The sequence below is a fragment of the Luteibacter sp. TLI7-4A genome (assembly GCF_056754745.1).
Genome location: NZ_JBPGWO010000001.1, coordinates 1195818 through 1253032, shown reverse-complemented (window position 1 = coordinate 1253032; position 57215 = coordinate 1195818). Strand labels below are relative to the sequence as shown.

Sequence of the window (57215 nt, the reverse complement as noted above, 5' to 3'; positions counted from 1 at the left end):
GCGATGTCGCCCTGTTCTATGGCCGTCACGGCGAAGACGGCGAGACGGTGCTGCGTTATCCGGCCGAGCCGAGGATCCGGGTCATCGAAGGCGACATCGCCACGCATTGGGACGCGGCCACGCATTCACTGCGGCTCAATTACCGGCACGATGGCTTGGCGCGGGTGGCGATCGACCAGGGCGATACGTCGCTGCTCCTGCTGATCGGCGACAACGCGGCGGCGACCCGCTTCTGGCAACTGGACACGGCGGATGGTCCGGTGCTGGTTCGCGGTCCCTACCTCGTACGTCATGCCGTTCGCTCGGGCGACAAGGTCGCGCTGACCGGCGATACCGACAAGGCGAGCGAAGTGGAGCTGTTCGGCTTTCCCGACACCCGCGGATTCTCCTGGAATAACGCGCCGGTCGACGCGGTGACGACACCTTCCGCCAGCCTGCTCGCCCACGTCGAGGGCCCCGTACCCGTATCGCTTCCCGGGCTCGATAAGTGGCGCGTCAACGATGGTGCGCCCGAGATCGCGCCATCCTTCAACGACAGCGGATGGCTCGCCACCGAGCGCACCAGTTCGCCCAACCCTTACTGGAACCACCAGTTGCCGATCCTCGACAGCGATGCCTACGGCTTCCACCACGGCAACGTGTGGTATCGCGGGCATTTCCGCGCCACCGGCAAGGAGATCGGCATCCGCCTGTCCGCCAACACAGGGGTACACCTGGGTAACCATGGCATCTTCACCGCCTGGCTCAACGGCCATTTCCTCGGCAACAACCCCAGCGGCGCGCAGCAGTTCGCCATCGATCCGACCTGGCTGAAGAAAGACGGCGACAACGTCATCTCGGTACTGGTCGACAACCACGGCCATCTACAGGAGGAGCACAACGGCGCTTTCCGTGAACCGCGCGGCCTTATCTCGGCAACCTTCGCCGGTGCCCCCACCGATATCCACTGGAAGATCCAGGGCAATGCCGGCGGGGAGGACCTGCCCGATCCCGTGCGCGGCCCGTTCAATGCCGGCGGCTTGTACGGCGAACGCATGGGCTGGCAGTTGCCTGGATTCGCCGATGGAGGATGGAAGACCACCACCTTGCCGCATGGCACCGACAAACCCGGCCTAGACTGGTACCGCACGACCTTCCACCTGGACATGCCCGCTGGGCAGGACGTACCGATCGCGCTGCGTATCCACGACCTCGCCCCACACCACTACCGCGCCATCGTCTTCATCAACGGCTGGCAGATCGGTCGCTATATCAGCGACGTCGGGCCGCAGACCGACTTCGAGCTGCCACCCGGCCTGTTGAATCAGCACGGCGATAACACCATCGCGATCGCCGCCTGGAGCACCGCGCACGACGGCGGCCTCGGCGAGGTATCGCTGGTGATGCAGGGCAATTACCGCACATCGCTAGGACAGCAGCCGGTGAAAGCGCCAGGCTATCGTGAGGTGATGCGGATGCAGAAGGCCGCTCCCCCGAGGTAGGATGCCCTCAGAATGCCTTGGTCACACCCATGTTGAACGGACAAGGAAGGCGATGCGCATGAGATTTCTTTCAGCCTGCGATGCGTAAGGTCCGCTCGGTATATGTCCGCGATCCGGACCTGAACCTGATCGAGATATCGGAGTATCTCTAGATCGATCGTGATTCAAGTCCGGATCGTCTCCCGACAAACCGGCTCTCAATCCAGCTTGTAATCGAACGTAACGAACATCTCCCGGCCGTTGTATTCGCTCGCCGTCTGCCCCGTCGTGACGAACTCGAACCCACCGGCGTAATAAGGAATCGCCCCGACCTTGTTGAAGATGTTCGACACCGTGAACTTCAGGTGGGTCTCCGGATTGATCTGCAAGCCGACCGAGCCGTTCCAGGTGATCCACACCGGCGTCCTGCCCTTGTACGTCGTGTCGGCGACGTTGACCTGGTTACCGTCGAGCGTCACCTGGCAGATGCCGGTGGCGAGCGTCTGGCCACCATTGGGCACCGTGACCATGCCGGGCTGGATGCCGTTTGGCAGCACGTTGCAGCCGTCATAGTTGGGCGCGCGCATGCTTCCTTCGCGTACGCCGGAAATCGACACGTTCCACGGGCCCTTGCTCCAGTCACCGATCCAGGTGACCCTGCTCGCCACGTTCTGGTAACGCGTGTTCTGCAGTTCATCGGATGCCAGCACGCGCTGCTTGTACGACAGGTTGTCGGTGTAGTTGATGCCCGCCCGGAAATCGCCGTGCGTGTCGGTATGGAGCTTGTAATCCAGGGACGCGTCGATACCACCCACGTAGAGCGATGCCTCGTTGATCGGTCCGGACTGCACCGAAACGATCTGGCCGGTGGCGTTACGCTTGACCATCTGGGTCACCATCTGGCAATACGCCGAATCCGGTACGTGCGCCGTATACGGTGAGAGCCCGGAGGTACCATTCGGCTTGACGCCGGTAAGACAACCCGCCTCGTCGTTCAGCACGGTGTTCTGGTCGAGATACTGGATGGCGTTGTCCACGCCCATGTGCCAGTAGTCGGCGGATACGGACAAGCCCTGCACGCCCGGAACCTGCCACACGAAACCGTAAGTCCATGAATGACCGGTCTGCGGCAACAGCAGGCGGCTGCCATTCGTGTACAGCGTGTAGTACTGCGACGTTGGCCGCTGGACCTGGTTGCACCACGTATTGTTGTTCTGCCCGGCCTTGATGGCGTTCACGCATTGCAGGGGATCGATGTAATCACCCACCGGCGAGGTGGAACCGGTCAGGTAGATGGCCTGCATGTCCGGCGCCTTGAAGTTGGTGCCGTAGCTGCCCCGAAGCAGAAGACCGTCGTAAGGGCGCCACTCGATACCCGAACCCCAGGTACGGGCGACATCGGCGCTGCTGGCGTCGTTGTACTTGTCCAGGCGGCCGGAGATGGTCCAGGTCACCGTATTGAGCAAGGGCACGCGGAACTCCGTACCGAGCGAATACCGCTGGCGGGTACCGCCACCGGTGAGATACGCGCCGAACGGATTCTGGAAGGTGTCGGGATCGGCGGCGCGCGGATCGGGCGAGAGCTTGAAGCCGTTGTGCGCCGCTTCCAGCACGGCCGCCCAGCCCACCGACTCGTCCACCCAGGGGAACTTGAACAGGTCGCCATTGAGGCGCAACTGCGCCTGGTCCAGCCACGACGACGAGGTGTTCTCGCCGTTCACCGCGAACTGGCTGTATTGCTGCGGCGTGATGGGATTCCACCATTGCTGCCAGTTCATGGCGTAGATGGGCAAGCCATCGGCCGTGGTGCCCTGCTGCTTGCCGAGGAAGAAGTTGTTCATCGCCTGGGCGTTATAGCCCGTGAAGTCTTCGCGGACGGTGTACTTCTGGCTATTGAGGTTCAGGTCCCAATGAAAGGCGCCGTCGAACACCGTGCCACGCAAGCCGGTCTGCAGGTTCCAGTTCTGCTCGCGATCGTGGGTATTGGCCGACGTGCCGATCTCCTGCGCGGTCAACTGGCGAATGGCCTGGCTGATGACCTGCCCCGTCGTCTGGTCGTAGAACTTGCCGGTACCGAAGACATTCAACTGGGTGTTGGAGATGCCCACCGTCCTGTACAGGGCCGCCGAACCGTAGAGCTGCAAACCGTTCTTGAAGTCGTACTCGCCGGATACGTAACCGTTGTTGCTACGGCTGCCGGGCGTCAGCACCCAGTTCTGGAACAGCGCGGGTTGCGAGCAGTAATAACCGTTGTTCGTCACGCTGGCGATCTGGGTGCCATTGGTGGTGACGGTATGCGACTGGCTCAACTGCGAGTTGGTGAACTTCCCGCAGGTTCCCGCCGGCGGCGTGATGTACTGGCCATTGCCATTCATGGCGGAAAGGGCCACCGCGCCGGCCGCGTCGTACTGGTAGCCGAACATGCGCGATGCCGGACCCCAGGCGCCGTAACCGGCGTCGGACACGGAATCCTGGTACGGACGATCCATGCCCCACAGCGCCGTGCGATTGGACTTCTCCAGGTTATAGACGACATGCCAGTTGCTGCCGGACTTGCCGCCGAAGAAGTTGATGTCCCCATACGCGCGGCCACCGCGCGTGGCGCCGCCACCGGTCACCTGCAAATCGTCACCCTGGTAGTTCTTCTTCAGGATCACGTTCACCACGCCAGCCACCGCGTCCGATCCGTAGATCGACGAGGCACCGGAGGCGAGGATCTCGACATGGTCGATCATGCCGGTGGGGAGGTTGTTGTAGTTCTGGAAGTTGCTCTGTTTGTTCAACGGCTGCGGATAATCGACGATACGATGTCCGTCGATCATCAGCAGGCTGAAGCCCGGACCCAGGCCGCGCAGGTTGACCGAGCGCGCATTGACCGAACTGGAACCCCATGCCGCGGAATCCGATATCTGCTGGCCCACCTGCGGCAACGAATCGAGGAATTCCCACAGCGTGGTGAAGCCCTGTTGTTTGATCTGTTCGCCTGTAATGGTGATCACGGGAGCGGGCCCCTCGATCTCCACGCGCGGGATCATCGAACCGGTGACCGTGACCTCCTTCAGCTCGACGGCCTTATCGGCGTTGCCGGGCGTGGCCGACTGCGCGTAGACATGTGGCGCGACAAGCGCGAGCGCGACGGAACTGGCGATCATTCCGCGCCGCAAACGGATTCTGTTCATGAGTATGTCTCCCCCCACGGGAGCTACGATCTGTTGAGTGTCGTTTTTCTTGTGTTGCGCCAAACCACGAGGCGCGCTGGATAGCGACCCTCCTCGCCACCCCGCCCCTCGCTTCCGTTCATTCGCAAGAAAGTGCACATACGAACTACGTGTTCATATATGTCACAAAGAGCCTTATAAACCGAATTAAGATCGATGCAAGTTGCGCCGCAGCAAATGCCGCGTCACGAACGGGAAACGCGTGTTCGTGGGCGTAAGCAATACGAATTCAGGCTTTCGTCGGGCTTTCCGGCGAGTGGACAGTCAGCCCGGGGCTTGCGACTTCGAGCCGGGCGTCATGGGCCGAGTTTCATGGGGTCGATAACGACATGCCGCATGCGTTTTCGCTCCCAGGTATAGAGAACATGGACGAGGCCATCCTTCGTTTGGATCACCGCGGGATAGGAATACTCGTTGCCCGGCTTGTCTTCGAGCGTGAGTACCCTCTTCCATCGCACGCCATCACCACTGATCGCGATGGCCAGGGTGCCCCGGCCGTCCCACCAGTTCGGGCCGGGACGGCCCGGGTTGTAGACCAGCAGGTAACGGCCGTCCGCGAGCGATACGGCATCGATACCGGCGTTGGGATTGTCGAGATCCAAAAGATACAACGGTAACCAATGGCGCCCTCCGTCCGAGGATCGGGTCTGGAAGAGCTTGCCCTGGCGAGTGCGCCCGATAGCTACCAGGTCGCCTTGCGGTCCGGCCAGCACGCTCGGTTGAATGGCATCGATGCCGTTCGCCGGCACGTCTCCGCTTGTCGACCATGTCTTCCCGTCGTCGCTGGACCGTTCGAAATGAATACGCCAGCCGCCTTCCTCCGTACTCGACGGGCTGACGATCGTCCCGTCGGCCAGTTGGACCGGCTTGTTCTTGATAGGGCCAAGGATGCCCGGCGGCAAGCGGCGCGGCGCAGACCAATGCCCGCCGTCATCGCGGGAGGTCATGAGCATGCCCCACCAATGCGAGGGGTCCGGTCCGACCTTGTAGAAGAGCATGAGCGTGCCGGACGCGGATCGAAACAACACGGGGTTCCATGTCGGCAGGCGCACCCCACCCGCTTGTACGCCATTGGCGACTTCCCGCGGCGGCGACCAGCGTCCCCCGACGTATCGTGCCACCCAGATACCGACGCCCGGATCGCGTTCTTCTTTTCCACCGAACCAGGCCGCGACCAGCCCATGATCGGTTTCCACGATCGTGCCCGCGTGGCTCTGTGGTGTCGGTGCGGGATCGGCGACGAATTCGCTGGTTACCATGGGCGGCGTGTCATCGCTCAACACCGAAAACGGCATGACGAGAAGGAGCGAGAAGAGTGCTTTCGTTGCTGCCATATTCGCATTCGATCTGTCGAAGGGTGAAGTCTACCGTTCTCATGCTACGTTCCCTCCCGCAGGGGACGGTACGTCACGGGAGAACGTGCGCATGGCTTTCATCGATGGGGTGGGCCGCAAGAAATTGCGGTCGGGTTTGCTTGGGTGTATCGCGGCGTGCGCGGCACAGGGGGCGTTCGCGGCAGCGGCACCGGGGTTCGACATAGGTTCCGCGAACGTCGCGGTTGCCGATCCGTCCGTTCCCCGGCCACCGGGCAAGTCCTGCGTGGTCGAGTTGTTCAAGGGTTTCACCTTCACCGATTTCTCGAATCATCCCTATACCTATGCGCCACCGGCGGGCTGCGGCAAGTCGTGGTCGAAGGTGGTGCTCGAAGCGGACTTCTCGGTCACGACCGGACGTCAGTTCGATCGCACCGCTTCGCTCTGGCTGGGGGGCGCCAACATCTACTTCGGCACTACCCAGGAGCCCTCCTCCGCCGTGTCGCCGAGCTGGCACGTCGAACGCGACGTCAGCGACTTCGCCAGCCTGCTAGGCGACCCGCAGACCGGCCAGGCCATTCTGGGCAACGTCGTCAACGAGACGTACACGGGCGTGATCAGTGGCTCCGCCAGGCTGGTCTTTTATCCCGCCAACGTCCTGGCACCGAAGGCCGATGCGCCCGATGCGGTCTACCCACTTTCCGATGGGGCCGATGGCGGCACGGTGACGCTCAACACGGGTGCCGACGTGCTCACTCGCACGTTCACCCTGCCGACCAACATCGAACGAGCCTACCTCGACGTGTTCGCCCAGGGCCAGGGCGGTGACGAGTTCTGGTACTCGTGCGTCCCGAACGAGGTCGCCGACGAGGCGCAGAGTTGTAGCGGCGGTTCGTACCGCGAAGTGCAGGTGTCGATCGACGGACAACCGGCTGGCGTCGCACCGGTGTATCCGTGGATCTTCACCGGCGGCATCGATCCGTACATGTGGCGACCCACGCCCGGCGTGCAGACGCTGAACTTCCTGCCCTACCGCGTCGATATCACCCCGTTCGCCGCATTGCTCAATGACGGCCGGCCGCATGCGCTATCCATTGGCGTGACCGGGGCGAATGGCTACTTTTCCGCGACCGGCAACCTTTTCGTCTATCTCGATCGTGGCCGCAAGGTGTTGAGCGGTGCGGTGACCGTCAACACGCTGAAGGACCAGCCTGCCATCGCCACCGTCGACAACACGCTGACCGACGTCTCCGGCGTGGTCGGCGGTGCGGTCGCCACCCGCGCATCGCGCAGCTTCCGCACCAGTGGTTACGTGGACACATCGCACGGCCGCATCGTCACCGACATCACGCAGACGGTCGCCTTCCGCAACACGCAGACCTTCGCCATCGACGCCACGCGCTACGAGCAAGCCATCGACCAGCTGTCGACGGTCGATAGCACGACAAAGACCCGGCAGGGCCGCTTGGGCCTCGCGGTAACGACGGAAACGCACTACGACTTCCCGCTGCTGGCCAGCTTCAAATACAGCTTCGACGACGCAGGCAACATCGTTTCCGCTCCCAGCACCGTGACCCAGGGCTTCTCGCGGCAGTTCTCCAAGAAACTCGGCAACCTGCTTCTCTACCGCAGCGACGTGGACAACAACATCGATACGGCGGACACGTTGGCCTTCAGTGGTGGCGCGGTGACGGGACACAGCGGACAGCGCAGCACCCAGGTCTTCCGCTTCCAGGACAACCTGGGTAGCTGCTACGGTCGCGACATCGGCACCAGTGCCGGTGTGCTGGCCGCGACGACCGATGGAGGTGGTTGCCCGGGGAACCGGAACCAGCTGCTGTGGTTCACCCATCCGGATGGCTCGCCCGACACGTCACGGACGGAGGACCCGGGCATCTTCTAAGCAAACGCCTTCGTGGAGGCGCCGCCGTTCACACGGCGGCGCCTCATGGGTGAAGCACGACTCAGTCCTTGAATATCGCCGGCGTTCCGACCCAGATCATGCGCACTTCGGACTTGCCCACGTTACGCATGCTATAGGGATGCCTCTGGTCGAAATGCGCGCTGTCACCGGTGTTCAGCACGAACTTCTTCCTGCCCACCGTCATTTCGAGCGTGCCGCTCAGGATGTACCAGAACCCCTCGCCTTCCCGATGGATCGTCGGCGCCGAGAGGCCAGGCGGAACGATCAGCCGAAGCGCCTCCATCTTGCGTTCGGCATGCCGGCCGCTCAAGCGCTCGTAGACCACCGGCGACTCGAGGTCGATCCGGTCGTGATCGCCCGCCCGGCAGACAATCTGCCCCGGCGAGGGGACACCGACGAAGTAGTCGACATCCACGTCCAATGCCTTGGCGATGGCTTCCAGGGATAGCAACGATGGGTGGGCGAGATTCCTCTCGACCTGCGAGAGGAACGGTATGGAAAGCCCCGAGGCGTCGGCAAGGGATTGCAAGGTGAGTCCCAGGCCGCGGCGTCGATCGCGAATCGCGGACCCGATGCTCAGCCCGACGGCCTTGTCCGGCGTCGCCTGTGCGCCCGCCATGGTTACGAGCTGTGGTCGCTACTGATCAGCCAACGCGAGCCGACCTTGTGGAAGAGCAGCGTCGTGAGCCCCGAAACCTCGGCGCCGGTGTCCGGTTTCAGGTGGTAGCGGCCGATGACGAAGGCGTACTGCGTACCCAGCGGCTTGACGTCGATCAGTTCCAGGGTGAGCTTGCCCAGGCTTGCACCCGGCTTCTGGAAGCGCGAGGCATACATCGCTTCGATCGCCTCGTAACCCTCGACCACGCCTCCCGCGCTGACGTAGCGCGTACCCGGGGCACGCTCGTAGCACTCCATGAACGTCTTCAGGTTGCCAGCCGACCATGCCGCCGCGCTGGCGTCGAGCGTCTGCTTGATGGCCTGGGCGGCCGACACGGCGGGCGTTTCAGCCGACACGGCGGCGGTCGCCGCCACTGCGCTCAATGCGCAGAAAAGCACGGACATGGTTTTCATGACACCCCTGGAACATGAGAGAAGTCGCTCTTCCGCCGAGGAAGGCCAGCATAGCGGACGGTATCGGCGGGACCCGTTTAGGCAGCTATCTTGCGGTGCCATCGGATCGTAACGTAAAAGCTTGACGCCATCAAAACTTTTTGATCTCATCGAAACCAGGAAGCGTGCACCGCGGCAAACGCGGTTCAGACGGCTATACATACGGTGCCAGGGGATCGAAGGCGCAGCCGGTCAGGGACATCTGGCATCAACCGAGCAAGGACCGTCGCCCATGGGGTTCACCCGTGGGTTCGACGTCCGGGGGCAACACATACGAACCATAGAACACGCTCTCGTTCGACGAGCGTGCGCGAAGGGTATGCACGTTTTCACAGGCCGGGGAACTCCATGAACCAAGATCTCAAGCGCAGCCTTCTCTATACGGCCCTGCTGTCGGTGGCCCTGACCTCGGGCCTGGCGAATGCGCAGGACGCGACCGTCCCGGCCAGCGAAAAGAAGAAGACACAGGCTTCGGATTCGCCGCAGACGCTCGAAGGCATCACGGTCACCGCCGCCAAGCGCGAACAGGATATCCAGAAGGTGCCCATCAGCATGACGGCACTGACCGGTGAACAACTGGAGCGCCAGGGCGTGACCAGCCTCGTCGACCTCGCGCGCATCGCGCCGTCGTTGACCGTCGCATCCTCGGGCCCCGGCTCGAATAACCTGATCATCCGCGGCATCTCGTCGAGCGCGGGCTCCGCCGCCACGGTCGGCTATTACCTCGACGACGTGCCCATCGCGGCATCGAGCAACGCCGCGCTGCTGTCGACGCGAGGTGTCATCGATCCCTCGGTGTTCGACATCGAGCGCGTCGAAGTGCTGCGCGGCCCGCAAGGCACCATCTACGGCTCCAGCTCCATGGGTGGCACGGTCAAGTACGTGACCAATCAGCCGGACCTGGATTTCGTCGAGGCGCGCGTCAAGACCGATGTCTCGGGCACCTACCATGGCGGCCCCAACGCCAACGTCAACGGCGTGCTCAACGTCCCCCTGCTCAAGGACAAGGTCGCGTTGCGCGTGTCCGCGTACTACCGCCGCGACGACGGCTATATCGACCGCTACCCGATCTCGCCGTCCAACTACCTCGAGGCCGATCCGGACGGCAAGAAGAAGGACAACGTCAACACATACACGACCTATGGCGCGCGCGTGGCGATGCTGATCAAGCCGGACGACACGCTGACGATCACGCCCAGCGTCATCTACCAGCATTCCAAGCTGGGATCGCCGTTCACCTACGACAAGATTCCCGCGACGCTCGACAACCCGTACCAGGTGCGCGACGTCAACGAAACCAACGTGCAGGAATCGACGATCTCGAACATCGCCATCCACAAGCAGTTCGATGCGTTCGAACTGATGTCGTCGAGTTCGTACTTCACACGCAACGTCAATATCCGGGACGACAGCTCCAAGGTCATCAACTACTTCTTCGGCCTGCCCAGCGTCTATCCGACCACGATGTACGGCAGCTACAAGAACAAGGAGTTCACCGAGGAAGTGCGGGCGACCAGCAAGTTCGACGGCCCCGTGCAGGCGATCCTCGGTGCGTTCTATCACGATGTCCGCGCGCCGTTGGCCTCGTCCATTCCGTATCCCGGCGGGTTCAACCAGACATTCGACAACCCCTTCCCCACGTACTCGACGATCTACCAGGGGGCACGTAACGCCACCCTCAAGGAATACGCCGTGTTCGGGGAGTTGTCCTGGAACATCACCGACAAGTTGAAGGCCAGCGCGGGTATTCGCGCGTTCGAGGTCAAGCAGGGCTTTTCGCAAAGTGGCGACGGCCTGCTCAATGGTGGCCCGAGCACCGTGCACAGCAGCTCGAAGGATTACGGCAGCACGCCGAAGTTCACGCTGCAGTACCAGGTCAGTCCCGAGAACATGGTCTATGTCACGGCCTCCGAAGGCTATCGGCCGGGTGGCCCGAACAATCCCGCGCCGGCCGCGTTGTGCGGCTCGGAAGTGGCCGGGCTGGGCCTGAGCCAGTCGCAGTTGAACAAGTACAACCCCGACACGCTGTGGAACTACGAGTTGGGATTCAAGAGCGCGTGGCTGGACCGGCGCCTGCTCATCGACGCATCCGTTTACCACATCGACTGGGACCACGTTCAGCAGCAGATCGTGCTCGGTTGCGGCTACAACATCACCGCCAACTTCGGCAAGGCGGTGAGCCAGGGCGCGGAGCTGGAAATGAAGTTCCTGCCCATCAACGCGGTGACGTTGAGTGCCGGTTTCAGCTACAACGACGCGCACCTGAAGAACGACGTGCCGGGCACCTCGGCGAAGGACGGCGACCGCCTCGTGAACGTGCCGCGCTTCACCGGCTCGCTGGCGGCGGAATATCGCCGTCGCGTCAACGCGCAATACGATGGCTTCATGCGCGCCGACGTCAGCTACGTGGGCGATTCGAACTTCCTGTACGACCGGGAAAGCCCGTTCTACCGCCGCAAGGGTTTCGCCACCACCAACATCCGCGTGGGCGTGGAAGGTCGTAATGGCTTCGATATCTCGTTCTACGCCACCAACCTGTTCGACAAGCGCGGCGAGACCGACCTGCCGGTCGCCATCTCGGCCGACCTGCCGACGACGCGCCGCGTCGCCCTCAACCAGCCGCGGACCATCGGGGTGACCTTGCAGTACCAGTACTGATCTTTCCGCTTGTCCAGCCCCAAAAGGGGTGTGTGCCGTCGCGCATGGTTGGGGCAGAATCGCGAGTCGTCCCCAGCAAGCAGCCTCCCATGGCGTCCAACGATTCGCAGCCGATCGTCATCGTAGGCGGTGGCATCGCCGGCCTGGCCACCTCGCGCGCCCTCAGGCAGCGAGGGGTCGATTCCCTGGTGCTCGAACGGAGTCCGCAAGCGGCCGATGGCGGCCTTGCCATCAATCTTCCCGGCAACGCCATCGCCGCGCTCCGGCGGCTGGGCCTGACGGACGCCATCGAGCGGCTGGGACATCCCGTGCGCAAGCGTGAATATCGTACGGCCAGCGACCGCCTCCTGGCCGCCATCGACGAAGACACCTTCTGGGGCGAAACCATGCGCCCACGCGCCGTGCGCCGTGCGGATCTCATGGCGATGCTGGGCTCCGGGCTCGACGCGTCGGCCATCCGCCTCGGCACCACCCTCACGGCCATTCGGCAGGACACCGACGCCGTGCAGGTGGGCCTGACAGGTGGGGACGTGGTCTCCGGCCGCCTGCTCGTCGGTGCCGATGGCGTCCGTTCCACCGTACGCGAGATGGCGATGGGATCGCAGGGCGTCATGACGGCCCGGCTCGCTTCGGCGAGTTGGCGCTTCATGGCGCCCAATCCCGGTGGCATCGACGGCTGGACGCTATGGACTGGCGAACACGGCATGATCCTCCTGCTTCCCGTCGACGATGCCACGGTCTACGGCTGGGTCTCCGTCAGGTCGACAGGTATTCCCGGCAACGATCATCACCACCTGGGCGAAGCCTTCCGAACGTTCCCGGAGCGCGTACGCAAGGCATTGGACTGGGCCCTGGCGCATCCGGAGGATGTCTACCATTCACCCATCGAGGAAGTGAGACTGACGAGCTGGGCGAAGGATCGGATCGTCCTCGTAGGAGACGCGGCGCACGCCACGGCCCCGGTATGGGCCGAAGGTGCGGCATTGGCGATGGAAGACGCCCTTGCACTCGCCGCCATCGTCGCCGAAAGCGATGACGCGACGAAGATCGGCCCGCGCTTCGAACAAGCCCGGAGGGAGCGGGTGGCCCATGTGCAGGCGATGACGGATCGGCTGTCGAAGGCGGCGCGCCTTCCGCACGCCCTTCGCACCCTGCTCATGCCGTTCATCACGCCGCGCAGCTATCGGGCCACCTACGAGCCACTGAAGCAGTTTCAAGAGAGCCGGGCTGCCAGGGAGTGAACCTGAAATGGAAATGATGCGGGCTACGTGGACATAGCCTCGGCGATCCCGCGCAACTGCCGCTCGAACTCCTCGGGTGGCTGGCCTCCTGAAATCAGGTACTGGTCGTTGACGATCACGGCCGGCACGCCCGTGATTCCACGGCCATGCCAGAGCGCCTCGTCCCGGCGTACCTCGTCGGCGTAGCGGTCGGATTCGAGCACCTCGCGCGCTTCCGCAGGGTCCAGCCCCACACCTTCCGCCGCCGCGATCAGCGCATCGTGGTCGCCGGGATCGGTCTGATCCGTGAAGTAGACACCAAACAATCGCCGGGTAAGCTCGCGTTGCTTTCCATCTTTCGCCGCCCAGGCGATCAGGCGATGCGCATCGAAGGTGTTGTAGATGCGGCTCGCATCCGACGTGTTCATGGTGAAGCCCACCGCCGCCGCACGTGCCTTGATGCGCTCGCGATTCTGGCGAGCCTCGTCGACAGGAATGCGATATTTGGCGACCACGTGTTCCAACGTATTTTCGCCGCCGGGCTGCATGCCGGGATTCAACTCGAACGGATGGAAAACGATCTCCGGCTCGATCACCCCGTGCAGGCGCTCCAACGCGCGGTCGAGGCCACCAAGGCCGATCGCGCACCATGGGCACGCGATATCCGAGACAAAATCGATCTTCATTTTCCGGGGCATGGGAGTAGTGTCTTAAAGGGGCTGCCGCCATCGTACACCTCGAAAGCCGGCCGTCGCCTCAAGCGTCCGTTGGACTGCCCCGAACCCCTCGCAAGAACGCCAACACTTCGCGGTTGAAGACCTCCGGCCGTTGCAGCGGCGCGAAGTGGCCGACCTCCGGCAGGAGGACGAACCTGGCGCCCGGAATGGTCCTTGCCATGTATTCGGCATGCTCGCGTTCGATGAACTCGTCGCGCTCGCCCAGGACGATCCACACCGGCACGGTGACTTCCCGAAGCTGGCCGGCCGCATAGTTCGGCTGGTTGGCCTGCATCGCACCCAGGTCGTCGCGCATCGCCTCGAACCCGCCGACGAGCGGCGACAGCGCCGCATACTCCTTGACGTGATGGCCGTAGATGCGATCGATTGCGGGGGTGGGCTGGAACGGCTTGGTACCGGTGCCGTCGACGTTACAGGCGAAGAAAAACACTCCGGAAGAGCGATCCGGTGTCTCCCGCGATAGGACGAGCGCGGTATCGGCGCCATCGCTCCAACCGACGAAGGCCGCCTTGGTCAGGCCAAGCGCATCCATCACGGCGCGGGTGTCGGAGGCCATGAGTTCGTAACTGTAGGGCCTTGCATCACGGGTCGAACGGCCCTGGCCGCGGCTGTCGATCACGATGGCCTTGTACCCTGCCCCGACCAGCGCTGGAACCTGATAGCCCCAATTACCCGAGTTCCCCAGGCCACCGTGCAACAGGACCACCGGCGGCCCCACGCCGATGCTGGCGTACCAGATGCGGGCGTTCTCGTTGTCGACATATCCGCTCACGGCCTCCGCCGGAAGGGGTGGAACGCCATGCGCCGCGAGATGGAGCAGATCGTCGTCGTGGAAGGGGGTGACCATGGTGGAAGCATAGCCGGAGAGCGGCGCTCGTTGGGCGGGATGATATATGATGAGTATCATAATGATAGTCACCCTATCCCGGGCTGCCTGAAATTCCTCGTCCAAGGGACCGCCATGAAAGCATTCCTCATCGACCGTTACGGCAAGAACGCCTCCCTGAGGCTTGGCGACGCGACGCGCCCCAAACCACGGGATAACGAGGTGGTGATCGAGGTCCATGCCGCTGGCGTGAACCTGCTGGATTCCAAGATCAAGAGCGGCGAGTTCAAGCTGATCCTGCCCTACCAGCTGCCGCTCGTGCTCGGCCATGACGTGGCCGGGATCGTAACCGACGTGGGATCGCGTGTCCGGCAGTTTAAGGTCGGCGACGAAGTCTATTCGCGGCCACCGGATCATCGCATCGGCGCGTTCGCGGAATGCATTGCCGTCAATGAAAGCGATGTCGCCCTCAAGCCCAGGAATACCACCATGGAAGAGGCGGCGTCATTGCCGCTGGTGGGATTGACGGCATGGCAGGCCCTGGTGGAACGCATGCAACTCCAGAAGGGGGCGAAGGTCTTTATCCAGGCAGGTTCGGGCGGTGTCGGCAGCTTCGCCATCCAGTTGGCCAAGCACCTCGGCGCCACGGTCGCCACGACGACGAGCGGCGCCAATATCGACATGGTGAAGAACCTCGGCGCCGACATCGTCATCGACTACAAGAAAGACGACTTCGCAGCGATCCTGCAGGATTACGATGCCGTCCTGCATAGCCAGGGTCCCTCCGAACTCGACAAATCGCTGCGCATCCTCAAGCCGGGCGGCACCCTCGTCTCGATCTCCGGTCCACCCGACCCCGCCTTCGCCCGGGAAACGAGCCTGCCGTGGTTCGTCCAGCTCATCATCCGGCTGTTGAGTGCTGGCGTCAGGAAGAAGGCGGTCCATCGTCGCCTGAACTACTCGTTCCTCTTCATGCGAGCCAACGGCACGCAACTGCGCGAGATAGCCACGCTGGTCGAGGCGGGCGCCATCCGCCCCGTCCTCGATCGCGTCTTCCCTTTCGAGTCGACCAACGAAGCACTGGCTTACGTCGAATCGGGCCGTGCGAAAGGCAAGGTGGTCGTCAAGCTCAAGTGAGGCTTGGTATAAGGCTCACCGGTCGTTTTTCTCGTCTTTCTTCGGCTCGGGACGATGCGGTGGCGGCGTTTCCGGGCGGTGTACCTGGGGGTGCGCCTGCGGTGCCGGTCGCGCTTCCCTGGGCATGTCATGTTCTTCGGGACGCGGGCGCTCGTCGCGTGGCGGATGCTCCTCGAACCGGGGCTGGCGCGCTTCCGCTTCAGGCCGCGCCTGGACATCGCGCGGTTGTGCGACCGGGTGCGGTGGCGTCTCCGGCCTGGGTTGCGACGGCTGCTCTCTCACGGCGCGCTGCATTTCCCCGGCATGTTGCGGTGGTTCGCTCGCCGCCCGCGCCCTCGACATCTCTTGTGGCCTGGCCTCGAACGCGCGGGGTGGCGCGGATGGCGCTTCAGGCTGGGGTTTCCTCTCCGCGGCGGCATGATCGGCGAAGCGCGAGCCGGCATCCGGCCGTGCGGCTATTCCTGCGCCTTCCGGCCGGGGGGCTGCTCCGGCGCCCTCCGGCCGCCCGGGATGCGGCACCGGAACCGGTGCCGCGCTACGGTAACCGGCGCGGGTGAAGTCGGGAACGCTCATCTGCGCGGGATGCACACTGTCATGGCCGTCGAAGCGTCTATTGTCGACGTTGTTGGTGACGTTGTTGGTGACGTTCCGGCCGTCATGGATGTTATTCACCGTCGCGGTCGCGCGGTTGAACGAATCACGATTGTTGACGATGGTGCCGTTATTGATGTTGTTCGTCGTATAGCGGTTCACCACGGTCGTGGAATGCGAGACATACGTCTGGTTGTTGTAGATCACGGCGGGGCGATGCCAGCCACCCCCGTTGTAGCCGCCGCCCTCGTAACCGCCGTGCCAATTCACGCCCCACGAATGCCACCCGCCGTCATGGTGGTCGAGCAAGGCGCCGACCAGGACGCCCACGCCAAAGCTGACCGCGCCCACGGCGACCACGTTGCCGGTGCTATAGGACGAACGGACATAGGTGTATCGGGGATAGACGGCTTCCTCGCCGTACACGACCCCCGGGTCATAGCTGGGCACGTAAACGGTGTCTTCCTGCGCCGGTTCGATCTCGATCACCTGCCGTGGTGACGGGACCACGATCGGATCGTCCTCGCCCTGCCGCACCTCCGTGGTGGTGACGGACTGTGTGGTCACGCGTTGCTGTGGCGATGTACGCAGGCTGCCGCGTTGCGCGGCGCGCTCACGCATCACCTGGATCGCATTGAGCACGTCCGTGGGATCGTTGACGTAGGCCTGGCCGAGCGCGGTCGTCCAATCCACGTTCTTCGCCATCTGCTCCAGCACCGACGGAAAGGCAGTAAGACCTTTCACGCTCGCATCCCATGGCTGTGGCTCCACCGCCGTCTGTAGCAAGGCGCCCTTGAGCTTCGGATTTTGGGTAACGAGGTTGTCGGCGGCGACAATCTGGTCGGGATATGTGGACCCGGCCAGCACCTGGGCCACCAGCTTGTCCGGGAACAGCGCGATAGGTGCCACCAGCTGGTAGAGCTGATCGGCCGTCGGTGGTGTATACGCGGGTGCCTGCGGCGCCTGGGCGATGGTCTCCGCGGGGGCCGGCGCGGTCGACGGTGCCGCGGTCACGCTATCCGGCTGCCGTTGGTTGCACGCGGCCAAGGTGGCGATACAGAGGGTCGCGCTGAGTGTCATGACGGAAAGGCGTTGCTTGCTCAAGGAAATCACTCCATGGTTAGCACCCTGTGTTGCGCCCGATTACGCTGGACCACCCTTTCCTATCGCTTTCGCAGGCGCTCGATAACCATCCAGAGGCTGAACCGGGAGGCCCGCATGACGAAAATCCACGCCGTCGTTTTCGCTACGCTGCTCATGGCCTGCGTGACATCTTCGGTTCATGCGCAGACGCGCGGGCAACCGGAGATCGGGCCGTTCGGCTTCGACATCGCCGGGATGGACCGCACGGTCGCGCCGGGAATGGACTTCTACCGTTATGCCAATGGCGCATGGGCGCACGCCACGCCTATTCCCGCGGACAAATCCAGCTACGGAATGTTCACGCGCCTCGACGACCTCAACCGCGAGCGCGTCAAGGGCATCCTCGAAGCAGCGCGGAAAGATCCGCGCAGCAAGGCCGGCGCCGCCTACGCCGCCTTCCTCGACGAGGCGACCCTCGACGCCAAGGGCCTGGCGCCTGCTCGTCCCTGGCTGGATCGCATCGACGCCATCGCCACGCGTGAAGACTACGCGCGCCTCGCCGCGCGAGCCGCGCGCGAAGGTGTCGCCATACCATTCGACGTCGTCGTCACCCAGGACGACCGCGATCCGGATGCCTACGTACTGAAACTCGGCCAGGCGGGATTGGGTTTGCCCGACCGGGACTATTATCTGCGGCCGGATGCATCGATGGCCCAGGCGCGCCTCGCCTATCGCGACCATGTCGCGCGTCTGCTGGTCCTTTCGGGCGTTGTCGCACAGGACGCCTCGCGCCGCGCAGATGCCCTGCTACGCATGGAAGCCGATATCGCGAAAGTCAGCTGGAACCGTGTGGACAGTCGCGACGCCGGCAAGACGTATAACCGCCGGACGCGCGCGCAGCTTGCGTCCCTTGCCGCAGGCTTCGACATGGATACCTTCCTCGGCGGGATCGGCACTCAGGCGAACGAGCTGGTCGTCGTCCAGCCCAGCGCCGTCACTGGCATCGCAGGCGTGGTCGGTGCAACGCCCCTGCCCGTGCTGAAAGACGCCATGCGCGTCGCGGTCCTCGACGCCTACGGCGATGTCTTGCCACGCGCCTTCTCGGAAGAGCGATTCGCGTTCCACGAACGCCTCCTGAGCGGTGCCGAGCAGCCGGAACCGCGTTGGAAACGCGCCGTGGCCTTCGTCGTGGATTCCGTTCCCGACGAGGTCGGCAAGGCATACGTCGCACGCTATTTCCCCGCGGGCCACAAGGCGGCGGCCGAAGCACTGGTCCGCAACCTGATCGCCGCCATGGACCGGCGCATCGAGGCGCTCGACTGGATGACGCCACAAACCAAGGCCCGCGCTCGCGCGAAGCTCGCGGCATTCCATCCCAAGGTCGGCTATCCCGACCGGTGGCGCGACTACGCCGGCCTGGAGATGCGCGCCGACGATGCCTTCGGCGACCAGCTCAGGGCACGCGCTTTCGCGTTCGACCGCGAGATGAACAAGCTCGGCCACCCCTTCGACCGCGACGAGTGGCGCGTCACGCCCATGACGGTCGACGCCTTCGCCAACTTTTCCGCCGTCGAGATCGTCATCCCCGCCGCGATCCTGCAACCTCCGTTCTTCGATCCCGATGCCGATCCCGCCATCAACTACGGAGGGATCGGCGCATCCATCGCGCATGAGATCACCCATCAGTTCGACGACCAGGGCTCGAAGTACGACGAACACGGGCGCTTGGCCACCTGGTGGACGCCATCGGACCTGAGCGGATTCGAAAAGCGAACGAAGGCCCTCGCGCGCCAGTACGACGCGTACCGGCCACTGCCGGACCTGAACGTCAATGGCGCTCTCACCCTGGGCGAGAACATCGCCGATCTCGGTGGACTGGTGATTGCCTACGACGCCTGGGGGCTCTCGTTGCAGGGGAAGCCCGCGCCCATCCTCGAAGGCTTCAGCGGCGACCAGCGCTTCTTCCTCGGCTGGGCGCAGATATGGCGCCTGAACTACCGCGACGCCGACTTGCGCAAACGCCTCTTGACCAATCCCCACGCGCCGGCGGCGCAACGCGTATGGACATCGCGCAATATCGACGCCTGGTACAAGGCGTTCGATGTAAAGCCAGGCCAGGCCTTATATCTTCCGCCGGAGCAACGGGTCAGGATATGGTGACGTTGCCCGGAAAGAGGACATGACGACGCAGGCCTAGACGCCCGCGAGGAACGTCGCCGACGGTACGAAGAACAAGGTGCCCGTCACTGCCTTGCTCACATCCAGGATGCGGTCGTGGTTGCCGGGCGGATTGCCGATGAACATGTTGACCAGCATCCGTTCGATGCGGGCGGGCGAACGCGCGTAGCCGATGAAATAGGTGCCGAACTCGCCCTTCCCCACTTCGCCGAAAGGCATGTTGTCGCGCACGATCTGCAACTGTTCGCCGTTTTCCTCGATATTGGTCAACACGTTGTGCGCGTAGGACGGCTTGTCGGCCTCCCTGAGTTCCACATCGGAGAGCTTGCGGCGGCCGATGATCTTCTCCTGTTGCTCCACCGGGATCGCATTCCATGCCTTCAGGTCGTGCAGGTATTTCTGCACGATGACGTAGCTTCCGCCGGTGAACGCCGGATCTTCCTCGCCGATCATCGTCGCGGTGGCCGCGTCGTGGCCCACGGGGTTTTCCGTGCCGTCGACGAAACCCAGCAGGTCGCGCTCGTCGAAGTACTTGAAGCCGTGCACCTCGTCTTCCGTGGTCACATGGGCACCGATCCTCGACATCACCTCGCTGGCCAGTTCGAAGCAGAGATCCATATGCGTCGCCCGGATATGGAACAGGAGATCGCCGGGTGTCGATGGTGCGTGGTGCACGCCCTTGAGCTCCCGGAAGGGGTGCAACGACGCGGGGCGGGGCGTGCCGAACAGGCGGTCCCACACCGTCGAGCCAAAGCCCATGACGCAGGAAAGGCGGCGGTCGGGATGGCGAAAACCGATGCCGCGCAGCAGGGAGGCCATGTCGCCGCAGAGTTCGCGCACGGCCTCGTCACCGCGCGGATCGGGGCCCAGCGTCACGACCAGGAAGATCGCCGCGTGGGTGAGCTTCGCGGCGACGGGTTGGGAAACGACGGTATCAGTCACCTGTATTCCTCAAGGAAGCCATTCCACCATCCAGGACTCGAACCGCTCGATCTTGTCGTCGTTCCACGGTTCACCCCCTGGCGGCATGCGTGGCGTCTCGGTGCCCTTCAAACGGGCAAGGACATGGCGCGCATTCGCGTGGTCCGGATACACGGCATCGCCCCTCGGGTCGGCCATATAATCGAAGTCGCGCAGCCTGACGCCCATGCCCCCCATGCACCGGGTATCGCCGTCGGTGAAAAGTGGTGCGATGTCTTTGGCGAACGACTCGTTCATCGGTCTCTCCCGGCAGCTTGTTCATGGCCCCGGGATGCTAGGTCGTCAACGAAAGACACGGTATATGCGCCAGCGTACACATGGCGTTGCCCGGGGCGCAACAGTCCGGCGCCGGCTTCGCCGATTTATCGGTAAGCTTGCATGTTCCACGAGCAGGTGACCGACATGACCGAACCCCTTCCCGTCCTCGCCCCGCCGGAGACACCGGAACGCGTCCTGCGCTTCTGGCGCGACGCCGGCTACGATCGCTGGTTCACCAACGATGCCGGTTTCGACCGGGTTTTCCGCGATCACTTCCTGGCGGCGCACATGGCGGCGGCGCGGCGTGAACTGGATGCCTGGCTCGACAGCGCCGACGGCTGCCTCGCCCTGCTGATCCTGCTCGACCAGTTTCCACGCAATGCCTTTCGCGGTTGCGCGCACATGTATGCCACCGACCCGCTCGCACGATTCGTGGCGCGGCACATGCTACAGCGCGGATTCGACAGCGCCATCGACGCGGAGCTGCGCGCCTTCTGCTACCTGCCCTTCGAACATTCCGAAGACGCCGCCGACCAGCGGCTGTCCCTGCAACTGTTTGGCGCGCTGGGTGGTACCTACATGCCATATGCGCAGGTCCACCACGACATCATCGAACGCTTCGGCCGCTTCCCGCACCGCAATCGTGAGTTGGGGCGGGAGACCACGCCGGAGGAACAGGCATACCTCGATGGTGGCGGATTCGCCGGGTAACGGGACTACCCTTCCCCTGACGACTTCTTGAAGACCATCTGCTCGAACGAGATGGCAGTCACCGCCCCGTTCTCCGTGCGGAAGTCGAGGAAGTCACCCGAGTTGGGCGCGAATTCCACGCGGACCCGATCCGGTGCTTCACCGCCGGTGGCAACGGCCTGCACGTTGCCCCAACGGATCACCATGCCGCGGCCTTCGTCCAGATGGACCGTCATATCCCCGAGCAGCTCGTTCGAATAGGTCCCTGCGTACTCCATGCGCGGACGGGACAGCGCCCACGCACGCGCCTGGATCGTCTCCCGCTGGCGAGCCGCCATGAGGGATACCTCCGCCGCCTTCGTCCGCAATGCATCGAACCGCCGCGACACCGTCGATGCGACATCCGGCTCGCCTAGCAGGCTGCCGTAGACGTAGTCGGCGATGAGGCTGGTCAGCTGAGCGCCGAGGACATCCTCGTTGTTGAGCACGACCAGGGCTATGCCTTCGTCCGGCATGAAGGACAGATGCGCATGGAAGCCGGCGAAGCCGCCGAAGTGGTGCAGCATTGTCCTGCCCTTGTACTCGCCGGTGTACCAGCCCCAGGCGTAGCCCGTGCGCGGGAAATCCATGTACTTCGCGGTCAAGGCGACCTGCGATTCGTGCGAACGGCGGATCACCTTCGCCGGTATCGCCTGCCGCCGCCCCGAGGCGAGTTCCGCGATCAGGAACGTCGCGAGGTCCGGCGCGGTGGAAACCAGGCCGCCCGCCGCGTGCATGGTCGCGTCCGACTTGGCGAGATACAAAGGCTGGCGCGGCCGGGCACTGGCGAACGAGTAGGGCTTGGCCAGCGTCCATCCCGCGGCCCGGGCCTTGTCGATGGAGGTCGAGGTCCGCCGCATGCCCAGTGGATGCAGGACACTGCGTTCCAGCTGCTCCTGCCAGGGCACCGGCCCATGGCGGTCGAGCCAGACACTCAGGATGTTGTAGCCGACGTTGGTGTACTTGAAGGTCCCGTGTGTCGCCTTCTCATCCGGATACGACGCGGACACCAGTTCCGGAAGCGAACGCGTATCATGGATGCCACTGTACGCCGTCGCCCAGACCAGGGGCTGGTTGTCCACTCCCGTGGTATGCACCAGGAGATCCTTCATGGTCACCGCATTCGCGTCGATGCCCGTGAAGCGTCCTGCGGGAAACATGTCGTGCAACGACATGCGCGTGTCCAGCTGGCCGGCGTCTTCCTGGAGCAGTGCGTTCAAGGCGAAGAACGGCTTGGTCGCCGAGGCGATATAGAACACCGTGTCACGTGTGACCGGTGTTCGCGCCGCGATGTCCGAATATCCGAAATAACCTTCATAGATGACCTTGCCGTTCTTGATGACGGCGATGGCCGTTCCGGAGGGCAACGCGGTCGCGTCTTTCGTCTGTTGGATGAGGGTCGCCAACGGGGCGAAATCGGGCGGCGGGCTTGCCAGCGACGCGAATGGCGTCGCGACCAGCAACAGGGAACCGAGCGCCAGGAAGCGTCTCATGCGCCGCCCTTGGCCCCGCGGCGCTCGAAGACGTAATAGGCCAGGTTACCCAGGCCCGTGGCACCCAGCAGCAAGCCGATGACGCCGGGCGTCGCATGATCCACGCCGGTCGCCTCGACGAGGCCGAAGCCGAGCGCCAGGGCGACGAGGACGCAGCCCCAATGCAACGAGGCATGGCGCCGCCGCGCGGCTTCGCCTTCGAGCAGCGAGCGGACCATGTCTTCGGAGCCTCGCGACTCGACGATCCGGCGACGGGTGTAGGCATCGACGACCACCTTCACCGAATAGGCGATGCAGACGAACATGGTGATGGGGATAAGTAGCGAGAAGTCCATGGTTCGGATGTCCTGTGGGATGGGTACAGCCAAGGAGATACGGCGGGGAAGCCGCCGGTTGCAGTAAATCGATTGCAACCGCTGGCCTGCCCGACGTATCCCTATAAGGGAATGTCCATCCAGCCCCCTCCCCTCGCCGATGCGATCGCCACCGACCTGGCCCTGGTTGGCGCCGTCCTTTCGGGCGAGCCCGGGGCGTTCGAACGGCTGGTGCGTGAGTACCAGAACCTGTGCTGGCACGTGGTGGACCGCATGGTCAGGCACCCGGACGACACCCGGGAACTCTGTCAGGACGTCTTCCTGCGCATACACCAGTCGCTCCACCAGTACCGTGGCGAAAGCGCGTTGAAGTCATGGATAGCGCAGGTGGCGTACTCGGTGGCCAAGCGGCATCTGGAGCGCAAGCGCATTCCCCTGGTCGAGGCCTCGGGCGGCGAGGAAGGAAACTCCCTGGCGGAACGGGTCGGCGACGGGTTCGACCTGGAAGCCGCCGTGGCCGATGAGGAGATGGGTGCGCGATTGCATGCGGCCATCGACTCGCTGCCGCCGGTGCAACGCACGCTGCTGACGCTTTACCATCTGGAAGAAATGCCGATCGGCGAGATCGCCCGGGTGACCGGCATGGCCGAGGGCACCATCAAGAGCCATCTTTTCCGCAGTCGCCGGATACTGCGGGAGATACTGGAATCGCGCATGGGAGTACGAGCATGAATGACGAACGAGAGTGGGAAGCCCAGGAACGCGGCATGCGCGCGGCACGCGGACAGGCCCCCGCCGATCTCGATCCTCTCGCGCTGGAGTACCGCAAGGTGGCCCGTGCCGTGATATCCCATCCCGTCGGCGCTCCGCCAGGCGACTTCGTCGCCCGGGCCGCGGCTCACGTCGCCCGCCATGAAGGAGGCATCGAGCGGCCGCTCTCCGGCGTGCTCCTGGCCGTGTTCGCCGTCGCGCTGGTCGCCGCGGCCGTGATCTATGGTGCACGTTACTGGCAGGTATTCCAGCAGCCCGGAGAGCCTGCGTCGGGCTGGGTGCTGGCGGGACTCGCCTGCGTGGTGCTGTCCTGGGTGTCCCGCCAGCTGGCCGTCATCGCGCGCCGGCCTGGCGGACGCCCTTGAACGACACCCTCAGTTCCTCGACGAACATCGCCGGTTGTTCCCAGGCGGCGAAATGCCCGCCCTTGTCCAGCCGGTTGTAGTGGATGAGCTTCGGGAACGCCTTCTCCGCCCAACTCTTCGGCGCGGCATAGATCTCGTCGGGGAAGACGCTCACCGCCACGGGGATCGTCAGGTGCTTCGGCTCGAAGAAGGCGAGCTTGTTTTCCCAGTACAGGCGAGCCGAGGACACGGCCGTGTTCGTGACCCAGTAAAGCGTCACATTGTCGAGGATGTCGTCACGCGTCAGGCCTTCGGCCTGCCCGTCGAACACGCGGGTGATCAACTCGTAGCTGCGCGCGTCGTGGTCGAGCATCCAGGCGGCGAGTCCCACCGGGGAATCCTCGATGGCGTACAGGGTTTGCGGTCGGTTCGTCATCTCCTGGGCGTAGCCGAGGCCGTGCTTGTAGAAGAAGTCGAGTTGCTCGTACGCGTTCTTTTCATCGCCGGACAGGCCGGCCGGCGCCGGCCCTCCCGCTGAAAGCGCCTTGGCGATGTCGTCCGGCACGGTGGCCGGCATGTTGGTGTGGATGGCCAGCAGTTCCGGAGGCGCCTGCACCGCCATCTGCTCGGACACCGCGTCGCCCCAGTCGCCGCCCTGGGCGACGAAATGCTTATAGCCCAGCCGTTTCATCAGCACGGTCCATGCCCGCGCGATGTGCTGGGGATCCCAGCCGGTGGTCTCGGGTTGGCCGGAGAAACCATAGCCAGGCAACGAAGGAATCACCACGTCGAACGCATCCGATGCGCTGCCGCCATGCGCGGTGGGATTGGCCAGCGGGTCGATGATCTTCAGCTGTTCGATGATCGAGCCCGGCCAGCCGTGGGTGATGATGATCGGCAAGGCGTTCTTGTTCTTCGAACGGACATGGATGAAGTGGATGTCCACGCCGTCGATGGTGGTCACGAATTGCGGCAAGGCGTTCAATCTCGCCTCCACCTTGCGCCAGTCGTAGTCGGACTGCCAGTACGCGGCCAGCTTCCGCATGGTGGCCAGTTGCACGCCTTGTGTCGCGTCCGTCACCGTCTCCTTCCTGGGCCACTTGGTCGCGGCGATCCGTCGGCGCAGGTCCGCGAGGGTTTCATCGGGAATGTGCACTTTCGGGAAGGGCCGGATCGACGCGCTTTCCGCAGGCGGCGTGGCGGCGTGTGTCACGGAGGGAAGGATGATGCTTGTCGCCCCGAGGAGGGCTGACGCGGTGAGGAAATGCCAACGACCGAATGAAGCGAACTCTGAAGACATGACGACACTCCTCCGATGGTTCTTCGCGATCGCGAGAACGCAATGGGAATGGACAGGTTCCATGGTTCGAGATCCGCTGGTCCGTGAGCGGCAGCCGGCCTTCGCGAGCTTAGCAAGGGCCTCTTGGCCAGGCACTACACCCATAGGTATTAGCGGGTCATACCGGGTTCGCACCGCTCGACGCGGCGCATCGCGTCAGGCCAGCGTGTTCAGTTCCACCGGAACCACCGCGTCGCCGCCGATGACCTGGGCCTGGCCGTCCTGCACCATGAACTGGATCTGCATCGATCGCTGAGTCAACGCGGCCAGCGCTTCCACGGTGGACGGCGCGACGTCGATCACCGAGACGTTCTTCGTGCGTGCGACGGCGGCGGATGTCTTCTTCCACCACACCTCGGCGCTGCGCCCGCTATAGGTATAGACGATCACGCGCTTCGAGCGGCCAGCGGCGCGGCGGATGCGTTGTTCGTCCGGCTGGCCGATCTCGATCCACAGGTCGACCTCGCCGGTCAGCTCCTTGCGCCACAGGTCCGGCTCGTCGTCCGAACTGAGCCCCTTGCCGAACACGAGGGCATCGTCGGCATTCAGGGCGAACGCCAGCACCCGGACCATCATCCGCTCGTCGGTCTCGGACGGATGCTGGGCGATGGTCAACGCATGGGCCTGGTAGTAATGCCGGTCCATGTCGCTGACCTGCAGGTCGGCCTTGAAGACCGTGGATTTGAGTGCCATGGGTTGAAGCCTGTAGGAATTATGTAGAATACCACCGCGATACGACCAGCCAGCCCCTAGCGAGCCAGTCGACTGAACCACGCGGGCCCCATCGGTGCCCTTCGTCCAACGCCTAGGGGCTACCCATCATGTTCCCGACCCACTCCCATCGGCCGCGGCCGACCGTGCTCGCCGTTTGCCTGTCCGCGGCATTGCCTTTCGGCGCATTCGCGCAATCGGCGACCACCGCCCCGGATGCCGCCACCACGCTCGATGCCGTCGCCGTCAAGGGCCAGCGCGCGCCCACCTATGCCGCCGAACAGAGTTCCGCAGCCACTCGCCTGTCGTTGACGCCGCAGGACACGCCTCAATCGATCAGCATCGTCACCGAACAACGCATCGAGGACCAGAACCTCACCAACGTGCGCGACGTGCTGGACAACACCACGGGTGTTTCGTCGAGCGCCTACGATACCGAGCGCGTGGTGTTCTATGCACGCGGCTTCCAGATCGAGAACATGGCGTACGACGGCGTGCCCATCGCCGCCGGACTCAACTCCAGCTCCGCCGACGGCAGCCTGGACACCGCCATCTATGAACGCGTCGAGGTGGTACGCGGTGCCACCGGCCTCATGAGCGGCGCGGGCAGTCCGTCGGCCATGATCAACTTCGTCCGCAAGCGTGCCGACAGCCGTACACTCCAGGCGGATGCCTCCCTCAGCTATGGATCGTGGGACACGCGCCGGGGCACGTTCGATCTATCCACGCCCCTGAACGTCTCCGGCAGCGTGCGTGGCCGCGTGGTGGCCGCCTACGAGGACGGCGACTCGTACCTCGACCGCTACAGCACTAAGAAGAGCGTTTTCTATGGCGTCGTCGACGCTGACCTGGGCAGCGATACCGTGCTCAGCCTCGGCTTCGACTACCAGCGCACCACGCCCAAGGGCGTCACCTGGGGCTCCTATCCCGTCTTCGACGACACCGGCGGATTCATCGAATGGCCGCGCGGTTTCACCAGCGCCGCCGACTGGACCTATTGGGACAACACGACGCGGACCGCCTTCGCCGACCTCAGGCACAGCTTCGACAACGGCTGGCAGTTGCGTGTCATGGCCAGCCGCCGCGAAACCGATGGCGACGACGCGCTGTTCTACGTCTACGGGTTTCCCAACCGCGAAACCGGCGAGGGCATCACGCCCTTCGCCTACCGGGGTACCGATGCCGGCAGGCAGAACCTGCTCGACGTCTACGCGTCCGGGCCGTTCCAGGCCTGGGGCCGTGAGCACGAACTGGTGGTCGGCGTCAGCGGCTCGCACTACACGCAGGATTCGTGGGAACGCGAACACGGCGATCTGCCGGGCGTCGGCAACTTCCTGCAATGGAACGGCAGCTATCCCTATCCCGACTTCGCCGTGGACAAGACGCCATACAGCGCCACGCATACCGACCAGGGCGGTATCTACACGGCGGCGCGCCTGTCGTTGGCCGATCCGTTGAAACTGATCCTCGGCGCGCGCTACAGCCGCTGGAAGAACGACACCAACGACAGCACCAGCGGCGTGTATCACCACGAACATACGAAGACGGTACCGTATGCCGGCCTGATCTACGACATCGACGGCACCTACTCGGCGTTCGCGAGTTACACGCAGATCTTCGACCCGCAAAGCAATCGCCGCGCCGACGGCGGCTTCCTCGATCCCGTGCTCGGCAGCAGCCGCGAGGTGGGCATCAAGGGCCGGCATTTCGACGGCGCGTTGAACACCTCGCTGACCCTGTTCGAGACGCGCCAGGACAACGTGGCGGAGGCGGCGGTGGGCGAGTACCTGCCCGACGGGCGGACGCAGGCATACAACGCGGTGAACGGGACGAAGTCACGCGGCTATGAATTCGAAGCCTCGGGCGATATGTCGGAATCCTGGAACGGCACGTTCGGCTGGTCGCACTTCAACGTGAAGGCGCCCCAGAACGGCGGCGCGTTGCGCACGGCGTTGCCGCGTACCCTGATCCGCCTGTTCACCACCTATCGCCTGCCCGGCGCATGGAACCGCCTGACGATCGGCGGGGGCGCCAACTGGCAATCGGCCAGCCATGCCCAGGTCGACGGCCCGAACGGTCCGCAACGGCTCGACCAGTCCTCGGTGATGCTGCTCGGCGCGATGGCCCGCTACGCCATCGGCAAGCAGGCGTCGGTGCAGGTCAACGCGGACAACCTGCTGAATCGAAAGTACTTCGTGCTCGACGAGTTCAGCAACCTCTACTACGCCCCGCCGAGCAGTTTCACGGTGAGCTTCAACTACAGGTTCTTCTGAAAATCTCCCGCGACATCGGGTTGCTTTGCAGCACGTGAAGAATGCGCGATAATTGAGATCGGTTCTCATTTACATTCGCATTCACACACTCGATGTCCGTTGGGAGTTCCATGTCCGCCGTCCCGTTCCGCCGTCATGTCCTCACCCTTTCCGTCTCGGCCGCCCTCGCCGGCCTCGTGCTGCTGGCGCCCCCGGCCCATGCCGCCGACGGCACCGACGCGCAGCAGAAGGCGCGTGACAACAGCACCACCTTGTCAGGCGTGCAGGTGGAGGCCAGCGTCGCCGCGCCCACCGCGGCATACGCCGGTGGGCAGGTCGCCCGCGGTGGACGTTTCGGCGTGCTGGGCAACCAGGACTCGATGAATGTCCCCTTCGCGATCACCAGCTACACCGACACGCTGATCCGCAACCAGCAGGCGCGCACCCTCGGCGACGTGGTCTCCAACGACCCCGCCGTGCGCACCGGTTTCGGTTATGGCAATTTCTCGCAGACCTTCACCATCCGTGGCTTCCAGGTCTATAGCGACGACATCGCTTTCGATGGACTCTACGGCCTGCTGCCCCGCCAACTGCTCGCGCCGGAACTGGTCAGCCGCGTGGAAGTGTTCAAGGGGGCCAGCGCATTCCTCAACGGCATCAGTCCCGGGGGCTCCGGCGTCGGCGGCAACATCAACATCGCGCCCAAGCGCGCGGAAGCGCAGCCGATCACCCGCGTCGGCCTGGATTGGGGCAGCGACAGCCAGGTGGGCGGCAGCGTGGATATCGGTCGCCGCTTCGGCGCCGGCGATGCCTTCGGCGTGCGTGTGAATGCCGTCCATCGTGATGGCAACACCGCCATCGACGGCGAGCAGCGTCGCGTCACGGCCGCTTCGGTCGCGTTCGACTACCAGGGCGAGAAGCTGCGTGTCACCACCGATATCGGCTACCAGAAACAGGTCATCACCGGCGGCCGCGCCGTGGTCTACGCCAGCGGCCTCGATCGCGTGCCGCGTGCGCCGTCCGCAAAGACCAACTATGCCCAGCCCTGGTCCAATTCCTCGCTGGAAGACACCTTCGGCGTGGTCCGCGCCGAGTATGATTTCACCCCGTGGCTCACCGGATACGTGGCCGCGGGCGCGCACCATGGCAACGAGTTCGGCGACTACGTCAGCCCGACGCTCGTGGATACCGCCGGCAACGCGACCGAATCGCGCTTCACCGTGCCGTACATCGCGGACACCGCCACGGGTGAAGCCGGCTTCAACGCGCACTTCGACACCGGCGAGGTCACCCACCGGGTGAACATCGGCTTCTCGGCCCTGAGCTTCCGCAAGAAAGCCGCCTATGCCGGATCGCTCGACCAGATCCATACCAACATCTATTCGCCCACTTATGCGCCGGTGCCCGACTTCGCCTATGACGTCGGCCCGATCAGCGACCCCGGCATCACCGGCCGCACGCAACTGCGCAGCCTCGCCGTGTCCGACACGCTCGGTTTCATGGACGACCGCCTGCAGGTGACGCTCGGCGCCCGGCGCCAGAAACTGCATACCATCGGCTATGCCTATGCGATCGACGGCGTGGATGGCGCGAAGAACTCCGAATACGAGCAGTACACGACCACGCCCATCGCCGGCGTGAACTTCCGCCTTGCCGACCAGTGGTCGATCTACGCCAACCATATCGAAGCGCTGACCCAGGGCGACCAGGCACCGGAGACCTTCAACAACCGGCCGGTCACCAATGCCGGCCAGGTCTTCGCGCCCTACAAGTCCAAGCAGAACGAGATCGGCGTGAAGTGGGACGCGGGCACGATCGGCAGCAGCCTCGGGCTGTTCCAGATCAAGCAACCCAGCGCCTATGTCAACGGTGCCAACACCTTCGTGGTGGATGGCGAACAGCGTAACCGTGGCATCGAGTGGAGCTTCTTCGGCCAGCCGGTCGATGGCGTGCGCGTGCTTGGCGGGGCCAACTACATCAAGCCCGAGCTGGTGAAGACCCAGGGTAGCCTGAACGATGGCAACGATGGCATCGGCGTACCGCGCTTCCAGGCCAATGCGGGCGTGGAGTGGGACATCCCGAACACGCCGGACGTCACCCTCAGCGCCCGCGCCGTGCGCACGGGCAAGCAGTACCTGGACACCGCCAATACGCTGGACGTACCGGCGTGGACGACCTACGACCTGGGCGCCCGCACCACGACGCACCTCGAAGGCGTGCCGGTGACCTTCCGCTTCACGGTGCAGAACGTGGCCAACAAGGGCTACTGGGCCTCCGCCAACGGCGGCTACCTGACCCAGGGCACGCCGCGTACGTTCTACGTCTCCGCGTCGTTCGACCTCTGATCGCCTAGGATTCGGCAAAGCTGCCAGACGTATCCGCCATCACGCGGTTGCGTCCGGCACGCTTTGCCTTATAGAGGGCCATGTCCGCTTCACGGCAAAGCCGTTGCAGGTCGTAGCCGCACGTCGCGGTGGCGGCCAGGCCGGCGCTCGTGGAGAACGACACGACACAGCCTTCCTCGGTGACCGGCGACGCTTCGATCGCCATGCGGATGCGATCGGCGACGAGCATGCCCCGCTCCTTGGGACAGCCGACGAGCAACATGCCGAATTCCTCGCCACCCAGGCGGCCGAACACGTCGCCCGGATGCAGTTGCTGGCCACAGATGGCCACCGCGTGCTTGAGCACGAGATCGCCCATGGCATGGCCATGCGTATCGTTGATCTGCTTGAAATGATCCAGGTCGATGAAGACCAGGCAAGCCTCGCCAGACCGCCTCTCCAGCAAGCGCAGTATGCGCTCGGCCTCGCTCATGAAATGCTGGCGATTGAAGATGCCGGTGAGGCCGTCGTGCCATGACAGCTTCTTGAAGCGGAGCTGCGATCGCTTGGTCCGCAACAACCAGAACACCACGGACGCCAGGAACAGGAGCAGCAGGACGATGTACAGCCGGCTGGTCTCGACCGCCTTGGTCTCCAGCGCCTTCTGCAAGCGGAGCATGCTGTTCTGCCGGGCGAGCCGCTCCGTCTCGAGCTTTTGCGTGAGCAGATGTTGCTTGCTCAGTTCGAACGCGAGGTCCCTCGCGGTGATGTCGTCCAGATAACCCTTGTCCTGGGCGACATAGCGCTCGTAATACGACAATGCCGCCGCAGCGTGGCCTTGCCTTTTCTCGATCCGGTAAAGCACGCCATAGGCGTCCCGTATCCACTCGCTCATCTCGGCGTCGTCACCCATCGCCAGGGCGGCGAGCGCCGCCTTCCTGGCATCGTCCACATTGCCGAGCTTCTCGTTCGCCCTGGCCCGCTGCACCTGCGAGGAAAGCAGGTGTGCGTAGTAATCGCTGGCGCGGATGCTCGGCCCGATACGCTCCAGAAGGGCCAGGGTCTTGCGTGGCTCCCCTTCCTCGATGAAGCGGTCGCCGAGGACGAGCCACATGGTGTTGGCAAGGATAGGCTGCCGCGCCGCGACACACGTGTCGATGGCCTTCGTCAGCTCGGGGCTGGACGAGGTCAGCCGCCCGGTGTTGTTCAGCGCCGCGGCCCGCAGGGAAAAGGGATAACACAGGGTTTCGCCAGGAGGGACGGCGTTTTCCATCATGCCGGCATACTGGATGGCGAGGTCGGTCTGGCCGGCCAGGTTGAACATCTGCGACAGGTTCATCAACAGCATCGAGCGAGCCAGCGGATCGTCGATCCGCGGCAGGTCGTCGACCAGGCGATTGGCGAGCGCGAAAGCCTCGTCGTAGCGCCGATTGGCACCCAGGTTGCTCAGGAGCAATGCCGACGCCTTGGCAGCGAGCGTGACATCGCCGGAATGGTCGATGATGTCGCGCAGCTGGGCCTCGGACCGCGCGTAGTCACCCTCGAACATGGTTTCCCATGCATCGAGATAACGCAGATGCCATTGCTGCGGCTTGCTCAGCGATGCGCCTTCACGACGTATCTGCTGCAGCATCTCGACGAATCGCGAATGGTCCTTCGTACGCAGCGCTTCCGTCTGCTCCAGGAACGCCGCCGGGTCGGTTATGGATGCCGTGGCGAGTCCCGGCGACACCAGCACGCACCAGGCCAGCGCGACGCCTGTCGCGCGTGACCGGAGACGGCTCATCGCCCGGGACATGCCGACATCGCTACGGCTGCGGGCCCGGTTCGTCGCGGGCGACCGCCGGGAGACGGGAAGGCTCGTCGCCGCGCCCCTCTCCCTCGTCGTCCTCGTTGCCGTCTTCGTCACCGTCGTCGTGATCCGGCTCGTCGTCCTCGTGGCCGGGGAACTGGGAGATGTGCGTCGTGTGCATGAGGATCGACCCGAATTCCCCGGACAACCACGAACGATCGCCCGAGACCACGGCCTTCGTGAGAGCCTCGCTCGCCTGGACCTGCCGCAGAAGGATGGCCAGGTCCTCGGCCGATATATGGCGCAACGACGCGTCGCGGCCGATGGCCTCCAGCAATTCGATCGTATCCGGCATGGTCTTCTCCCTGCTCCCTGCGAGCGCCTTCACACTGTGACGGCAGTCCCCGGCGTTTCTTTACCGCGCGGGCGACGTGTCCAGCGCGTCCAGGGCGGCCAGCCGCTTCCGGATGGCCAGGTTCGCCTTCAAGGCGACAGCCGGTGGAAGGACCACCGTTTCCTCGGGAGCCAGGGGAACATGCGGCAGGTCGCGCAAGAGGACGCGGCGAATGCCCGGCTTCTGGATGGGGAGCGTCGCTGCGCGGTAGACGATGATTTCGTGGTCCAGTGGATAGTCGTGGCCCAACACGTCCACGAGTACCTGCCGGTAAGACCCGTCCGTGCGGAGCCGTGCCAGCGACCTGTCGCCGACGACACCCACCTGCCATAGCACGAGGTAAGCCGTGGGATCGATGCGACGCTCATAGAACAGCAACTGGCTGGCCTCGAAGTGCTGGCAGCCGAAGCGGCCCGGGTCGATGCCGAGATCCGCATACAGGCAGTCCTCGGCGGAGATGCCGGGCTCCATGTGCGCGACGAAACCCTCCGCGCGGGCGACCTCGACCGCCTTGTGCGGCGACCAGGCGAAGATGCCCGGATGACCGTAGAAGACGCCGCAGACACGCTTGCCGGCTCGTACCTCGGTCATCATCAGGTCGACCCACTGACGGTAGGTGGTCATCCTCGACTTGCCTTCCTCGTAATACGGCTGCAGGCTGCGCACGTCGCCGTGCATGCGATGCAGCCACGCCTCCACGATGCCGTCGGACAGCGCCGCGAACACCACGTCCGCTTGCTCGATATGGCTGCGGGCCAGCGGCGTCAGGTGGGAACCCAGGGTCATGCCCATGCCGACGCATGCGAGACTTCCGCGCTGTGACTGCGATGTATTCATCGCGCGATGGTAGGCCAATTCATGGGCGGTGGTTACTTCCGCCCTGCCCTCAGTTTCCAGCCGATGACGGCGATCGGCACGGCCAGGGCGATCCACGCCGCGATGCGAAAGAACGCGTTGTTACCTAGTAACGCCATGAACAGGCCGGCGAGCGTCAGCATGGCCATCGCGGCAGGCCATCGCCATACGCCCCCGCGCGATCCGGGTCGATGGTTCATGCGGTCGCTCCGTCACCGCGAGGACGCTTGCGACGCTCGCGCCAGAGGTACAGGCCCGTCACCAGGACGGCGATCGTGAACAGGTCGAAGGCCGCCCAGAGCAGCTTCAGGGGCAAGCCGCCGTAGTCGCCGAAGTGCAAGGGGCGCGACAGTTCCAGGGCGCGCAGGTACCACGGTAGCCCGCGTGCGTCGGTCACCTCGCCGCTTTCCACCTCGACCAGCACCGGGGTCAGCAAGCGCGAGGTGAGTGGCGTTTCGCCCTGCATCCAGATCATGTAGTGGTGCGGGCTGCCGTAGGCGGAGTATGGAAAGGCCACGCTCTCCGGACTCGTGCCAGGCACCGCGTGCCGCGCGGCGGCCACCGCCGTGTCGAGCGACACCAACGGAACGAGCATGGGCTTGTCGTGCCACGGAGCCAGCATCTCCGCCAGGCGGCCCGTGCGCCAATAGGCGAACAAGGGATCGGCCAACGTGTTCACCACGCCGGTGACACCGACCACGAGGGTCCATGCGAGAAGCACGATGCCTAGCAGGTTGTGCAGGTCGAGCCACTTCGCGCGTTTCGACCGGTTCCGGCGGATCTCGCCAAACCCGGCCTTTTGGGTGAACGGCCCGTAGATCAGCACGCCGGAGACGACGGAGACCACGAACGACATACCCATGACGCACAACAGCAGCATGCCGGGCAATCCCGCGAACAGCTCGCGGTGGAAGGCCAGCAACCATTGCGTGACCCGCGCGCGTTGCCGGGGTTCGTCCAGCACGACCGCCGTTCGGGCGTCGATGGACAAGGCGTGGTAACCGCCCAACGCCGACCGTGGCTCCTTCGCCATGTACACCATCACCGTATGCGGGCCGCCCTGCTTCCACGACATCGCCTGGATGTATTGGCCCGGGTAGCGCGCCTGTGCGGAAGCGACGATCTTCGCCAGGGGAGCATCGGGCGTGCCATCGGGCTGACGTGACGCCGGTACCGAGGGTGCGGCCCAGGCGTCGATTTCCTCGTGGAACACCAGTGGCAGTCCGGTGATGCAAAGGACCAGCAGGAACAACGTGCAGGCGAGGCTGGTCCAGCTGTGCACCCGCGTCCACGAACGGAAGTTCCTCACCATGCGTATGCCACCGTCGCCATCACGTTGCGGCGAAGCCCCCAGCGGCAGCCGATGGCCGCGCAGTACGACACGTAGCGCTTGTCCAGCAGGTTCGCGGCGTTCACCGCGAGACGCCAGCCGTCGAGATCGGGATTCAATCGCCCGAGGTCGTAACGCAGCATGGCGTCGACCGTGGTGTACGAGGGCATGGTCACCGTGTTGGCCGTGGTGGCGTATGCCTTGCCGGTCCAGCGCACGCCACCGCCGAGGCCGAGGCCGGCCAGCGAGCCGCCGCGAACGGTGTAATCGAGCCATGCGGAAGCCTGGTGCGCAGGTACGTCGGCCTGGCGGTTACCCTGGATGGCGGTCGTGGCGCGGGTGATCTCGTTGTCGAGATAGCCATAGGACGCGCGCAGGTTGAGCCCCTGCGCAAGGCTCGCCGTGCCGGACAACTCGATGCCACGCGAGCGGACCTCGCCGGTCTGGATGTTGAAGTTGACGTTGGCCGGGTCCGCCGTGGAAACGTTCTGCTGGGTGAGTTCGTAGGCCGACAACGCAAGGTACGCATCGACACCCCGAGGCTGGTACTTGATGCCGATCTCCTTCTGCCGTCCCGTCGTCGGCACGAAGGCCTGGCCGTGGGCGTCCGTGCCGAGGGTCGGCTGGAACGAGGTGGAGACGCTGGCATAGGGAGCCAGCCCGTTGTCGAACAGGTAGGTGACGCCGGCCCGCCAGGTGGTCGCATGGTCGGTCTGCCGGGTCCAGGTGTTCGCCACGTGGTTGTCGTTGTCGCTGCGCGAGGCGTCCCGGCGTGCGCTCAGCATCACCGACCAACGGCCGGCACGTATCTGGTCCTGCGCATAGACACCGAGCTGGCCCTGCCCCTGGCTCGCGTCCTGGAACCGCGGCGGCACCACGATCGCCTGGCGGTAATCCGGATGCAGGATATCCAACGTGGGCGCGCCACCGTAGCGGGTGAAGTTGTCCCAGAGGATTCGTTGCACGTCCGCGCCGAGCAACACCGTGTGCTTGATCGAGCCGGTATCGAAGCGCGCTTCCCACTGGTTGTCGAGGTTGAGCGTGCGCAGGCGCTCGTCCGACATATAGGTCTGCCGGTTGAGGGTGCGCAGGTCGGCTCGCAGGTTGAGTCCCTGCACGGAATCGTAGTTCGTGGTGTTGCGCGCCACGCGGAAGTTCTGGCGGAAACGCCAGGTCTCGTCGAACACATGCTCGAACTCGTAGCCGAGCTGGTATTGCGTACGCTTGAACGATTCGAAGCCGGTGTCGCCGGTATAGAAATCGCGTGGAATGCGCCCGTTGGGATTGGGCAGCAGGGTCCCTTGGTAAGGCAGGATCGACCACACGCCGCCATCCGGGTCGTGCAGATAGCTGGCGAGGATCGTGAGACGGGTCCGGTCGTCGGGTTTCCAGGTGAGTGCGGGCGCGATCGCCACGCGCCGCTCCTTGGTATGTTTCGCGTCCAGGTCGGTGTCCCTGACCACGCCGGTGAGCCGGTACGACCAGTGGCCGCTGCCAGCGAGCGGTCCGCCTAGGTCGACATTGGCCTGGCGCCGGGACGATGTACCGAACTGCAACTGCACTTCATGCAGCGGCGTATCCGTCGGCCGCTTGCTGACCACGTCGATGATGCCGCCCGGCGATGCCTGGCCGTACAGGACGGACGCGGGTCCTTCCAGCACCACCGCGCGTTCCATGAGGTACGGCTCCACCTTCGGCACCGCCCAGGTACCGGCGAGCAGTTTCAGGCCGTCCAGGTATTGATCCAGGGCAAAGCCGCGGGCGCTGATGCTATCCAGGCGGTCGTCGTTGTCGTCGCTGATGGTCACGCCGGGTGCGTAACGCAACACGGCGCGCAAGGTCTGGGCTTGTTGCGCTTCGATCTGTTCACGGCTGATGACGGAAATCGTCTGCGGCAGTTCGATCAGCGGCATGTCCGTCTTCGCGCCCGTCGACGTGCGATGCGCGACGTAGCTCCCCGCGTTCGCCACGACACGCGTCTCGTCCAGCATGACGGAACGTCGCGTGCTGGCTCCCGCATCGGTGGCGGGTCTGGGCACGCTTGTGGAAACGATGTCGGCGCGACGCAGGACATAGCCGCCATCCGGCTGCGCCGCCGCTTCCAGTCCCGTCCCCCGCAGCAACGCCCGCAGCGCCTCGTCCGTGTCCATCGTGCCCTCGACGCCGGCACTGCGCAGGTTGCGTGTCAATTCGCTCGTGTACGACAGCAGCACGCCCGCCTGGCGGCCGAACCGGTTCAAGGCCTGGTCGAGCGGACCCGCGGGCACGGTCCAGCGTGGCGTGGTGTTGGCATCCTGCGCCCAGGCACCCGCGGCCGGCACGAAGGAGGCGACGGCCGCGCCCAGGCAGAGGGAGGCGACCGCGCGGGCGAGCGGCGACGGCCGTGGGGTGGAACGTTGTGTCATGGGGGATTCCGGAGAACATCGAAGACGATTGCCTTCTATGTCACGCGAGAATCGAAAACGGACCACTCCAGGCCGGCGGTCGCTCAGGCGGCACGGGGAACGACGCGCACCCAGTAGCGGGTGCGGTAATGGACGGCCACCGGCAGGCTCTTCTCGAGGATCGCCAGGATGCGGTCGGTATCGGCCAGGGGATACGTGCCGGATACCAGCACGCCGGCGACCGCGGGATCGCAGGCGACATGGCCGGGCCGGTAGCGGGCCAGTTCCGCCACGAAATCGTCCAGCGGCATGTCGCGCACCACGAGCATGCCGTCCAGCCACGCGGTGTCGTTCTCGTCGGCGGGAACGAGCGACGAGATCGCCGAACCGGTGAAGCGTGTTCGTTGTCCGGCAGGGATGATTCGCGGATGGGCCGCCTCGCGCGTGTCGACTTCCACCGATCCGGAATAGACCGCGACACGCGTGGCGTCATCGTCGAGGCGCACGCTGAACCGCGTGCCCAAGGGGCGCAGGCGGCCGTGTTCCGTCTCGATCCCGAAGGGACGTGTGTCGCCGGGCGGATGTCCGGTGGTCACCATGATCTCGCCACGCACCAGGCGCAGCATGCGTCGCCCTCCATCGAAGCGCACGTCGATGGCGCTGTCGGTGTTGAGCACCACCTGCGTCGCGTCGGGAAGCACGACGGTGCGTCGTTCGCCCGGCCCGGTGCGCGCGTCTGCGATCCACGCCTGCCATGGCACGCGGCGCCCGGCGATCCATCCCGCACCGCCGACGGCGGCAAGAAGGCCTAACGTCTTCAGTGCACGGCGGCGGCTGGGCGAATCCGGCGCGGAGAGGACCGCATGTGCCAGTGGCGTGGGGACGGTGTGCAAGCGACCGTTCGTGGCTTCGATACGCTGCCACGCACGCAGGTGGTCGGGATGCGCACGCAGCCAGCGTTCCCACGCCTGGCGGGTGGCATCGCCTGCTCCTTCCGACTGCAGCTCGACCATCCATTCGACCGCCTGCCGGGCGATGGCCGGCGCGATGCACGTCGTCGGTTCGGAGGCGGCGGAAGACACGATGGCGTCAGTCTTCGGGGAAGTAGCACTGCTGGCCCGCGCGCACGATGTAGCGCTTGACCGTGGTGACGGAGACGCGTAGCTCGGCGGCAATGGCGGCATGACCCAGGCCGTCGAGCTGGCTGAGCAGGAAGGCACGGCGAACCGGCCGCGGCAGGCCATCCAGGCGCCGGGCGATCTCAAGCAGTGTCTCGAGCACCATGGCCTGCACTTCGGGCGAAGGCACGGAGGATTCCGGCAACGAACTCAATGTTTCCAGCCATGCCCTCTCCACATCCTGGCGCCGGTAGTGGTTGGCCAGTACCCGCTGCGCGATCGTGGTGAGGAAGGCGCGTGGCTCGCGGACGACGATCGCCCCGGGTTTCGAGAGAATCCTGACGAAGGTGTCCTGGGCGAGATCATCGGCGTGCGGGCCGCCGCCTAGCCGGCGGCGCATCCACCCGAGCAACCACCCGTGGTGGTCGCTGTAGAGGTCGTCGACGGTGCGATGGATGCTTTGGACCGAAGCCATGGTGAAAATAATGCGAATGGTTCGCATTAGCGCATATCGCCGGCGAGGAGGCAAGACGCCCCTCCCGTTCAGCGACATCAGCGCGATCACGGACGTCCGACGTACGGCCGCCGTGCACCAGCATCGCGGGGGCAACGGCGGAACTCCGACCATCGGCACCGGTACGGTCACCGATCACGCTTTCGATGATCCCGTGGTCACCGAATCGAGGTGCTCGACGCGCATGATGTCGCCCAGCCAGACCAATGCGCTCCACTGGGGTTTTCGCGGATCAACGAGCTTCACGGTGCCGTTGATGCCCTCCTGGTCGTCCGCGGTCTTGAACACCTGGATCGTCGGCGTGACCGCGACGACGCCTTCCACAGGGTCGCCCACCACGAGATGCAAGCGTACACGCGCATTGACGGCGAGTTCGTCGACGACGCACTCGATACGTTGGATGTCGCCTGGTTCGCTGAATACGGTTCGTGCGATGCGCCCCATGGGTTCCACCTCCTCTCTCCAACGTTCCGGATCGGATTCCGCCAGTGTCCCGGCTGCGCGCCTCCGCCCCTGCGGCCTCCCTTCGGAGCACCGCGGGGGCGTGAGGTCTCGGTTGAAAGATCAGGCGGCTTTCGATTTCTCCGCGGCGCGCTGGTTGCCCGCCTGCTCGGCCAACATCGTCAGTTTCTCGTCGGTCGCCTTTTCTTCCTTGAGCGTGGCCTGCAGCAAGGGCAACGCGTCCTCGTAGCCGAGTTGTTTCGCGATCGCCGAAAGCGTGCCGTACGAGGCGATCTCGTAATGCTCGACCTTTTGCGCGCCGCCAATGAGAGCCGCATCGCGCAATGCGCCGGCTTCGACTTCCTCGATCACTTCCTTGCCTTCCTCCACGAGGCCTTCCATCGCCGCGCACTTGATGCGCTTGAGCCGGATGCCGAGCGCGTCGACGATCTGGTCGATGCGTTCCACCTGCCCCTGGGTTTCCTCCAGATGGGTCTCGAATGCCTGTTTCAACTCGGGCGCCGTAGCGGCACGGGCAAGGCGCGGCAAGGCCTTGGTCAGTTGCTTCTCCGCGCTGTAGATATCCGAGAGCTCATGAATGAAGAGGTCTTCGATCGTTTTTACCGCCATGGTGATCTCCGCGCTGGTTGGAAAGCATCCATGCTAGGGAGGGACTTGTCATGCGATCAGATGCATCGCGTGAATGCCCCGAATACGTGCTACGCCTCGACGCCACCGGGAACGTAAGCATCGACGGATTCCCAGGCGCCGTTGTCGCCTTCGACCTTCAGGCGAACCCGGCGGCCGGTCCGACGACCGAGACTGTCGGCCAGCCGCAGTGCATGCCGGAAACACTCGTCCTGCGTGGCGAACGTGCCCATGCGATGGGTATCGTGGAAGACCTCCCAGGGAAAGACGTTGTTCCGCTGGGCAAGGGGGAGATAAAGCATGATGGGGGTATGTGTTTCGTTGTCCATGCCGCCTTGCATTCAAACCTCGTGCCAACGCCCGGGTGTCGGTGAAAGCATGGAAGCACGCGCCCCGGGACAGGCGAATCGCCACCCGGGGCGGCAAGAGTTTCCTGCGGAGGGTGGTAACTCTTACACGGGGGCGTCCACCGTGGCATCACCAGCGACGCGGAAGATGGGACGCCACGGCGCGGCATCCGCGTCCTCGTGGAGACTCCCATGCTGGCATCGACCCGGCGGTACAGGCAGATCGCTTCCTTCGTCCTTAAATACCGACGCGCCGGCGTGCTTCGTTCGCCGACGGACCCGATGGCGACGGCACCCGAACGCGACACGGCCTCCCCGGAGCAGTTCGCGCGGGACATCGAATCGCTGGGGCCGGCGTTCATCAAGCTGGCCCAGGCGCTCTCGACGCGGCCCGACCTCGTCGCCCCGCCCTACCTCGTGGCCTTGCAACGCATGCAGGACGCCGTCGTCGAAGTGCCCGTGCGCGCGATCACAGCCCTGGTCGAACAGGAATTGGGCGCACCGGTGTCGACGCTCTACGCGGACTTCGACGAAAAACCCCTCGCCGCCGGATCACTCGCCCAGGTCCATGCCGCTCATCTTCTGGACGGCACCCGCGTGGCGGTCAAGGTACAGCGTCCCGGCATCGAAGCGGACGTGGCTTCGGACCTCGATCTCCTGGCCAGGGTGGCGCGGCTAGCGGAAGGCTATACCGACGCCGGGCGCAGGCTCGGCATCGAAGACTGGGTCGCCGCCCTGCGCGACGCACTGGCGGAGGAACTGGATTTTCTCGCCGAGGCGGACAATCTCGACGCGCTCGGCCGCGTCTTCGCGCTTTATCCGTCACTGACGGTACCGAAGCCACACCGCAGGCTAAGCACCCATCGCGTGCTCACCATGGACCTGATCAGCGGGCGCAAGGTGGCGCCAGGGACGGCGGGCGCCGACCAGGGACGCGTGCTCGGCGAGGCACTGATGCGTGCCTACCTCGACCAGGTGTTCGCGCAGGGCCGCGTCCATGCCGATCCGCATCCGGGCAACGTGTTGATCGACGACGACGGGCGACTCGCGGTGATCGATGCCGGCATGATCACCTACCTGTCGCGGACGGCACGGGTCACCCTGCTGCGGATCATGTTGCATGCGATCAACAGTGACGGTGACATCGTGGCCGACCTGTGCGAGTCGATGGGGAGGCGCCTGCCCGACTATGACCGGCAGCGTTACCGCCGCGCCGTGCGCAGCCTGGTCGGCCGTTATGCGGCCCGTGGCGAAGACCGCGCCTTTGCCGAAGGCTCGCTGCTGCTGGACCTCACCTCGCGGGGTGCGGAATGTGGCTTGCAGCCGCCACCGGAACTGAGCGTGCTGGGCAAGACGCTGATCAACCTCGAAGCGACACTCTGCGCGCTCGATCCTTCCTTGCCCACGCGGCGGATCGTCGAGGAACAGCTGGAGTCGCTGCTCGTGAAGCAATTCGGCGACCATGCCTCCAAGACCGGCGTCGCCGCCATGGCGCTCGATGTCTACGCGTTGGGTCACGGGGTGCCATCGAAGTTGTCCCGCTTCGTCGATACGCTGGCGGACAACGACCTGCGTATCCGCGTCGACGGGCTGGAGGAGTCGCACCTGATCGAAAATCTGCAAAAGATCGCCAACCGCATCAGCGTCGGCCTGATCTCTTCCGCGTTGATCGTCGGCGCCGCGCTGCTTACGCGCAACGGCGCGCACGACTTGCCGACATGGGCAGCGGTGCTGTTCGGCCTGGCCGCCCTGCTCGGTCTCGCGCTGATCGTGAACGCGTGGCGGGTCGACCGCGTGGCGACGCGCAAGGGCACCATTCGGCGCGCGGGGCACGGCTAAGGGAGCGCCGGAAGGCGGGTCGCATCGCCCCTCCCTCAGCGCTTCGCCTCGACATCGGGAGTGGCGTCGCGCACCAGGAATTCCTCGGTCAGCTCGGGCAGGTGGTCGAGCACCCATTTCGCCATGGCCTGTTCCTGCGGCAGGATCTGCTCGCACGTGCGCTGGGTTTCGGTGTCGCCCACCGTCCTGGCCGCCGCGATCAACGCCGTGTAGGTGGCGATCTCCAGGTTCTCGAAGACGTAACTGGAGATCGCGCCCTTCACGATCTCGTCCGAATTGGTCATCCCGCCCACCGCCTGGCCGAACGCCATCACCTTGCCCATCAGGTCCTTCATGCCCGAGGTACTGCCCCCGAGCCGTTCGATGCATGCCTTCAACAAGGCCTGCTGGCCAAGGGTTTCCTCCAGGTGCTGCTCGATGCGTTGCTTCACCGCGGGGTAGTGCTCGATCCGGCCAGCCTGTGCCCTGAGCATCTGCTCCGCTTGCTGCTCCATCGCGTGGGCGTCGCGAAGCCAGTCGAGCAGGTTCTCTTTCAGTTCGGCCATGATGGTGCTCCTTGTCGAGGGAGGCCCATCGTCGCGGACCATCGGTGGACGCCGGAGCGATGAAGCGTGATGTCCCGATGACGGATCGGCCTGCCGGTGGACGGGGGCGACGGCCACGCCGACGTGGAGCTCACGGCGGAAGAACGCACCGCCGTGGATGCGTTCGCCATCCGTGGCAAGTCCGATCCCACGCGCGATCCGGTGACCGGCGCCGACCTGGGCACGCTCGGCCAGGACCCCGGCCGGTAACGGGGCGGTACCACCTGGGTCATGTGTCCCGCATGACCCGGGCTGGCAGGGGAAGGATCGTCGTCCGCCGCATCGCTCCGCACGGAACCTTGACCGGTTCATCACGATGAAGGCCCCACGTTGTCGTTCTTGCAACCTCTTCACCTTCCCGACGAACGACATGGTAGCCATGCCCGCAGGTAGCCTGCTGATCCTCGACGATGACCGCCCATTCGCCGAACGGGCCAGCGAATTCGCGCGGGAGGTGGGATTCGAAGCCCATCCGGTGATGACACTGGGCGAGGCCGTCGAAGCCGCCGGAATGCACAGGTTCGACTGCGCGCTGGTGGACATAGGGCTACCCGACGGCTGCGGCCTGGAGCTGCTGTCGGAACCACGCCTCGTCGACACCCGCAAGATCGTCATGAGCGGCAACGCCGCGCTGGCGAACTGGGCGGGAAAGAGCGTGCCGGGCACACTGGGCGTCCTGACCAAGCCCTTTCGCTTCTCGGCCTTCCGCGAACTGCTCGCACAGGCCCCGAAGACCCGCTCCATCACGGTAGCTACCGATCCTCGTGGTCGCTTGCTCGGCGATTCCCCGGCCATGTGCGCCGCGTTGCAGGAACTGCATGCGGTCGCACCGAGCCGGTTCCCGCTCCTCCTGCATGGGGAGAGCGGTACGGGAAAGGAGCTGGCGGCGCGCCTGGTGCATGACCGTAGCGGCCGCACGGGCCGTTTCGTCGCGATCAACTGCGCCACGCTCGCACCCGACCTGCTGTCGAGCCAGCTGTTCGGCCACCAGCGCGGCAGCTTTACCGGCGCCGTGGAAAACCATGCGGGACTCATCGCCCAGGCCGACGGTGGCACGCTGTTCCTCGACGAGATCGCGGAAGCACCGCACGGCGTGCAGGCGGCCCTGCTCCGCTTCCTCGAGTCCGGCGAGATCACTCCGCTCGGCGGTCGCTCGCCGCGCAAGGTGGACGTGCGCCTGGTCGCGGCGACCAACCGGGTACCACGCGACGCGGTGGCCGAAGGCCGTTTACGCGCGGACCTGTATTTCCGCGTGGCCGGCTATGAACTCCGGATGCCTGGCTTGCGCGAGCGTCCACAAGACGTGGAGGTCATCGCGCACGGCATCCTGGACGAATTGAATGCGGAATACGGTACGGCCAGGCGTTTCGCGGTCCGCGCCTTCGACGCCTTGCAGGGTTACGCGTGGACTGGCAACGTGCGCGAACTGCGCCAGGTCGTCCAGCGGGCGTACCTCCAGGGCGGCGACCTGCTCGTGCTGCAGCGGCCGGTCAAGTCGCTGGTGGCCATGCCGGACGCCGGGTCCGCGACGGGCACCCTCGCCGATATCGAACGAGAAGCGATCCTGCGCGCGCTGGCCGCGTGCAAGGGCGATCGCACGGCGGCGGCGCGGCGGCTGGGGATCAGCACCAAGACGATCTACAACAAGCTTGCCCGGTACCGTGGCGCGCCGCCCGGCCTGTCCACGCCTCGATTCCGGGACACATGAGGAAAATATGCGCGTCATCCGGATCGACGGGCGGATCTCTACCCAGGGAAGCTAGGCGATCGGCAGGATGACCCGGACGATCGTATCGGTGGCCGCCGCGATCACCAGGCGGCCGCCATGGCGGGCGGAGATTTCGCTGGCCGTCCACAGATGCAGGCTGCGATCCGATTCGAACGGTTGCCTTTCCTCCGCGACCGGATCGCCGCCCACGCCGGCCAACGACAACAGGCATTCCCCGCCAGCCACGGTACCGGTGAGCGTCACGGCATTCGCATGCGTTTCCTTGGCCAACAGGGCGAGACGCCGCATCAGTGCCGTCAAGGCCGCCGCAGGCACCGACACGGACGGCGACAGGCCGCGATAGTCGACGGCGACGTCCTCTTCGCCCAGTCCCGCCAGGGCCTCCGCGAGACTCTCGCGCGGGCTACCGTGTTTCCCACCTTCCTCGGCGATATCGGCCATCGCGGAAAACACGGAACGGAAGTGGCGGCCGAAGGTGTCGAAGTCGCGAAGCAGCGCGGCGACCGCCTCCCGGGCCTGCGGAACCTTGTCCTGGCGCAGGTAATGGTCGATCAGTTCCGCCCGCAACAGCAGGCTTCCCAGCGGCGTGCTAAGTGCATGCCCGGCTTCGCGACGGAAGCCCGCTTCCCCGAGCGTGCGCGGCGTTTCCTGGTCAGCCATTCCGGCCCTCGGCCGGGGTATGGCCCGGCAGCAATTCCACCTTGATCCAGCCGGGCCGCCGCTGATCGAACGCTTCGTACGCATCGATCGCTCCGGCCAGGGGTTCCCGCTGGGTCAATATCCGTGTCGGCACCACCTGCCCCGAGCGCACCAGCTCCACGAGCATGGGCACGTACTTGCGGTGGTTGCAGTTGCCCATGCGGATGGTGAGGTTCTTGTTCATGGCGGCGCCGATCGGGAACAGGTTGTCCGTGGGTGGATACACGCCGATGATCGATACGGTTCCCGCCTTGGCCACCATCTCGACCGCCCATGCCAGCGCCTGCATCGGCGCATCGCCGGCTTCCCATGCGGGACCATCGGTCTTGGCCGCGGGCGATGCGTCCCTTGCCTCGCCCGGCGCGGGCTTTCCCGCGGCCGGCCCCTCGTGCGCATGCTGGGCGTCCACGCCGACCGCGTCAATCACCGCGTCCACGCCGATGCCGCCGGTCAGCCGCTTCACCGTCTCCACGGGGTCTTCGCGGCTGAAATCCACCGTTTCCGCGCCTTGTGCCCGCGCCATCGCAAGGCGGTCCTCATGCTGGTCGATGGCGAAGATACGACCGGCACCCAGCAGCTTCGCCGAGGCGATGGTGAACTGTCCGACCGGGCCGCAGCCGAGGACGGCCACGGTATGCCCTGGCTCGATATCCGCCATGTCCGCGCCGAAATAGCCGGTGGGGAAGATGTCCGAGATGAGGATGGCTTCGTCGTCGCTCACCTCATCCGGCAGCTTCACCAGGTTGACGTTGGCGAATGGCACGCGGACCTTCTCCGCTTGCATCCCGTTCAGTCCGCCGGCCTCTTTCGGGCCACCGTAGAACGCCGTGCCGGGTCCATTGGGATTGGCGTTGTCGCACTGCGCGTAGTAACCGGCCCGGCAGTAGGAACAATAGCCGCAGGCGACGGTCGAAGGCACGACGACACGGTCGCCGACTTCGAGGTTGCGCACGCCGTCTCCGAGCGCCTCGACCACGCCCACGCCTTCGTGCCCGAGGATGGTCCCGGGCTCGACGCCCGCCATCGTTCCACGAATGAAGTGCAGGTCGGTTCCGCAGATGGCGGACGAGGTAAGGCGCACGATGGCGTCGGTATCGGATTCGATGGAAGGCTCGGGTACCTCGTCGAGCCGGATGTCGCCTATGGCGTGGAATACGACGGCTTTCATGGGTTCACTCCGCGTGTCGGCAAGGCCACGACGGTAGGCCATCGGGCGTGAAGGCTGCACGGGCGCCATGTCGATGGCGTGCGCATGAGGGATGACTATCACGCGCCGTTTGCGGGAACGCGCTCATCCTGGTCGGCAATATCGGCGCTAGCATCGAGAGAGGCACCCTTGAGCCATTCGCCCGCACTGTTGATCCTGGATGTATTCAATACTTTCGACTTCCCCGGCGGCGACGAGCTCGCCGCGCACACCATGTCCATCGTCCCTGCCATCGTCGCCCTGCGTGACCGCTTCCACGTGCACGGCGCACCCGTCATCTACGTCAACGACAACTTCAGCCGCTGGCAGGACGGCTTCGATGAACTGGTCGATTTCGTGCGCGGTTCCGAAGGTGCCGGCCGCGAGGTCGCCACCGCGCTGGCTCCGGCGCCCACCGACCTCAAGCTGGTGAAGCCGAGGCACTCGGCGTTGTTCGAGACGGCGCTGCCGTCGCTGCTTTCATTCCTCGACGTGCGCCGTCTCGTGGTCACCGGCATCGCCACCGACTCGTGCATCCTCGCCACGGTGCTGGATGCCCACGTTCGTGGCTATGAATCGATCGTACCCGTGGATACGACGGCGGCGCAGACGGAGGAAAGGGTCGAGCGGACGCTCGTCCACCTGCGCGATACATGCGCCATGGAGACGCCGCGCTCGACCTCCATCGTCTTGCCCTGATCGGGTCTCAGCCGCTTTCAACGAGCGACGTCGCGAACATGTGTTTCGAAAGGGGTGTCATCGTGGTCACCCGGTGGTGGAGAGGTTCGCTCGATGTCGCATGGCGGCCATGAAGCACGCGTGGACGCAGGGTGTCGAAACCTTCAGGAGAGCGCATGCCGTGAAGACGAGGACGTGGGACACCGGCCCGCTGCCGCGGGATCGCCGACAAGGTCGGCTCCCACAAAGTCGGCTCCCACAAGGTCTGTTCCCACCAGGGCGTGGCAAAGGCCGGTTTCCGACATGAGCCGATGTTTTTTGTATCGCAATGTATCAGGCGACCAAATCGTTACATGCGGTTTCAAAACCACCGGAAGTAGCTGCAATCAATCGCGCAGGGGCCGACTACATTAGGGCGACACGTGGCCGCAACGGTGTGGCCGCTCAACCTGCCAGGAGTAATGCCATGACGGAAGCCGTCGACCAGAAGAGGCGCAGGTGGCTCGGTGCCACCGCGTGGGGAATCGCCGCCGCGCCATTCGTGTTGAATACCTCGACAGTGATGTCCGCCGCCCATGCGGCGCCGGCGGCTCCCGCGAAGAAAACCACCTCCGGAGGCAACGTGACTTCCTTCAAGACGCTGAAGCAGATCAAGGCGGGCAGCCTCGACGTCGGATACGCCGAGGATGGTCCGGCGAACGGCACGCCGGTCATCCTCCTGCATGGCTGGCCCTACGACATCCACAGTTTCGTCGAGGTGGCACCGATCCTCGCGGCCGCCGGATACCGCGTCATCGTTCCCTACCTTCGTGGTTATGGGACGACACGTTTCCTCTCGGCCGAGACACCGCGCAACGGCCAGCAAGCCGCGCTCGCGCAGGACGTGATCGACCTGATGGATGCGCTGAAGATCGATAAGGCCGTCGTGGCCGGCTTCGACTGGGGCGCGCGCACCGCCTGCATCGTCGCCGCGCTGTGGCCGGAGCGGTGCAAGGCCCTCGTCTCCGTGAGCGGCTACCTGATCGGCAGCCAGGAACAGAACCGCGCGCCGTTGCCGCCGAAGGCCGAGCTGAACTGGTGGTACCAGTTCTATTTCGCCACCGAACGCGGCGAGGCCGGATACGCGAAGTACACGCACGACTTCGCTCACCTCATCTGGGAACAGGCTTCGCCGAAGTGGCACTTCGACGACGCGACGTTCCAGCGCTCGGCCAGCGCGTTCGATAACCCCGACCATGTCGCCATCTCGATCCACAACTACCGGTGGCGCCTCGGCGCGGCGAAGGGCGAGGCACGCTACGACGCGCTGGAAGCGAAACTTGCGACCTTCCCGTCCATCGGCGTGCCGACGATCACCATGGAAGGCGACGCCAACGGCGCGCCGCATCCCGATCCGTCGACTTATGCGAAACGTTTCTCGGGCAAGTACGAGCATCGCCTGATCGACGGTGGCGTCGGCCACAATCTTCCGCAGGAAGCGCCGCAGGCCTTCGCCAAGGCGGTCATCGACGTCGCCCGGTCCTGAGACGACAAAGGATCACTTGCATGAAGCCTGTTTATCTCCTGTCGTGTGCCGTCGCGTTCGTGGCATTGTTCGCCCTCGTGGAAGTGTCGGGGGCGAAGGACGACCCGCATCCGCTCTCGGCATCGCCCATCTATGGCGTGACCATTCCCGAGGGATACCGGCAATGGGAACTGATCGCTCCGGCCCTGGAAGACGCCCCGCTCAACGAGTTGCGCGCCGTCGTGGGCAACCAGAAAGCCGTGGACGCGTATCGCCACGCGAACCTGCCCTTCCCCGACGGAACGATCCTGGTGAAGCTGGCCTGGAAGCGAACGCCTTCGAAAGAGTTCGCCTCGGCGACGGTGCCCGGTGCGGCGACGACCGTGCAGGTCATGGTGAAGGACAGCAAGAAATATGCATCCACGGGAGGCTGGGGTTTCGGGCGTTTCGTCGACGGCAAGGCTGTCGACGAGGCCCAGCACCGCACCTGCTTCGCCTGCCACCAGGCGCTCGTCCGCGACCACGACTACGTGTTCACCCGCTACGCGCCCTGAGTCGCGGGTGACATTTCGGCGACGATTGCCTATCGTTCCTGCCCGCCGTGTCGCCGCGGAGCCAGGAGATTCCCTTCGTGTCGCATTACGCCGGTCCGCTGCTTACCCGCCCTGTCGCCGAGGCCCTGACGGCCTCGCGCGACGCCGGCGCGGGCGAATGGACGGGGTCGCTGGACCTGGGCCGCTCGGAAACCAAGGTGTCCCTGCACGAGGACGCCTGGCAATGGCATGAGGCGCGCTATCCGTATCCCGCTCGCCTCAAGGACCGCACGATCTACCACTGGGATGGCGAGGCTTTCGAGCCGGTATCGCGTTTTTCAGGGTCGCTGATCAAGCTGGTGCCCACGGAATGGGGCGCGCCCACCTTCGAGATCGACGGCATCAAGATGCTGCCCACGTCGAAGGAGTCGCCGATCGACGATGCACGGCGCAAGGTGGCGCTGGTGGAGCCGCGCGGCAAGGTGGTGCTCGACACCTGCGGTGGCCTCGGCTACTTCGCCGCTTGCTGCCTGGAAGCCGGCGTGGCCCGGGTGCTTTCCTTCGAGAAGAATCCGGACGTGCTCTGGTTGCGCACGCTCAACCCGTGGTCTCCCGATCCGGACGCTCCCGACGCCGCCGGCAGGCTGCGACTCGGCCATGGCGACGTCACCGAAGCGATCCTCCAGGTGCCCGACGCCTCGGTGGACGCGCTGTTGCACGATCCACCGCGCTTCGGCATCGCCGGCGAGCTGTATTCGCAAGCGTTCTACGGACAGCTCGCCCGTGTCGTGCGCCGCGGTGGACGCCTGTTCCACTACACGGGCAGTCCCAACAAGCTGACCAGTGGCCGCGACGTGCCGCGCGAAGTCGCGAAACGGCTCGAACATGCGGGCTTCAAGGCGCAACCGGCCCTGGATGGCGTGTTCGCGACGCGTCGTTGAGCTATTTGTCCGGAAAACCCACCACGACTCCATCGAGCGGCAGCTGCGCCTGGCGATGGCTCGGCGGTGCCGCCTTCCATGGATCGCCCTGCCCGAACAGCTGCGCCTCGCTTTCCTCGCCGTAGAGATCGATCCGATCGAAGACATACGGGATGCCTTCCGAGCCCTGGAAGTCCGGTGCGTTCGCCAACTGGAAATGCAGGTGCGGCGCGGCGGAGTTGCCCGACTGCCCCAACCGTCCGATCACCTGGCCACGGCGCACGTGGTCGCCCTTCTTCACCCGCACGCTGCCCTTGGCAAGATGGGCGTAACCGGCGTACTGCCCGGGTCCGATCGACAACACCACGTAGTTGCCGAACAGGCCGTCGGTGGTGAGCGAGGCCGGTTCCGGCTGTGGCTTCAGCGGCGCGTGCTCTTCCTCGCCGTCCCTCGCGCCGGCGACGACGCCATCCGCGACGGCGACGACCTCCGCGCCGTAGCCGATCCAGTCCGCGTACCGTGTCGCTTGCAGGTCCTTCACGCTCGGTTTGATCGCGCGTCCCGACGCATCCACGCCGACGAAATCGATCGCGTAGCGCTGGGGTACGGTCAGGCTGCCGTTGATCGCGACCATGCTGCCCCAGTGATGCGAGCGGAATGCGCCCGGACCTTCATGGGCCAGCCAATGGCCGCCACGAAGGGGCGCACCGATCACCGGCGCCGCCGTCGGCGACACCGCCACCTCGACGCCGTCCACCGCGTAGGCGTGGCCATTCGCCGTCATGTCCATATGGTGCCGCAGATGCTTCGGCACCGGCGTTCCCGCGGGCAGCGTGAGCCATAGATAGACGGTACCGCTCTTGCCGGGATCGACGACGGCGGCGGCACCTTCCTTCGGCACGGGCTTGGCGACGGCGGCCAGTCCCGCGCTGTCCAGGTGCAACAAGGGCTGGCTCGAATCGTCGGCGAAGACGTCCAGGTCGTCGAGGGTCAACGGGCCGGTGTCGCCATAGAAATTGGTCAGGTGCAGTTCGTACGCGAAGTGCCTCGCGCCGTCACTGCCGGTGAACACGGTGGGTGCCCACGGTACCCTCGCTTCGACCGGGGCCGGATCGGGCACCGTCCGCGCGTGGAGGCCGGTACCCATCGTCGCTGCCACGCCCGCCACCCATATCCATGCGCGCATTCCCTTCCCCCGTGATGACCGAGCCCGATAGTAGCGGTTCGCAGGCGGGGAAAGACAACCCGGCTCAGCCTTCCTTGCCCAGCCCCGTCTGTTGCAGGAGGATCAGCAACGCGCTGTCGATCCAGCGCCGGGCCAGGCTTTCGCGGCGCCCTTGCATGCGCACGCTGACTCCTTGTTCGGCGTCGAGCGGAGCGGACAGGCCTTCGCCTTCCACGCGCACCCGGTACCAGACGGTCGCCGGGCGCAGTTCCTTCGCCGGTGCCGTCGGATTGAGCGGGATCGGTCCACCGTGGTTCTTCGCCAACAGCAGGCTTGGCAGGTGTTCGAGCGCGCCATCGTCCACCGCCACCACGCGGCCATGCAGCGGTTGCCAATGGCCGTGGCGGTAGACGGTCGCCGAAGCGCCGGGAACGAGCCGGGCCCGGTCCGCCTCCGACACGAGCACCTCCGCCCTCCAGCGCGTACCGCCGACCACGGTCGCGATGCGCGAGCCGGGCGATACCCAGCTGCCCGCCTGCAACGCCGGATCGAGGTCGCGCACGATGCCATCCTCGCTGGCCGTGAGGCGAAGGCGATGCAGTTCCGAGGTGCTGGCGCGACGCTGCACGTCGTACTGGTCGGCCATGCGCTCGGCCACGACCTGCTTGGCCACGCCATCGCGGTCGAGGGCGATGGCACCGCGCGCCGTGGATTCGTAAGCGTCGCGCAGCGCATCGGCCTTCGCCCGCTCGTCCTCGGGTGTCGGCGCGCTGAGTTCGAACAGCAACTGCCCGGCCGTGACATGCGTGCCGTCGGCGACGCTCACGCGTTCCATCCTCGCCGCGAACGGCGTGAACACCGGCTGTTCGAATCCCGCTTCCACGATGCCCTCGGCGGTGATGCTCGCCGACCACGGCACCAGCACGACCAGCCCGGCCGCGCCCAGGACGATCAGGCGCCGGCGCACGCGTGGCCAACGGATTTCCGCGCGCCGCGTCCACCATATCCGTACTTCGTTGAGCATCGGCCTCACCACGAACGTCACGATTTCCACCAGGAAGAGGATCAGGCCCAGGGCCTTGAAGAAGGCGTGGTAGACGACCACGGCGATGCCCACGAAGAGGGTCAGCCGGTACAGCCAGGTCGCGAACGCGAACACGGTGAGGAAGCCGGCGAAGCGCGGCGAGACCGCGTCCGGCCGGGGATCCTCGATGCCGAGCAGGCGCAGGCGCACCCAACGCTTCGCCCAGCGCCCCGCGCGCTCGTGCAGGCCGGGATAGTCCAGCGCGTCGGCGAGGATGAAATAGCCGTCGAAACGCATGAACGGGCTGGCGTTGACCACCAGCGTGAGCACCCATGCCGTGGTGCCCAGGAAGAAAAGCGCGTTCTTGAAGTTGCCTTCCGGCGCGAACGACCACAAGAGCGTGCACCACGCGGCGAGCACCAGTTCGGCCATGACGCCGGCCGACGCGATGGCCAGGCGTCGACGCGAGCCTTCCAGCTTCCAGCTTTCGCCGGTATCGGTGTACGCCATGGGCCACATGACCAGCAACGCCACGCCCATGTGCCCCACGCGCACGCCGAACCGCGTGGCCATGAAGGCATGGCCGAACTCGTGCCAGCACTTGGAAAAGACCAGCGCGCCGGCGAAGGCGACGACGCCGTCCCAGCTCATCGCGCCACGCAGGTTGGCCTGCACGACATCCCACTGGCGTGCCGCCAGCAGCAGGCCGAGCACGGCCGCGAACAGCGTGGCGACGAGGAATCGCAAGCCGAACATCCAGCTGACGAAGGGCAGCGTGCGGCGCAGGAAGCGTTCCGGGCGCACCAGCGGAATGCGGATGAACAGGTAGTTCTGCAACAACCAGTGCAGCGCCGACGTCCGCCGTTTCGGCATGGCGCCGCGCGTGAGTTGTTGCTGTTGCAGGAAACGCGCGAACTCCAGCACGTCGTCGGCTTCCGGCGTCATCGTGGTGCTGGCGGTAACGGCCTCGGCGATCCGCTGGGGATCGCCCAGCGCCCAATGCTGGAGGAACTCGAACTCGAGCCAGCCGATGCGGAAGAACTGGTTGCGCACGGGATCGGACAGATGCCACGCCGGCGAACCGTCGCGATTGCGCCCGGCGGCGTGGATGTTCAACTCGTCGCGCAAGGCGGGCCACGGCGGCGGCGCGCCCATGCCACCCATCGCAGCCATCGCAGGCACGGCCGACATCGTCAGAGCCCGCACCAGGCGCGCACGGCGGCCAGCGGACGGCGCAGCATCAGGTAACCGAACACGCTCCAGCGCCCCGAGACGCGCGCCGTGCCTTGCAGGCCGATACGCGCACCGGGCGGCGTGCCATCGATCGTCCCGCGCAGCACGTAGCTGGCGACACCGTTGGGCGCCTCCACCGGCTGGTAACCGGCGTAGTCGAGCTTCGCGTCGAGCGGGTCCAGCGGCGCGACCTTGAGGAAGACGGTCATGGGAGCGCCTTCGGCCAGGTTGGTCGGCTCGCCCACCGGGGCCCACGCGCGCACGCCCAGCGCATGCGGGTCGGCAAGCAGGCCGATGCGCTCACCGGTCTGCACGGGACGGCCGGACCAGTCGTCCGGATCGGAATAGACGAACACGCCGTCGGCCGGCGCGCGGATGGCCAGCTTGTCCACTTCCCGCTGCAACGAGACCACGTCCACCTGGCGCTCGCGCCACTTGCCCTCGGCCATGCCCAGGTCGGCCTTGGCGTTCTGGTTCTCGATGGCCTGTTGCGCGGCCTGGTGCATCTCCACGCTCGCCGTGGCCAATTCGGCCTGCGCGACGGCGAGCTTGTTGCGCAGGGTCGTGTCGTCCAGTTCGGCGAGGACCTGCCCCGCCTTCACCGGCGCGTTGGGCAGGACCGTCATGCGATGGATCACGCCCTCGCGCGGCGAAGCGATCACCTGGCTCCGCGTCGAGATCACCTCGGCGGGAACGAGCGTGTATTCGCGCACGGGGATCAGCAGCACCACCAGCAACACGGCCAGTGCGTAGCGCAGGCGTCGTCCGCTGGTGGCCGCTTCCCACCAGCGCCGCCAGCGCGAGGGCCGCGCGACCAGCGACCACCAGGCATAACCGTAGAGGTTGGCGAGTTGAAGCAGGGCGAACTCGGCGCTGTCCGGGGTGAGCGTCGTGGGCCAGGCCTGGTCCCGTGCGAGCACGAGCAGCGCATCGACATGGCGATCGGGGCCCATCAGCGGCAGCACCCACACGTGCGCCGGCAGCCATTCGCTCCACTCCGCGGCCAGTTCCTCGCCGAGCATGCCGGGCGAAAGCGGCAGGACGCGGGCACCGGCGGGCAGCTCGGCACACTGCGGAGCGATCCGCCGTGCGACGGCGGACAACCACAGCGCATAAGGCGTATTGGGATCGGGCTCGGCCAGCCCGGAATGGGCGGCAAGGCGGGGGCTCCGCCCCGGGGGCGTCGCCAGCAACGCGGCCTGCCGGTAGTCGACCAGGCTACGCGTTTCGTTGCATGCGACGAAACCAAGCTCGGTCGCGGTCGCGGCACCCTCGGCGCGTGCGGCGAGCGCATAGAAGCGCGACGACGCGCTGGCGCCGGGGTTGTCCTGGGGATTCATCGTTTCAGCCCTGCCCGGTGCTCTTCGCCGGCGTCGCCCGACCGCTCATGCCCGGCAGGACACGGCTCGTATCGCCTTCGAAATCGGCCTCGATCTCGATCGTCTGGCTGACCGCGTCGACGCGGCCGCTGAGGCGCGTCACGGTGAGAGGGTGGTGTTCGCCGGTCTCGTCGACGGCGGCGTCCAGGTGCGCGCCCGGCTTGAGCCAGCCGATCCAGCTGGACGGCACGTTCAGTCGCGCCTTCGGCGTGCCGGTACCGACCAGTTCGATCACCGGGGCACCCGGCGACACGCCCTGCCCTTCCTTCACGTGGATGCGCGCCACACGGCCGTCGAACGGCGCCACGAACCGGCACTGCGCCAGTTGCGCGTCGAAGATGCGCATCTGGCTGCGCGTGCGGTTGACGTCGGCGGCGGTGAGTTCGACTTCCAGCGCGGCGGCGGATTGCAGGCCCTGCAACTTCGCCTTCGCCTCGTAGCGCAACTGCGCCGCCTTGTACTCGGCGTCGGCAGCCGCGCGCCGGGCATCCACGTCGCTGCAATCGAGCGAGACCAGCAACTTGCCCTTCGCGACGGTATCGCCCAACTGCACGTACACGCGTGCGACGCGTCCCCCGGCCACCGCGGACAACGGGCTTTCCCGGTCGGCCACCACGAGGAAGCGTACGGGAGCCTGGGTCGACGCCGCCGTCGTGGATTGGACCTGCGCGGCGACCGTGCAAGGCGTCCCCCAGGCGAGCACGGCGCTGAAGGCGGCGAACGTCATCGCCTTCGGAATCATCGTCGCGTTCTTCATGGCTGGGCCGTGGCCGCCGTTTCCGGCGCGGCCGCGAGGCGGCGCACTTCCGCCATCACCGAGAGCGCCGCGGCTTCGGCCAGGGCGATCACCGAACGCGTGCTGGCGTCATCGGGGAGGAAGCTGCGATAGCTCTGCGTCAGCAGGCGCTTGCCGGCCGTGTCCTGCACCGTCACGTCCCACTGCGCGCGCGTCGCCGCCTTGCTCGGCGTGGCGCTGTAGTGCAGTTCCATCGCGAGGCTGTCCGCACCGCTGCCGAGGGCCAGGCGGTTGCCGGTCATCACCTTGCCGACGGCGTCGCGCACCGCCACGCCATCCACGCGCGGCGGCAAGCCGGTCACGCTGAGCTGGATCGGCCGGTCCACCGCGACGGCATCCACGGATTGCGTGAACACGTGCTTCTCGCCGTCGACCAGGCTGGCCTGGATGGCCTTGGAGAGCGTCGGCACGTCGCTGCCCGCGACCTGCTCGGGCATCAGGTCGATGCCAACGGAGTTGAGCACGCGGCCGTACGCCGACTGCGCCGCCGCATAGGAGGACGCTTCCTGGAAGCGCGAGACCATCGAGCGCGCCTGCGTGCGCAGCGTTTCCAGCTCGCTGGTGAGCTGGTTATTGGAACCGGCGCGGGCCACGCTCGCGAGGCGCTGGTCCACCTGCGCGGATTCCTGGGCGAGCTGGTGATCGTAGACGGCCAGCTTGTAGCGCTCCACGGAAACGCGCACCTGGGTCAGCACGGCCATGCTGAGCGCCATGCGGCGGGCGTCGTCGACCTTCATCCGCGCTTCGTTGGTGCGCTTGATCGCGGGCAGCCCGGCGAGGCGGATCAGGTTCATCGACATGCTGATGCCGCCCTGCGTCCAGTTCTCGTTGTACAGGTAGCTGTTGGAGTCGTAACCGATGCCGCCGAACAGGTTGAGGTTCGGGAACAGCGCGGCGATCTGCTTCTTGGTTTCGATCGCGTCGATGCGCGCCTTATAGTCTTCCTCGCGCAGCTCCGGGCGCTGTTCCAGTGCCGTCTGCTCGAGCTGGTCGAGGTTGGACGGAACCTGCGAGAGCCGTGTCTCGGTGGCGTCGGCCAGCGTGAACTGCGTGCCGGGCGCGAGGTTCATCAGGGCGGCGAGTTCGCGCCTCGCGAATTCCATCTCCTGGCGCTTCTCGTTCACCAGGGTCATGGCGTCGAGCAAGGCGCGC

Annotated in this window: 50 protein-coding genes (2 of these 50 cut by a window edge); 18 read left to right on the top strand and 32 right to left on the bottom strand. The window is 65.4% G+C overall.

Going from position 1 to position 57215, the window contains the following annotated elements; translation table 11 throughout:
• Positions 1-1481: the 3' portion of a beta-galactosidase gene (locus ACR9Y6_RS05560; protein ID WP_481280386.1), read on the top strand. 1402 nt of this gene lie to the left of the window's left edge; the window shows 1481 of its 2883 coding nt (coding positions 1403-2883); its start codon lies off the left edge, out of view; it ends in the stop codon at positions 1479-1481.
• Between the two features lie 197 nt (positions 1482-1678).
• Here the strand turns inward: ACR9Y6_RS05560 and ACR9Y6_RS05555 are convergent, their stop codons facing one another.
• Together ACR9Y6_RS05555 and ACR9Y6_RS05550 are read right to left on the bottom strand one after the other, a co-directional pair.
• Complete coding sequence (locus tag ACR9Y6_RS05555; protein ID WP_481280385.1) at positions 1679-4639, bottom strand: TonB-dependent receptor plug domain-containing protein; 2961 nt, start codon at positions 4637-4639, stop codon at positions 1679-1681.
• A 335-nt stretch (positions 4640-4974) separates the two neighbouring features.
• The gene (locus ACR9Y6_RS05550) at positions 4975-5973 is read right to left on the bottom strand and encodes a sialidase family protein (RefSeq protein WP_481282696.1); all 999 of its coding nucleotides are present in this window, start codon (positions 5971-5973) and stop codon (positions 4975-4977) included.
• A 130-nt stretch (positions 5974-6103) separates the two neighbouring features.
• Here ACR9Y6_RS05550 and ACR9Y6_RS05545 point away from each other — a divergent pair, with 130 nt between their 5' ends.
• Positions 6104-7894 carry a peptide-N4-asparagine amidase gene (locus ACR9Y6_RS05545; RefSeq protein ID WP_481280384.1) on the top strand — a complete coding sequence of 597 codons (1791 nt, stop codon included), beginning with the start codon at positions 6104-6106 and terminating at the stop codon, positions 7892-7894.
• 61 nt (positions 7895-7955) lie between these two features.
• On the opposite strand, the gene ACR9Y6_RS05540 is transcribed toward ACR9Y6_RS05545, so the two are convergent.
• Both ACR9Y6_RS05540 and ACR9Y6_RS05535 read right to left on the bottom strand, forming a co-directional pair.
• Positions 7956-8534 carry a helix-turn-helix domain-containing protein gene (locus tag ACR9Y6_RS05540; protein ID WP_481280383.1) on the bottom strand — a complete coding sequence of 193 codons (579 nt, stop codon included), beginning with the start codon at positions 8532-8534 and terminating at the stop codon, positions 7956-7958.
• 2 nt (positions 8535-8536) lie between these two features.
• Positions 8537-8986, bottom strand: coding sequence for a YybH family protein (locus tag ACR9Y6_RS05535; protein WP_481280382.1), 450 nt, complete (start codon positions 8984-8986; stop codon positions 8537-8539).
• Between the two features lie 387 nt (positions 8987-9373).
• Between ACR9Y6_RS05535 and ACR9Y6_RS05530 the strand changes: the two genes are divergently transcribed.
• A complete protein-coding gene (locus tag ACR9Y6_RS05530; protein WP_481280381.1) occupies positions 9374-11683 on the top strand; it encodes a TonB-dependent receptor in 2310 nt (769 codons plus the stop codon).
• Positions 11684-11772: 89 nt separating this feature from the next.
• Positions 11773-12924 carry an FAD-dependent monooxygenase gene (locus ACR9Y6_RS05525; RefSeq protein ID WP_481280380.1) on the top strand — a complete coding sequence of 384 codons (1152 nt, stop codon included), beginning with the start codon at positions 11773-11775 and terminating at the stop codon, positions 12922-12924.
• Positions 12925-12947: 23 nt separating this feature from the next.
• Here the strand turns inward: ACR9Y6_RS05525 and ACR9Y6_RS05520 are convergent, their stop codons facing one another.
• Entirely contained in the window at positions 12948-13589 is a 642-nt protein-coding gene (locus ACR9Y6_RS05520; RefSeq protein WP_481280379.1) for a DsbA family oxidoreductase, read from the bottom strand.
• Positions 13590-13659: 70 nt separating this feature from the next.
• Positions 13660-14487 carry an alpha/beta fold hydrolase gene (locus tag ACR9Y6_RS05515; protein WP_481280378.1) on the bottom strand — a complete coding sequence of 276 codons (828 nt, stop codon included), beginning with the start codon at positions 14485-14487 and terminating at the stop codon, positions 13660-13662.
• 114 nt (positions 14488-14601) lie between these two features.
• Here ACR9Y6_RS05515 and ACR9Y6_RS05510 point away from each other — a divergent pair, with 114 nt between their 5' ends.
• Entirely contained in the window at positions 14602-15603 is a 1002-nt protein-coding gene (locus ACR9Y6_RS05510; RefSeq protein ID WP_481280377.1) for an NADP-dependent oxidoreductase, read from the top strand.
• A gap of 15 nt (positions 15604-15618) precedes the next feature.
• On the opposite strand, the gene ACR9Y6_RS05505 is transcribed toward ACR9Y6_RS05510, so the two are convergent.
• Positions 15619-17298: a DUF3300 domain-containing protein gene (locus tag ACR9Y6_RS05505; RefSeq protein WP_481280376.1), complete on the bottom strand. Its 1680-nt coding sequence runs from the start codon at positions 17296-17298 to the stop codon at positions 15619-15621.
• Between the two features lie 114 nt (positions 17299-17412).
• Between ACR9Y6_RS05505 and ACR9Y6_RS05500 the strand changes: the two genes are divergently transcribed.
• Positions 17413-19437, top strand: coding sequence for a M13 family metallopeptidase (locus ACR9Y6_RS05500; protein ID WP_481280375.1), 2025 nt, complete (start codon positions 17413-17415; stop codon positions 19435-19437).
• A 33-nt stretch (positions 19438-19470) separates the two neighbouring features.
• Here the strand turns inward: ACR9Y6_RS05500 and ACR9Y6_RS05495 are convergent, their stop codons facing one another.
• Together ACR9Y6_RS05495 and ACR9Y6_RS05490 are read right to left on the bottom strand one after the other, a co-directional pair.
• A complete protein-coding gene (locus tag ACR9Y6_RS05495) occupies positions 19471-20397 on the bottom strand; it encodes a Dyp-type peroxidase (protein ID WP_481280374.1) in 927 nt (308 codons plus the stop codon).
• Between the two features lie 9 nt (positions 20398-20406).
• The gene (locus ACR9Y6_RS05490) at positions 20407-20673 is read right to left on the bottom strand and encodes a hypothetical protein (RefSeq protein WP_481280373.1); all 267 of its coding nucleotides are present in this window, start codon (positions 20671-20673) and stop codon (positions 20407-20409) included.
• Between the two features lie 165 nt (positions 20674-20838).
• Here ACR9Y6_RS05490 and ACR9Y6_RS05485 point away from each other — a divergent pair, with 165 nt between their 5' ends.
• Positions 20839-21405, top strand: a complete 567-nt coding sequence (locus tag ACR9Y6_RS05485; RefSeq protein ID WP_481280372.1) for a DUF924 family protein — start codon at positions 20839-20841, stop codon at positions 21403-21405.
• 5 nt (positions 21406-21410) lie between these two features.
• Here ACR9Y6_RS05485 and ACR9Y6_RS05480 read toward each other — a convergent pair whose 3' ends face one another.
• Together ACR9Y6_RS05480 and ACR9Y6_RS05475 are read right to left on the bottom strand one after the other, a co-directional pair.
• A complete protein-coding gene (locus tag ACR9Y6_RS05480; RefSeq protein ID WP_481280371.1) occupies positions 21411-22916 on the bottom strand; it encodes a serine hydrolase domain-containing protein in 1506 nt (501 codons plus the stop codon).
• Positions 22913-23251, bottom strand: coding sequence for a hypothetical protein (locus ACR9Y6_RS05475; RefSeq protein WP_481280370.1), 339 nt, complete (start codon positions 23249-23251; stop codon positions 22913-22915). The genes ACR9Y6_RS05480 and ACR9Y6_RS05475 overlap by 4 nt, the downstream gene beginning before the upstream one ends.
• A 111-nt stretch (positions 23252-23362) precedes the next feature.
• On the opposite strand from ACR9Y6_RS05475, the gene ACR9Y6_RS05470 reads away from it, so the two are divergent.
• Positions 23363-23962, top strand: a complete 600-nt coding sequence (locus tag ACR9Y6_RS05470; RefSeq protein WP_481280369.1) for an RNA polymerase sigma factor — start codon at positions 23363-23365, stop codon at positions 23960-23962.
• A complete protein-coding gene (locus ACR9Y6_RS05465) occupies positions 23959-24366 on the top strand; it encodes a hypothetical protein (RefSeq protein WP_481280368.1) in 408 nt (135 codons plus the stop codon). Before ACR9Y6_RS05470 ends, ACR9Y6_RS05465 begins: the two co-directional genes overlap by 4 nt.
• Here the strand turns inward: ACR9Y6_RS05465 and ACR9Y6_RS05460 are convergent.
• Together ACR9Y6_RS05460 and ACR9Y6_RS05455 are read right to left on the bottom strand one after the other, a co-directional pair.
• Entirely contained in the window at positions 24335-25645 is a 1311-nt protein-coding gene (locus ACR9Y6_RS05460) for an epoxide hydrolase family protein (protein ID WP_481280367.1), read from the bottom strand. The genes ACR9Y6_RS05465 and ACR9Y6_RS05460 overlap by 32 nt on opposite strands.
• Before the next feature lie 195 nt (positions 25646-25840).
• Positions 25841-26377 carry a YaeQ family protein gene (locus ACR9Y6_RS05455; protein ID WP_481280366.1) on the bottom strand — a complete coding sequence of 179 codons (537 nt, stop codon included), beginning with the start codon at positions 26375-26377 and terminating at the stop codon, positions 25841-25843.
• A 128-nt stretch (positions 26378-26505) separates the two neighbouring features.
• On the opposite strand from ACR9Y6_RS05455, the gene ACR9Y6_RS05450 reads away from it, so the two are divergent.
• Together ACR9Y6_RS05450 and ACR9Y6_RS05445 are read left to right on the top strand one after the other, a co-directional pair.
• The gene (locus ACR9Y6_RS05450) at positions 26506-28668 is read left to right on the top strand and encodes a TonB-dependent siderophore receptor (protein ID WP_481280365.1); all 2163 of its coding nucleotides are present in this window, start codon (positions 26506-26508) and stop codon (positions 28666-28668) included.
• Positions 28669-28778: 110 nt separating this feature from the next.
• A complete protein-coding gene (locus ACR9Y6_RS05445) occupies positions 28779-30992 on the top strand; it encodes a TonB-dependent receptor (RefSeq protein WP_481280364.1) in 2214 nt (737 codons plus the stop codon).
• 4 nt (positions 30993-30996) lie between these two features.
• On the opposite strand, the gene ACR9Y6_RS05440 is transcribed toward ACR9Y6_RS05445, so the two are convergent.
• The 11 genes from ACR9Y6_RS05440 to ACR9Y6_RS05390 form a co-directional block, all read right to left on the bottom strand.
• Complete coding sequence (locus ACR9Y6_RS05440) at positions 30997-32757, bottom strand: tetratricopeptide repeat-containing diguanylate cyclase (protein WP_481280363.1); 1761 nt, start codon at positions 32755-32757, stop codon at positions 30997-30999.
• A gap of 22 nt (positions 32758-32779) precedes the next feature.
• Positions 32780-33118 carry a hypothetical protein gene (locus tag ACR9Y6_RS05435; RefSeq protein WP_481280362.1) on the bottom strand — a complete coding sequence of 113 codons (339 nt, stop codon included), beginning with the start codon at positions 33116-33118 and terminating at the stop codon, positions 32780-32782.
• Positions 33119-33178: 60 nt separating this feature from the next.
• On the bottom strand, positions 33179-33994 hold the full coding sequence (locus tag ACR9Y6_RS05430; protein ID WP_481280361.1) for an SAM-dependent methyltransferase: 816 nt from the start codon (positions 33992-33994) through the stop codon (positions 33179-33181).
• Between the two features lie 32 nt (positions 33995-34026).
• The gene (locus ACR9Y6_RS05425; protein WP_481280360.1) at positions 34027-34212 is read right to left on the bottom strand and encodes a hypothetical protein; all 186 of its coding nucleotides are present in this window, start codon (positions 34210-34212) and stop codon (positions 34027-34029) included.
• On the bottom strand, positions 34209-35324 hold the full coding sequence (locus ACR9Y6_RS05420) for a PepSY-associated TM helix domain-containing protein (RefSeq protein ID WP_481280359.1): 1116 nt from the start codon (positions 35322-35324) through the stop codon (positions 34209-34211). Before ACR9Y6_RS05420 ends, ACR9Y6_RS05425 begins: the two co-directional genes overlap by 4 nt.
• Positions 35318-37747 carry a TonB-dependent siderophore receptor gene (locus ACR9Y6_RS05415; protein ID WP_481280358.1) on the bottom strand — a complete coding sequence of 810 codons (2430 nt, stop codon included), beginning with the start codon at positions 37745-37747 and terminating at the stop codon, positions 35318-35320. The genes ACR9Y6_RS05420 and ACR9Y6_RS05415 overlap by 7 nt, the downstream gene beginning before the upstream one ends.
• An 83-nt stretch (positions 37748-37830) precedes the next feature.
• On the bottom strand, positions 37831-38808 hold the full coding sequence (locus tag ACR9Y6_RS05410) for a FecR domain-containing protein (protein WP_481280357.1): 978 nt from the start codon (positions 38806-38808) through the stop codon (positions 37831-37833).
• Positions 38809-38815: 7 nt separating this feature from the next.
• The gene (locus ACR9Y6_RS05405) at positions 38816-39319 is read right to left on the bottom strand and encodes a sigma-70 family RNA polymerase sigma factor (protein ID WP_481280356.1); all 504 of its coding nucleotides are present in this window, start codon (positions 39317-39319) and stop codon (positions 38816-38818) included.
• Between the two features lie 174 nt (positions 39320-39493).
• Positions 39494-39802: a DUF3247 family protein gene (locus tag ACR9Y6_RS05400; protein WP_481280355.1), complete on the bottom strand. Its 309-nt coding sequence runs from the start codon at positions 39800-39802 to the stop codon at positions 39494-39496.
• Between the two features lie 120 nt (positions 39803-39922).
• Positions 39923-40429, bottom strand: a complete 507-nt coding sequence (locus ACR9Y6_RS05395; RefSeq protein ID WP_481280354.1) for a YciE/YciF ferroxidase family protein — start codon at positions 40427-40429, stop codon at positions 39923-39925.
• A gap of 89 nt (positions 40430-40518) precedes the next feature.
• Complete coding sequence (locus ACR9Y6_RS05390) at positions 40519-40776, bottom strand: hypothetical protein (RefSeq protein ID WP_481280353.1); 258 nt, start codon at positions 40774-40776, stop codon at positions 40519-40521.
• Between the two features lie 210 nt (positions 40777-40986).
• Between ACR9Y6_RS05390 and ACR9Y6_RS05385 the strand changes: the two genes are divergently transcribed.
• The gene (locus ACR9Y6_RS05385; RefSeq protein WP_481280352.1) at positions 40987-42633 is read left to right on the top strand and encodes an ABC1 kinase family protein; all 1647 of its coding nucleotides are present in this window, start codon (positions 40987-40989) and stop codon (positions 42631-42633) included.
• Positions 42634-42668: 35 nt separating this feature from the next.
• On the opposite strand, the gene ACR9Y6_RS05380 is transcribed toward ACR9Y6_RS05385, so the two are convergent.
• Positions 42669-43178 (bottom strand): ferritin-like domain-containing protein, encoded by a 510-nt coding sequence (locus tag ACR9Y6_RS05380; RefSeq protein ID WP_481280351.1) that lies wholly within the window; start codon positions 43176-43178, stop codon positions 42669-42671.
• A 96-nt stretch (positions 43179-43274) separates the two neighbouring features.
• On the opposite strand from ACR9Y6_RS05380, the gene ACR9Y6_RS05375 reads away from it, so the two are divergent.
• A complete protein-coding gene (locus ACR9Y6_RS05375) occupies positions 43275-43427 on the top strand; it encodes a hypothetical protein (protein WP_481280350.1) in 153 nt (50 codons plus the stop codon).
• 169 nt (positions 43428-43596) lie between these two features.
• Positions 43597-44925 carry a sigma-54-dependent transcriptional regulator gene (locus ACR9Y6_RS05370; RefSeq protein ID WP_481280349.1) on the top strand — a complete coding sequence of 443 codons (1329 nt, stop codon included), beginning with the start codon at positions 43597-43599 and terminating at the stop codon, positions 44923-44925.
• Between the two features lie 51 nt (positions 44926-44976).
• Here the strand turns inward: ACR9Y6_RS05370 and ACR9Y6_RS05365 are convergent, their stop codons facing one another.
• Both ACR9Y6_RS05365 and ACR9Y6_RS05360 read right to left on the bottom strand, forming a co-directional pair.
• Positions 44977-45606 (bottom strand): hypothetical protein, encoded by a 630-nt coding sequence (locus ACR9Y6_RS05365; RefSeq protein WP_481280348.1) that lies wholly within the window; start codon positions 45604-45606, stop codon positions 44977-44979.
• Entirely contained in the window at positions 45599-46813 is a 1215-nt protein-coding gene (locus ACR9Y6_RS05360) for a zinc-dependent alcohol dehydrogenase (protein WP_481280347.1), read from the bottom strand. Before ACR9Y6_RS05360 ends, ACR9Y6_RS05365 begins: the two co-directional genes overlap by 8 nt.
• A gap of 168 nt (positions 46814-46981) precedes the next feature.
• Here ACR9Y6_RS05360 and ACR9Y6_RS05355 point away from each other — a divergent pair, with 168 nt between their 5' ends.
• The 4 genes from ACR9Y6_RS05355 (at position 46982) to ACR9Y6_RS05340 (ending at position 50487) form a co-directional block, all read left to right on the top strand.
• The gene (locus ACR9Y6_RS05355) at positions 46982-47530 is read left to right on the top strand and encodes a cysteine hydrolase family protein (protein WP_481280346.1); all 549 of its coding nucleotides are present in this window, start codon (positions 46982-46984) and stop codon (positions 47528-47530) included.
• A 445-nt stretch (positions 47531-47975) separates the two neighbouring features.
• A complete protein-coding gene (locus ACR9Y6_RS05350) occupies positions 47976-49034 on the top strand; it encodes an alpha/beta fold hydrolase (protein WP_481280345.1) in 1059 nt (352 codons plus the stop codon).
• Between the two features lie 20 nt (positions 49035-49054).
• Positions 49055-49567: a cytochrome P460 family protein gene (locus ACR9Y6_RS05345; RefSeq protein WP_481280344.1), complete on the top strand. Its 513-nt coding sequence runs from the start codon at positions 49055-49057 to the stop codon at positions 49565-49567.
• A 77-nt stretch (positions 49568-49644) separates the two neighbouring features.
• Entirely contained in the window at positions 49645-50487 is an 843-nt protein-coding gene (locus tag ACR9Y6_RS05340) for a class I SAM-dependent methyltransferase (protein WP_481280343.1), read from the top strand.
• A gap of 1 nt (position 50488) precedes the next feature.
• On the opposite strand, the gene ACR9Y6_RS05335 is transcribed toward ACR9Y6_RS05340, so the two are convergent.
• From ACR9Y6_RS05335 to ACR9Y6_RS05315, 5 genes are all read right to left on the bottom strand, one after another.
• Positions 50489-51652 carry a M23 family metallopeptidase gene (locus ACR9Y6_RS05335; RefSeq protein WP_481280342.1) on the bottom strand — a complete coding sequence of 388 codons (1164 nt, stop codon included), beginning with the start codon at positions 51650-51652 and terminating at the stop codon, positions 50489-50491.
• Positions 51653-51716: 64 nt separating this feature from the next.
• Complete coding sequence (locus ACR9Y6_RS05330; protein ID WP_481280341.1) at positions 51717-53846, bottom strand: site-2 protease family protein; 2130 nt, start codon at positions 53844-53846, stop codon at positions 51717-51719.
• A gap of 2 nt (positions 53847-53848) precedes the next feature.
• Complete coding sequence (locus ACR9Y6_RS05325) at positions 53849-55228, bottom strand: efflux RND transporter periplasmic adaptor subunit (RefSeq protein WP_481280340.1); 1380 nt, start codon at positions 55226-55228, stop codon at positions 53849-53851.
• Between the two features lie 4 nt (positions 55229-55232).
• Entirely contained in the window at positions 55233-56024 is a 792-nt protein-coding gene (locus tag ACR9Y6_RS05320; RefSeq protein ID WP_481280339.1) for an efflux RND transporter periplasmic adaptor subunit, read from the bottom strand.
• Positions 56021-57215 carry the 3' portion of a TolC family protein gene (locus ACR9Y6_RS05315; protein ID WP_481280338.1) on the bottom strand. Its footprint extends 728 nt past the window's final position, so 1195 of the gene's 1923 nt are visible here — the last part of the coding sequence; the start codon falls outside the window, past its right edge; the stop codon is at positions 56021-56023. Before ACR9Y6_RS05315 ends, ACR9Y6_RS05320 begins: the two co-directional genes overlap by 4 nt.

Excerpts from the sequence above, each read along its gene's own strand:
- ACR9Y6_RS05540 (WP_481280383.1), bottom strand. The coding sequence starts at position 8,534 with ATGGCGGGCGCACAGGCGACGCCGGACAAGGCCGTCGGGCTGAGCATC.
- ACR9Y6_RS05365 (WP_481280348.1), bottom strand. The coding sequence starts at position 45,606 with ATGGCTGACCAGGAAACGCCGCGCACGCTCGGGGAAGCGGGCTTCCGT.
- ACR9Y6_RS05360 (WP_481280347.1), bottom strand. The coding sequence starts at position 46,813 with ATGAAAGCCGTCGTATTCCACGCCATAGGCGACATCCGGCTCGACGAG.
- ACR9Y6_RS05480 (WP_481280371.1), bottom strand. The coding sequence starts at position 22,916 with ATGAGACGCTTCCTGGCGCTCGGTTCCCTGTTGCTGGTCGCGACGCCA.
- ACR9Y6_RS05390 (WP_481280353.1), bottom strand. The coding sequence starts at position 40,776 with ATGGACAACGAAACACATACCCCCATCATGCTTTATCTCCCCCTTGCC.
- ACR9Y6_RS05545 (WP_481280384.1), top strand. The coding sequence starts at position 6,104 with ATGGCTTTCATCGATGGGGTGGGCCGCAAGAAATTGCGGTCGGGTTTG.
- ACR9Y6_RS05520 (WP_481280379.1), bottom strand. The coding sequence starts at position 13,589 with ATGAAGATCGATTTTGTCTCGGATATCGCGTGCCCATGGTGCGCGATC.
- ACR9Y6_RS05335 (WP_481280342.1), bottom strand. The coding sequence starts at position 51,652 with ATGCGCGCATGGATATGGGTGGCGGGCGTGGCAGCGACGATGGGTACC.
- ACR9Y6_RS05500 (WP_481280375.1), top strand. The coding sequence starts at position 17,413 with ATGACGAAAATCCACGCCGTCGTTTTCGCTACGCTGCTCATGGCCTGC.
- ACR9Y6_RS05405 (WP_481280356.1), bottom strand. The coding sequence starts at position 39,319 with ATGGCTTCGGTCCAAAGCATCCATCGCACCGTCGACGACCTCTACAGC.
- ACR9Y6_RS05455 (WP_481280366.1), bottom strand. The coding sequence starts at position 26,377 with ATGGCACTCAAATCCACGGTCTTCAAGGCCGACCTGCAGGTCAGCGAC.
- ACR9Y6_RS05465 (WP_481280368.1), top strand. The coding sequence starts at position 23,959 with ATGAATGACGAACGAGAGTGGGAAGCCCAGGAACGCGGCATGCGCGCG.
- ACR9Y6_RS05485 (WP_481280372.1), top strand. The coding sequence starts at position 20,839 with ATGACCGAACCCCTTCCCGTCCTCGCCCCGCCGGAGACACCGGAACGC.
- ACR9Y6_RS05345 (WP_481280344.1), top strand. The coding sequence starts at position 49,055 with ATGAAGCCTGTTTATCTCCTGTCGTGTGCCGTCGCGTTCGTGGCATTG.
- ACR9Y6_RS05320 (WP_481280339.1), bottom strand. The coding sequence starts at position 56,024 with ATGAAGAACGCGACGATGATTCCGAAGGCGATGACGTTCGCCGCCTTC.
- ACR9Y6_RS05440 (WP_481280363.1), bottom strand. The coding sequence starts at position 32,757 with ATGAGCCGTCTCCGGTCACGCGCGACAGGCGTCGCGCTGGCCTGGTGC.
- ACR9Y6_RS05350 (WP_481280345.1), top strand. The coding sequence starts at position 47,976 with ATGACGGAAGCCGTCGACCAGAAGAGGCGCAGGTGGCTCGGTGCCACC.
- ACR9Y6_RS05420 (WP_481280359.1), bottom strand. The coding sequence starts at position 35,324 with ATGGTGAGGAACTTCCGTTCGTGGACGCGGGTGCACAGCTGGACCAGC.
- ACR9Y6_RS05445 (WP_481280364.1), top strand. The coding sequence starts at position 28,779 with ATGTCCGCCGTCCCGTTCCGCCGTCATGTCCTCACCCTTTCCGTCTCG.
- ACR9Y6_RS05330 (WP_481280341.1), bottom strand. The coding sequence starts at position 53,846 with ATGTCGGCCGTGCCTGCGATGGCTGCGATGGGTGGCATGGGCGCGCCG.
- ACR9Y6_RS05475 (WP_481280370.1), bottom strand. The coding sequence starts at position 23,251 with ATGGACTTCTCGCTACTTATCCCCATCACCATGTTCGTCTGCATCGCC.
- ACR9Y6_RS05425 (WP_481280360.1), bottom strand. The coding sequence starts at position 34,212 with ATGAACCATCGACCCGGATCGCGCGGGGGCGTATGGCGATGGCCTGCC.
- ACR9Y6_RS05510 (WP_481280377.1), top strand. The coding sequence starts at position 14,602 with ATGAAAGCATTCCTCATCGACCGTTACGGCAAGAACGCCTCCCTGAGG.
- ACR9Y6_RS05555 (WP_481280385.1), bottom strand. The coding sequence starts at position 4,639 with ATGAACAGAATCCGTTTGCGGCGCGGAATGATCGCCAGTTCCGTCGCG.
- ACR9Y6_RS05460 (WP_481280367.1), bottom strand. The coding sequence starts at position 25,645 with ATGTCTTCAGAGTTCGCTTCATTCGGTCGTTGGCATTTCCTCACCGCG.
- ACR9Y6_RS05430 (WP_481280361.1), bottom strand. The coding sequence starts at position 33,994 with ATGAATACATCGCAGTCACAGCGCGGAAGTCTCGCATGCGTCGGCATG.
- ACR9Y6_RS05535 (WP_481280382.1), bottom strand. The coding sequence starts at position 8,986 with ATGAAAACCATGTCCGTGCTTTTCTGCGCATTGAGCGCAGTGGCGGCG.
- ACR9Y6_RS05550 (WP_481282696.1), bottom strand. The coding sequence starts at position 5,973 with ATGCCGTTTTCGGTGTTGAGCGATGACACGCCGCCCATGGTAACCAGC.
- ACR9Y6_RS05385 (WP_481280352.1), top strand. The coding sequence starts at position 40,987 with ATGCTGGCATCGACCCGGCGGTACAGGCAGATCGCTTCCTTCGTCCTT.
- ACR9Y6_RS05380 (WP_481280351.1), bottom strand. The coding sequence starts at position 43,178 with ATGGCCGAACTGAAAGAGAACCTGCTCGACTGGCTTCGCGACGCCCAC.
- ACR9Y6_RS05415 (WP_481280358.1), bottom strand. The coding sequence starts at position 37,747 with ATGACACAACGTTCCACCCCACGGCCGTCGCCGCTCGCCCGCGCGGTC.
- ACR9Y6_RS05515 (WP_481280378.1), bottom strand. The coding sequence starts at position 14,487 with ATGGTCACCCCCTTCCACGACGACGATCTGCTCCATCTCGCGGCGCAT.
- ACR9Y6_RS05435 (WP_481280362.1), bottom strand. The coding sequence starts at position 33,118 with ATGCCGGATACGATCGAATTGCTGGAGGCCATCGGCCGCGACGCGTCG.
- ACR9Y6_RS05370 (WP_481280349.1), top strand. The coding sequence starts at position 43,597 with ATGCCCGCAGGTAGCCTGCTGATCCTCGACGATGACCGCCCATTCGCC.
- ACR9Y6_RS05470 (WP_481280369.1), top strand. The coding sequence starts at position 23,363 with ATGTCCATCCAGCCCCCTCCCCTCGCCGATGCGATCGCCACCGACCTG.
- ACR9Y6_RS05395 (WP_481280354.1), bottom strand. The coding sequence starts at position 40,429 with ATGGCGGTAAAAACGATCGAAGACCTCTTCATTCATGAGCTCTCGGAT.
- ACR9Y6_RS05525 (WP_481280380.1), top strand. The coding sequence starts at position 11,773 with ATGGCGTCCAACGATTCGCAGCCGATCGTCATCGTAGGCGGTGGCATC.
- ACR9Y6_RS05325 (WP_481280340.1), bottom strand. The coding sequence starts at position 55,228 with ATGAATCCCCAGGACAACCCCGGCGCCAGCGCGTCGTCGCGCTTCTAT.
- ACR9Y6_RS05450 (WP_481280365.1), top strand. The coding sequence starts at position 26,506 with ATGTTCCCGACCCACTCCCATCGGCCGCGGCCGACCGTGCTCGCCGTT.
- ACR9Y6_RS05490 (WP_481280373.1), bottom strand. The coding sequence starts at position 20,673 with ATGAACGAGTCGTTCGCCAAAGACATCGCACCACTTTTCACCGACGGC.
- ACR9Y6_RS05530 (WP_481280381.1), top strand. The coding sequence starts at position 9,374 with ATGAACCAAGATCTCAAGCGCAGCCTTCTCTATACGGCCCTGCTGTCG.
- ACR9Y6_RS05400 (WP_481280355.1), bottom strand. The coding sequence starts at position 39,802 with ATGGGGCGCATCGCACGAACCGTATTCAGCGAACCAGGCGACATCCAA.